The organism is Lapillicoccus sp. (genome assembly GCF_046595215.1).
Lineage (GTDB): Bacteria > Actinomycetota > Actinomycetes > Actinomycetales > Dermatophilaceae > Lapillicoccus.
In genome coordinates, this window is record NZ_JBKJPP010000082.1 from 1 (window position 1) to 55446 (window position 55446).

At 70.2% G+C, this 55446-nt stretch carries 54 protein-coding genes, 1 tRNA gene and 2 pseudogenes (1 of these 57 only partly in view); 27 read left to right on the forward strand and 30 right to left on the reverse strand.

Going from position 1 to position 55446, the window contains the following annotated elements:
• The 5 genes from ACLL9L_RS06810 to ACLL9L_RS06830 all read right to left on the reverse strand — a co-directional run.
• Positions 1-204, reverse strand: a 204-nt coding sequence (locus tag ACLL9L_RS06810) for a type II toxin-antitoxin system PemK/MazF family toxin (protein WP_411283888.1), incomplete at its 3' end; no start/stop codon positions are given.
• A 126-nt stretch (positions 205-330) separates the two neighbouring features.
• Positions 331-573, reverse strand: a complete 243-nt coding sequence (locus ACLL9L_RS06815; RefSeq protein WP_411283889.1) for a CopG family transcriptional regulator — start codon at positions 571-573, stop codon at positions 331-333.
• A 162-nt stretch (positions 574-735) separates the two neighbouring features.
• Complete coding sequence (gene fdhA, locus ACLL9L_RS06820) at positions 736-1956, reverse strand: formaldehyde dehydrogenase, glutathione-independent (RefSeq protein ID WP_411283890.1); 1221 nt, start codon at positions 1954-1956, stop codon at positions 736-738.
• A 136-nt stretch (positions 1957-2092) separates the two neighbouring features.
• Positions 2093-2860: an MIP/aquaporin family protein gene (locus ACLL9L_RS06825; RefSeq protein ID WP_411283891.1), complete on the reverse strand. Its 768-nt coding sequence runs from the start codon at positions 2858-2860 to the stop codon at positions 2093-2095.
• A gap of 155 nt (positions 2861-3015) precedes the next feature.
• Entirely contained in the window at positions 3016-3837 is an 822-nt protein-coding gene (locus ACLL9L_RS06830; protein WP_411283892.1) for a class I SAM-dependent methyltransferase, read from the reverse strand.
• Positions 3838-4062: 225 nt separating this feature from the next.
• Between ACLL9L_RS06830 and ACLL9L_RS06835 the strand changes: the two genes are divergently transcribed.
• Positions 4063-4482 (forward strand): cupin domain-containing protein, encoded by a 420-nt coding sequence (locus ACLL9L_RS06835; RefSeq protein ID WP_411283893.1) that lies wholly within the window; start codon positions 4063-4065, stop codon positions 4480-4482.
• Positions 4483-4489: 7 nt separating this feature from the next.
• Here the strand turns inward: ACLL9L_RS06835 and ACLL9L_RS06840 are convergent, their stop codons facing one another.
• Positions 4490-6868, reverse strand: coding sequence for a lysylphosphatidylglycerol synthase transmembrane domain-containing protein (locus tag ACLL9L_RS06840; protein WP_411283894.1), 2379 nt, complete (start codon positions 6866-6868; stop codon positions 4490-4492).
• Positions 6869-6986: 118 nt separating this feature from the next.
• Between ACLL9L_RS06840 and ACLL9L_RS06845 the strand changes: the two genes are divergently transcribed.
• Positions 6987-7775 carry a DUF1206 domain-containing protein gene (locus ACLL9L_RS06845; RefSeq protein ID WP_411283895.1) on the forward strand — a complete coding sequence of 263 codons (789 nt, stop codon included), beginning with the start codon at positions 6987-6989 and terminating at the stop codon, positions 7773-7775.
• A 74-nt stretch (positions 7776-7849) separates the two neighbouring features.
• Here the strand turns inward: ACLL9L_RS06845 and ACLL9L_RS06850 are convergent, their stop codons facing one another.
• The 5 genes from ACLL9L_RS06850 to ACLL9L_RS06870 all read right to left on the reverse strand — a co-directional run bounded on the left by ACLL9L_RS06850 (position 7850) and on the right by ACLL9L_RS06870 (position 13198).
• Entirely contained in the window at positions 7850-8545 is a 696-nt protein-coding gene (locus tag ACLL9L_RS06850; protein WP_411283896.1) for a phosphatase PAP2 family protein, read from the reverse strand.
• A 4-nt stretch (positions 8546-8549) separates the two neighbouring features.
• A complete protein-coding gene (locus ACLL9L_RS06855) occupies positions 8550-9254 on the reverse strand; it encodes a phosphatase PAP2 family protein (RefSeq protein WP_411283897.1) in 705 nt (234 codons plus the stop codon).
• Positions 9238-10236, reverse strand: coding sequence for a diacylglycerol/lipid kinase family protein (locus ACLL9L_RS06860; protein WP_411283898.1), 999 nt, complete (start codon positions 10234-10236; stop codon positions 9238-9240). Before ACLL9L_RS06860 ends, ACLL9L_RS06855 begins: the two co-directional genes overlap by 17 nt.
• 52 nt (positions 10237-10288) lie before the next feature.
• Positions 10289-11644: an aspartate aminotransferase family protein gene (locus tag ACLL9L_RS06865; protein ID WP_411283942.1), complete on the reverse strand. Its 1356-nt coding sequence runs from the start codon at positions 11642-11644 to the stop codon at positions 10289-10291.
• A gap of 63 nt (positions 11645-11707) precedes the next feature.
• A complete protein-coding gene (locus ACLL9L_RS06870) occupies positions 11708-13198 on the reverse strand; it encodes a CoA-acylating methylmalonate-semialdehyde dehydrogenase (protein ID WP_411283899.1) in 1491 nt (496 codons plus the stop codon).
• Between the two features lie 61 nt (positions 13199-13259).
• Here ACLL9L_RS06870 and ACLL9L_RS06875 point away from each other — a divergent pair, with 61 nt between their 5' ends.
• The 20 genes and pseudogenes from ACLL9L_RS06875 (at position 13260) to ACLL9L_RS06970 (ending at position 32000) form a co-directional block, all read left to right on the forward strand.
• The gene (locus tag ACLL9L_RS06875) at positions 13260-14654 is read left to right on the forward strand and encodes a PLP-dependent aminotransferase family protein (protein WP_411283900.1); all 1395 of its coding nucleotides are present in this window, start codon (positions 13260-13262) and stop codon (positions 14652-14654) included.
• Positions 14655-14809: 155 nt separating this feature from the next.
• Positions 14810-15868: a hydrogenase expression protein HypE gene (locus tag ACLL9L_RS06880; RefSeq protein ID WP_411283901.1), complete on the forward strand. Its 1059-nt coding sequence runs from the start codon at positions 14810-14812 to the stop codon at positions 15866-15868.
• 68 nt (positions 15869-15936) lie between these two features.
• Entirely contained in the window at positions 15937-17730 is a 1794-nt protein-coding gene (locus ACLL9L_RS06885; protein ID WP_411283902.1) for a nickel-dependent hydrogenase large subunit, read from the forward strand.
• A 41-nt stretch (positions 17731-17771) separates the two neighbouring features.
• Positions 17772-18680: a NifU family protein gene (locus tag ACLL9L_RS06890; protein WP_411283903.1), complete on the forward strand. Its 909-nt coding sequence runs from the start codon at positions 17772-17774 to the stop codon at positions 18678-18680.
• The gene (locus ACLL9L_RS06895) at positions 18677-19312 is read left to right on the forward strand and encodes a DUF5947 family protein (RefSeq protein ID WP_411283904.1); all 636 of its coding nucleotides are present in this window, start codon (positions 18677-18679) and stop codon (positions 19310-19312) included. The genes ACLL9L_RS06890 and ACLL9L_RS06895 overlap by 4 nt, the downstream gene beginning before the upstream one ends.
• Positions 19309-19947 (forward strand): DUF6084 family protein, encoded by a 639-nt coding sequence (locus ACLL9L_RS06900; protein WP_411283905.1) that lies wholly within the window; start codon positions 19309-19311, stop codon positions 19945-19947. The genes ACLL9L_RS06895 and ACLL9L_RS06900 overlap by 4 nt, the downstream gene beginning before the upstream one ends.
• The gene (locus ACLL9L_RS06905) at positions 19944-21392 is read left to right on the forward strand and encodes a hypothetical protein (RefSeq protein ID WP_411283906.1); all 1449 of its coding nucleotides are present in this window, start codon (positions 19944-19946) and stop codon (positions 21390-21392) included. The genes ACLL9L_RS06900 and ACLL9L_RS06905 overlap by 4 nt, the downstream gene beginning before the upstream one ends.
• Entirely contained in the window at positions 21392-21511 is a 120-nt protein-coding gene (locus ACLL9L_RS06910) for a DUF6893 family small protein (RefSeq protein WP_411283907.1), read from the forward strand. The genes ACLL9L_RS06905 and ACLL9L_RS06910 overlap by 1 nt, the downstream gene beginning before the upstream one ends.
• A complete protein-coding gene (locus ACLL9L_RS06915) occupies positions 21508-22005 on the forward strand; it encodes a hydrogenase maturation protease (RefSeq protein ID WP_411283908.1) in 498 nt (165 codons plus the stop codon). The genes ACLL9L_RS06910 and ACLL9L_RS06915 overlap by 4 nt, the downstream gene beginning before the upstream one ends.
• A gap of 2 nt (positions 22006-22007) precedes the next feature.
• Positions 22008-22253 carry a HypC/HybG/HupF family hydrogenase formation chaperone gene (locus ACLL9L_RS06920; RefSeq protein WP_411283909.1) on the forward strand — a complete coding sequence of 82 codons (246 nt, stop codon included), beginning with the start codon at positions 22008-22010 and terminating at the stop codon, positions 22251-22253.
• Positions 22250-23032: a DUF6390 family protein gene (locus ACLL9L_RS06925; protein WP_411283910.1), complete on the forward strand. Its 783-nt coding sequence runs from the start codon at positions 22250-22252 to the stop codon at positions 23030-23032. The genes ACLL9L_RS06920 and ACLL9L_RS06925 overlap by 4 nt, the downstream gene beginning before the upstream one ends.
• Before the next feature lie 17 nt (positions 23033-23049).
• Positions 23050-24072: an extracellular solute-binding protein gene (locus ACLL9L_RS06930; RefSeq protein ID WP_411283911.1), complete on the forward strand. Its 1023-nt coding sequence runs from the start codon at positions 23050-23052 to the stop codon at positions 24070-24072.
• Positions 24069-25784, forward strand: a complete 1716-nt coding sequence (locus ACLL9L_RS06935) for an ABC transporter permease (protein WP_411283912.1) — start codon at positions 24069-24071, stop codon at positions 25782-25784. Before ACLL9L_RS06930 ends, ACLL9L_RS06935 begins: the two co-directional genes overlap by 4 nt.
• Positions 25781-26866, forward strand: coding sequence for an ABC transporter ATP-binding protein (locus ACLL9L_RS06940; protein ID WP_411283913.1), 1086 nt, complete (start codon positions 25781-25783; stop codon positions 26864-26866). The genes ACLL9L_RS06935 and ACLL9L_RS06940 overlap by 4 nt, the downstream gene beginning before the upstream one ends.
• Positions 26859-27200, forward strand: coding sequence for a hydrogenase maturation nickel metallochaperone HypA (locus tag ACLL9L_RS06945; RefSeq protein WP_411283914.1), 342 nt, complete (start codon positions 26859-26861; stop codon positions 27198-27200). Before ACLL9L_RS06940 ends, ACLL9L_RS06945 begins: the two co-directional genes overlap by 8 nt.
• Positions 27201-27378: 178 nt before the next feature.
• Positions 27379-28551: an acyl-CoA dehydrogenase family protein gene (locus tag ACLL9L_RS06950; RefSeq protein ID WP_411283915.1), complete on the forward strand. Its 1173-nt coding sequence runs from the start codon at positions 27379-27381 to the stop codon at positions 28549-28551.
• Between the two features lie 22 nt (positions 28552-28573).
• Positions 28574-29674 carry an NAD(P)-dependent alcohol dehydrogenase gene (locus ACLL9L_RS06955; RefSeq protein ID WP_411283916.1) on the forward strand — a complete coding sequence of 367 codons (1101 nt, stop codon included), beginning with the start codon at positions 28574-28576 and terminating at the stop codon, positions 29672-29674.
• A gap of 97 nt (positions 29675-29771) precedes the next feature.
• The gene (locus tag ACLL9L_RS06960) at positions 29772-30797 is read left to right on the forward strand and encodes a zinc-dependent alcohol dehydrogenase family protein (protein WP_411283917.1); all 1026 of its coding nucleotides are present in this window, start codon (positions 29772-29774) and stop codon (positions 30795-30797) included.
• A gap of 232 nt (positions 30798-31029) precedes the next feature.
• Positions 31030-31320: pseudogene (locus tag ACLL9L_RS06965) on the forward strand (glucose-6-phosphate dehydrogenase); the annotation flags it as partial.
• Positions 31321-31391: 71 nt separating this feature from the next.
• Positions 31392-32000 carry a hypothetical protein gene (locus tag ACLL9L_RS06970; protein ID WP_411283918.1) on the forward strand — a complete coding sequence of 203 codons (609 nt, stop codon included), beginning with the start codon at positions 31392-31394 and terminating at the stop codon, positions 31998-32000.
• Between the two features lie 529 nt (positions 32001-32529).
• Here the strand turns inward: ACLL9L_RS06970 and ACLL9L_RS06975 are convergent.
• Positions 32530-33903: pseudogene (locus tag ACLL9L_RS06975) on the reverse strand (amino acid permease); the annotation flags it as partial.
• Positions 33904-34123: 220 nt separating this feature from the next.
• On the opposite strand from ACLL9L_RS06975, the gene ACLL9L_RS06980 reads away from it, so the two are divergent.
• Genes ACLL9L_RS06980 through ACLL9L_RS06990 form a run of 3 tightly spaced genes read left to right on the forward strand, consistent with a single transcriptional unit; the run spans position 34124 to position 35291 of the window.
• Positions 34124-34264 (forward strand): hypothetical protein, encoded by a 141-nt coding sequence (locus ACLL9L_RS06980; RefSeq protein WP_411283919.1) that lies wholly within the window; start codon positions 34124-34126, stop codon positions 34262-34264.
• Entirely contained in the window at positions 34261-34851 is a 591-nt protein-coding gene (locus ACLL9L_RS06985) for a PRC-barrel domain-containing protein (RefSeq protein ID WP_411283920.1), read from the forward strand. The genes ACLL9L_RS06980 and ACLL9L_RS06985 overlap by 4 nt, the downstream gene beginning before the upstream one ends.
• Positions 34851-35291, forward strand: coding sequence for a PRC-barrel domain-containing protein (locus tag ACLL9L_RS06990; protein ID WP_411283921.1), 441 nt, complete (start codon positions 34851-34853; stop codon positions 35289-35291). Before ACLL9L_RS06985 ends, ACLL9L_RS06990 begins: the two co-directional genes overlap by 1 nt.
• Before the next feature lie 54 nt (positions 35292-35345).
• Here ACLL9L_RS06990 and ACLL9L_RS06995 read toward each other — a convergent pair whose 3' ends face one another.
• From ACLL9L_RS06995 to ACLL9L_RS07050, 12 genes are all read right to left on the reverse strand, one after another.
• Entirely contained in the window at positions 35346-35810 is a 465-nt protein-coding gene (locus ACLL9L_RS06995; protein WP_411283922.1) for a BLUF domain-containing protein, read from the reverse strand.
• A 114-nt stretch (positions 35811-35924) separates the two neighbouring features.
• On the reverse strand, positions 35925-37166 hold the full coding sequence (locus ACLL9L_RS07000; protein WP_411283923.1) for an Nramp family divalent metal transporter: 1242 nt from the start codon (positions 37164-37166) through the stop codon (positions 35925-35927).
• A 64-nt stretch (positions 37167-37230) separates the two neighbouring features.
• Positions 37231-37911 (reverse strand): hypothetical protein, encoded by a 681-nt coding sequence (locus ACLL9L_RS07005; RefSeq protein WP_411283924.1) that lies wholly within the window; start codon positions 37909-37911, stop codon positions 37231-37233.
• Positions 37908-39599 carry a chaperonin GroEL gene (groL, locus tag ACLL9L_RS07010; protein WP_411283925.1) on the reverse strand — a complete coding sequence of 564 codons (1692 nt, stop codon included), beginning with the start codon at positions 39597-39599 and terminating at the stop codon, positions 37908-37910. The genes ACLL9L_RS07005 and groL overlap by 4 nt, the downstream gene beginning before the upstream one ends.
• Before the next feature lie 38 nt (positions 39600-39637).
• On the reverse strand, positions 39638-40663 hold the full coding sequence (locus ACLL9L_RS07015; protein ID WP_411283926.1) for an NAD(P)-dependent alcohol dehydrogenase: 1026 nt from the start codon (positions 40661-40663) through the stop codon (positions 39638-39640).
• Positions 40660-41367 carry an iron-sulfur cluster assembly protein gene (locus ACLL9L_RS07020; RefSeq protein WP_411283927.1) on the reverse strand — a complete coding sequence of 236 codons (708 nt, stop codon included), beginning with the start codon at positions 41365-41367 and terminating at the stop codon, positions 40660-40662. The genes ACLL9L_RS07015 and ACLL9L_RS07020 overlap by 4 nt, the downstream gene beginning before the upstream one ends.
• Positions 41364-42425, reverse strand: a complete 1062-nt coding sequence (locus ACLL9L_RS07025; protein WP_411283928.1) for an amidohydrolase family protein — start codon at positions 42423-42425, stop codon at positions 41364-41366. The genes ACLL9L_RS07020 and ACLL9L_RS07025 overlap by 4 nt, the downstream gene beginning before the upstream one ends.
• A gap of 52 nt (positions 42426-42477) precedes the next feature.
• A complete protein-coding gene (gene mimD, locus ACLL9L_RS07030) occupies positions 42478-42852 on the reverse strand; it encodes a propane 2-monooxygenase effector subunit MimD (RefSeq protein WP_411283929.1) in 375 nt (124 codons plus the stop codon).
• The gene (locus ACLL9L_RS07035; RefSeq protein ID WP_411283930.1) at positions 42849-44021 is read right to left on the reverse strand and encodes a hypothetical protein; all 1173 of its coding nucleotides are present in this window, start codon (positions 44019-44021) and stop codon (positions 42849-42851) included. The genes mimD and ACLL9L_RS07035 overlap by 4 nt, the downstream gene beginning before the upstream one ends.
• 32 nt (positions 44022-44053) lie before the next feature.
• Entirely contained in the window at positions 44054-45091 is a 1038-nt protein-coding gene (locus ACLL9L_RS07040) for an NADH:ubiquinone reductase (Na(+)-transporting) subunit F (protein WP_411283931.1), read from the reverse strand.
• Positions 45092-45177: 86 nt separating this feature from the next.
• Positions 45178-46830 (reverse strand): hypothetical protein, encoded by a 1653-nt coding sequence (locus ACLL9L_RS07045; RefSeq protein WP_411283932.1) that lies wholly within the window; start codon positions 46828-46830, stop codon positions 45178-45180.
• Between the two features lie 132 nt (positions 46831-46962).
• Positions 46963-47202 carry a hypothetical protein gene (locus ACLL9L_RS07050; protein ID WP_411283933.1) on the reverse strand — a complete coding sequence of 80 codons (240 nt, stop codon included), beginning with the start codon at positions 47200-47202 and terminating at the stop codon, positions 46963-46965.
• 242 nt (positions 47203-47444) lie between these two features.
• Between ACLL9L_RS07050 and ACLL9L_RS07055 the strand changes: the two genes are divergently transcribed.
• Complete coding sequence (locus ACLL9L_RS07055; protein WP_411283934.1) at positions 47445-49265, forward strand: sigma-54-dependent Fis family transcriptional regulator; 1821 nt, start codon at positions 47445-47447, stop codon at positions 49263-49265.
• A 217-nt stretch (positions 49266-49482) separates the two neighbouring features.
• Here the strand turns inward: ACLL9L_RS07055 and ACLL9L_RS07060 are convergent, their stop codons facing one another.
• The 4 genes from ACLL9L_RS07060 to ACLL9L_RS07075 form a co-directional block, all read right to left on the reverse strand.
• The gene (locus ACLL9L_RS07060; protein WP_411283935.1) at positions 49483-50238 is read right to left on the reverse strand and encodes a cation transporter; all 756 of its coding nucleotides are present in this window, start codon (positions 50236-50238) and stop codon (positions 49483-49485) included.
• On the reverse strand, positions 50225-51184 hold the full coding sequence (locus tag ACLL9L_RS07065) for a cation diffusion facilitator family transporter (RefSeq protein WP_411283936.1): 960 nt from the start codon (positions 51182-51184) through the stop codon (positions 50225-50227). Before ACLL9L_RS07065 ends, ACLL9L_RS07060 begins: the two co-directional genes overlap by 14 nt.
• Positions 51181-51591 carry an ArsR/SmtB family transcription factor gene (locus tag ACLL9L_RS07070; RefSeq protein ID WP_411283937.1) on the reverse strand — a complete coding sequence of 137 codons (411 nt, stop codon included), beginning with the start codon at positions 51589-51591 and terminating at the stop codon, positions 51181-51183. The genes ACLL9L_RS07065 and ACLL9L_RS07070 overlap by 4 nt, the downstream gene beginning before the upstream one ends.
• A 149-nt stretch (positions 51592-51740) precedes the next feature.
• Positions 51741-51824: transfer RNA gene (locus ACLL9L_RS07075), tRNA-Tyr, on the reverse strand.
• Positions 51825-51939: 115 nt separating this feature from the next.
• Between ACLL9L_RS07075 and ACLL9L_RS07080 the strand changes: the two genes are divergently transcribed.
• The gene (locus ACLL9L_RS07080) at positions 51940-52449 is read left to right on the forward strand and encodes a YajQ family cyclic di-GMP-binding protein (protein ID WP_411283938.1); all 510 of its coding nucleotides are present in this window, start codon (positions 51940-51942) and stop codon (positions 52447-52449) included.
• Between the two features lie 70 nt (positions 52450-52519).
• Here the strand turns inward: ACLL9L_RS07080 and pepN are convergent, their stop codons facing one another.
• Both pepN and ACLL9L_RS07090 read right to left on the reverse strand, forming a co-directional pair.
• Positions 52520-55012 carry an aminopeptidase N gene (gene pepN / locus ACLL9L_RS07085; RefSeq protein ID WP_411283939.1) on the reverse strand — a complete coding sequence of 831 codons (2493 nt, stop codon included), beginning with the start codon at positions 55010-55012 and terminating at the stop codon, positions 52520-52522.
• 96 nt (positions 55013-55108) lie between these two features.
• A protein-coding gene (locus tag ACLL9L_RS07090; protein ID WP_411283940.1) for a universal stress protein crosses the window boundary here: on the reverse strand, positions 55109-55446 show its 3' portion. The gene runs 70 nt beyond the window's last position; only the last 338 of its 408 coding nucleotides appear in the window; the start codon falls outside the window, past its right edge; it ends in the stop codon at positions 55109-55111.

Below are 55446 nucleotides of genomic sequence, written 5' to 3' on the forward strand. Positions count from 1 at the left end.
GTCGAGGACTCGGCGCAGGCCGCTGGCGACGTCGTGCATGAGATGGCCCGGCAAGGTGGCGATGGGCTCGTCAAGGTCAGTCCTGTCGAGCGTCACGACCGCAGTCACGTTGACCGCGGAGTCCTTGGGGAGGCCCGTCGCCGAGGCAGGGAGGAAGACATTTCCCGGCAGGGCGGCAAGCGCGGTGTTCGAGGTGATGACCACGACGATGACGGTCCCCAGCCGGCTGGTGTTGGAGGAGTCGGCTGGGGACCAGCACCGGGCGACGCGTGCCCGGCCGACTGCCGCGAGGCTCGCCGAGGTCCACCCTGTGGATCCCTCCCCGCTCGATCACCAGTCGCCCTCACCGCTCAGCCGTGTGCGGCCTGCGTCGACGGCAAAGGCCGTGGAGTCATCGCTGCCCGCGTCCCTGAGCGCGTCGTTGATCTGGGTGGTCACCGACGCGCTCTCCAGGTCGTCGAGGTAGCGCCGGGCAGCGACGGCGAAGAGCTGCGACCGACTGATGCCCAGCTCGGCGGCTCGTCTCGTGGCTGCTTCGAACGTGGCGTCGGGGAGCGAGATGGCGGTTTTCATGACTCAAGCACAACAAGGTATGACCTCGGCAGGTCTGGCCCTCTTCGACACAGCAGACACGCTGGACGATGACGGCCATGGGTTCGAGATCATGGCGCAGCCAGCCGCCGCGCGGGCCCACACAGGGGCTCCCCCAACCGTGAGGGAGCCCCTGTGCACGACTCAGCGCGACGCGACCATGCCGTGTGGGTCGATGACGAACTTCTTGGCTGCGCCCTTGTCGAAGTCCGCGTAACCCTGGGGCGCCTCGTCCAGGGGGATGACGGTGGCATTGACCGCCTTCGCGATCTGCACCTTGTCGTGCAGGATGGCCTTCATCAGGCCGTAGTTGTACTTCATCACGGGGCACTGTCCGGTGACGAAGGAGAGCGACTTCGCCCAGCCGGTGCCGAGGCTGAGCGACAACGCGCCCACCTTGGCTGCCTCGTCGATGCCGCCGGGGTCGCCGGTCACGTAGAGCCCGGGGATCCCGATCGCGCCTCCGGCAGCAGTGATCTCCATCAGCGAGTTCAGCACGGTCGCGGGGGCTTCCTCGCCGGCGTCGGCGCCGTGTCCGCGGGCCTCGAAGCCCACGGCGTCGACGGCCGCATCGACCTCGGGGACGCCTAGGATCTGCTCGATCTGGTCCTTGGGGTCACCCTTCGAGACGTCCACGATCTCGCAGCCGAAGCTCTTGGCCTGCGCGAGACGCTCGGGCTGGAGGTCAGCCACGATCACCACGGCGGCGCCGAGGAGCTGCGCACTCGCAGCGGCGGCAAGACCGACGGGCCCGGCGCCGGCGACATAGACGGTTGAGCCAGGTTTCACCCCAGCGGTGTAGGCACCGTGGAAGCCGGTCGGGAAGATGTCCGACAGCATCGTCAGGTCAGTGATCTTCTCAAGGGCCTGGTCCTTGTCCGGAAAGCGGAGCAGGTTCCAGTCGGCATACGGAATCATGACGTACTCAGCCTGCCCGCCCACCCACCCGCCCATGTCGACGTAGCCGTAGGCAGCCCCGGGTCGGGCCGGGTTGACGTTGAGGCAGATCCCGGTCTTGCCCTCCTTGCAGTTGCGGCAGCGACCGCACGCGATGTTGAAGGGCACCGAGCACAGGTCCCCGACCTTGATGAACTCCACGTCAGAACCCGCCTCGACGACCTCGCCGAGGATCTCGTGACCGAGCACCAGGTCATGGGGAGCAGTCGTGCGTCCTCGGACCATGTGCTGGTCACTGCCGCAGATGTTGGTCGTCGCGACCTTGAGGATCACGCCGTGGTTGCACTTGCGTCCGACGTTCGCGGGATTGACGCCCGGACCGTCCTGGAGCTCGAGCTTCGGGTAGTCGATCTCGTGAACCTCGACCTTGCCGGGGCCCATGTATGCCACACCTCTGTTGCCTGCCATGGAACTGTCTCCTTGCCGTTTGTCGCTGTCGTGGTCTACCGGTAAGCCGTTCACTGGGGCCTATCGCCCCTGGGCTCACCTTCCTTCCTGCCGGGGGCCATGGATCGCCCGTTGTTCCTGGTCGTGACCCGATGACTCACGGTCGGGACCCGATGACGTCCCCCTGGGTGCCCTGAGCGGCCTCATCCGCCTCATCGGCGTCTCTCGGTCGGGCGATCAGGTCGTAGCTGAGGGCTGCGGCGATGCCTCCTACCAGCGACCCCACGACGTAGGCGGGGTACTGGACCCACGCCACCGAACCGCCGAACAGACTCGCGGCCGCGTTGGGACCGAAAGCGCGCGCGGGGTTGACCGCCGCGCCGGTCAAGGGGCCGAACACCACGACGAGACACGTGACCGACAGCCCGATGATCAGCCCGGCCCAGCCCACGGGCGCGCGGCGGTCGACCGCAGTGCCCATAATGGCCAGAAGCAGCAGGTACGTCGCGACCGCCTCCACGAGAATTGCCTGTCCGTAGCTGACATCTGGGGCAAACGCGACGCCTCCGACATTTCCCCGGTCGACGGCGGCCCGCCCGAAGGCGCCGACGACCACGACGCCCCCCAGGACGGAGCCGACGAGCTGGGCGAGGACGTACGGTCCGGCCTCCCTCCAGGGGAAGCGCCCGGTCACGGCCAGAGAGAGCGTCACCGCAGGGTTGATGTGCGCGCCGGATGTCGAGCCGAACGCGTAGATGACGATGGCGACGACCAGCCCGAAGGACAGGCCGATCACCCCGAGGGCCGCATAGTCCACGGCCTTGCCCACGGTCAGGGCGGCAACCACCGAACCCGGCCCGAAGACGATCAGCAGCGCCGTCCCGACCATCTCGGCCGCACACCTACGAAACAAGGTACTCGTCATCTCTACCTCCTGCACTCGGACCCGGACCCACCGCGAACGGCGTCTCGCCCGGCCACAGCGCTTTCTCGATACCCAGCGCGAACGCCTTCAATCCACCGGGGGCGGGCAAGCCGGGATGTCGGCGGCAGTCTGCTTGACGTGAGAAGGATATCCAATCAGTGCGCCGCTCGCATCGAGGCGACGATCCGCGGGTGGCCGTCGATCTCGGTCTGGTCGATGACCGAGACGTCGCCAAGGCCGACGATGCGCCCCAACCGGCGCAGACCCTCGGCGGGAAACCCCCAGTAGAGGAAGGTGTCGCGCGGGTAGACCTCGCCGGGCTGGTGAACCTCGATCGCCGCGGTCTCGCCCGGGAGGTGCGAGCCGTAGGTCTCGAGGACGACCTCGCCGCCCGGCGTCAGCACGTCGGCGAGCGTCTGGAGCAGCGCGATCGGGTCGGTCACCCGGTGCAGGATGCCAAAGCAGAGCACCACGTCGAAGCGCTCCCCCAGCTCGCGCACGTCCAGCGCATCCATGCGGTGGTAGTCGACCTGCGAGTCGAGCAGGTCGGAGACGGCGCGAAAGCCGGCACCGCCTGGCAGGGTCACGCCGAAACGATCGCGGACCCAGTCGACATACTGCTCGTTGTCCACCGCGACGACGCGGCGCGCACCGCGAGCCTCCGCCAGGAAGCTGTAGAAGCCGTCGAACGTGCCGATATCGAGCACCCGTCGCCCCGCGAAGCGGTCCGCGCCGACCACCGGGAGACGGTAGCCGTGGTCGCGGGCGATGCCCGGCGTGTAGATCCCCGGCGCCAGCGCGAAGGTGTGAAACCACAACGGGACCGAGCCGCGGACCTCCTCGGCACGCGCCGGCGCCGCCCCGATGGGCAGCACGTCGGCGACCAGCTGCTCGGCGGGGGACGTCTCGGGGATCGGCTCGATCGCCTCCATCGACTCAGTAGGCTCGATCAGCTCGGACATGTCTTCGGCCTCCACCACAGCACCTCTCTCGCGTTGACCTGCGTCGTCAGGTCTGGCCGCTGACGTCGACGTGGTCCGCCTTTCGCCGTGAGATGGCACGGTGGCCGTGGTGAGCAGTGTGCCGTATGCACGGGTCTGCGGGAAGAGCCCGGGAAGCGCCCGTGACCCGATGGGCAGGCTTCGATGTCGTCCGCCCGGGCACGCGCCCTCGCTGGTGCAGTGACGCGGTTGAATGGGCCCATGACACCCCCTGACCCGACGCCCGAGCAGTCCGCCGAGCCCGCCTCCTCCCGCCCCTGCACCCGGGTCGGCGCCGACGAGCTCGAGCCAGCAGACCCGACTCCGGGGATGTCACGAAAGATGGCCCAGCACACGAGCGCCATGTGGTCGGGCACGGTCGACACCGAGCCGGGCGCGGTGTCGGGGTGGCACCACCACGGCACCCATGAGACGACGCTCTACGTCCTGGCCGGCACGATGCGGCTCGAGTCCGGCAGCGACGGCGGACATGTCCTCGACGCCGGCCCGGGAGATTTCCTCCACGTGCCCGCGGGGGCGGTCCACCGCGAGGCCAACCCGGGCCCGGGCGCCTCCCGCGCCGTCGTCGTCCGATGCGGTTCGGGCACCCTGACGGTCAACGTCGACGGCCCGGGCCGCTGAGCCGGGCTCAGATCGCCTGCATCTTCTGCAGGCGGTTCAGCGAGAACCAGCCGAACGGGATCGGCAGCCAGTAGGTCGCGATCCGGTAGAGCAGCACCGAGGACACGGCCGTGCCGCCGTCGAGCCCGATCGCGATGAGACCCGCCGACATGGCCGCCTCGATCCCGCCGAGTCCTCCGGGCGTCGGCACCGCCGACCCGATGATGGCCCCGGCGAAGTAGACGACCGCGATGGCCGCGACGGGCGCGTCGGAGCCGAAGGCCCGCGTCGCACAGACCATCGCGGCGACGAAGGACACGTCGAGGAGCAGCGCACCCCCGAGCACCTGGCCGAGCTTCGACGGGTGCTGCAGGACGCCGAGCACCTGCGGCACGGCAGTCCTGACCTGCGGGAGCACCCGTCCGGTGATGAGTCGGCGCACCGGGGGCACGGCGAGCAGCCCCAGGACGACGAGGACGACGATCGGGACGACCGCGACGAGGACCGGTGGGGGCGTGAAGGAGGCCCTTGCTCCGGTGCCGGCCAGGACGCCCGACAGCACGAGCAGCACGAAGTACGAGCAGAACTGGGCCACCTGGGCAACTCCGACACTGGCCCCGGCGACCGCCGGCTTGAGCCCCGCCTTCTGGAGGTATCGGGTGTTCAGGGCGATGTTGCCGATGGCTGCGGGGGCGACCAGCCCGCTGAAGGCGACGGCGAGCTGGGTCATGTAGGTGCGCGCAAACCTCAACGGGGTGCTGACCGCTCCCGCCAGGGCGAGGGAGGCACCGGCGAAGGTCAGCGCGGCGAAACCGACCGTCGCCAGGGCCCAGCCCCACTTGGCGGTGCCGAGGACCTGGGAGAAGTTCACCTGCGCGAGCTGCGTGAGGAGGAAGTATGCCGCGACGCCGCCGCCGAGGACCGTGACCAGGCCGCGTAGCGTCACCCGGCGCAGCTCGACCGGCTCGGCCTGCTCCTCACTCGGCCGGAGCTGCAGGATCCGCTCGCGCAGCTGCCCGAGCAGCACCTTGTGCTCCTTGAGCGCCGTCCTGGTGGACCGAGTCAGCGCGATCGGCTGGAGCAGGGGCAGGGCGCGCGCGACCTCGTCGACCCCGAGCGCGGCCACGGCGGCAGTGACGGAGCGGTCGGGACCGACGGAGAGTGCGGTGGTCGTCAGCAGCTGGGCGGTGTCGATCCTCAGGGTGAGGTCATCGGCGGCGACGTCCCCGACCCCGACCCGGCGCAGTCCCGCCCGTCCGTCGTCGAGCATCATCACGACGTCGGGGGCCAGCCCCCGGTGGGCCACCCGGCGACGTTGGAGGGTCCCGGCCATCGACCAGACCTCGGCCAGCTGGGCGTCGGTGAGGTCGGTGCCCAGCTCCTCGAGGGTCGTGCCCCGGGGGTTGACGTGGGCGATCACCGCGGAGAACGGTCCCACCTCGCAGACGGCCACGGGCCGGGGGGCGGGGATCCTCGCCTGGGCGAGCGTCAGCCCCATCAGCGTGCGGTGCTCGAGCTCGGCCCGCAGGGTGAGGGCGGGCGTGCGCGTCGAGCCGCTGCGCAGGCGGAGCAGGCGCACGAGCCGCCACCCGGAGGCCAGTCCGAAGGTGTCCCGGTCCATGACCCGGACATCGACCGGCAGCGTGTCGGTCTGCCCGAGGTAACGACGGTCGCCGGAGTCGTCCGGGTCGACGAGCTCGAGCCGGGTGAGGGGCACGCCGCTGGCGACCAGCGCCTCGGCGACCTCGCTGCCCGGCGGCCGCGTCGACGTGGCCCCGAAGCCGTAGCGGAACGCGAGCCCGACGGCCCAGCCGAGCAGGAGCGAGCAGGTGACCGCCAGGGAGGTGCTTGCTCCGGAGAGGAACGCCGTCACGGCACTGGAGCCGATCACGACGATCGCGAGCGGCCAGATCCACTTGCGGCCGACGATGTCGGCCACGGTGAGCAGGGCCACGAGCGCGACGATGACCGCGTCGAGCGGCGCCGTGCGCCCCTCGCGCAGCGGCCGGGTCACGGCGCCGAGGACGACGCCGGCGTGCCCGTCGAGGATCAGCGACCGCAGGCCGATGACGAGGAGGGCCCCGACCCCCGCGGCCAGCAGGGCCTGGCCCAGCTGCAGGGGTCGCGCCCGGACGACGAGGTCGGCGCCGACGGCCAGCGGCAGGACGACGATGCCGATCCCCCCGAGCCAGCCGAGGAGCTGGAGGAGCAGTCGTGGCAGGCCGTCGGTCGCGAGCGCGAGATCCTGCTCCAGCGCGCCGGCGGTGCCCACGGCCACGTCGGCCACGGCGACCGCCGCGACGAGGGCGGCCAGCACAATCACGAGGCGGAGGGCGTCCGCCGGCCGACGGACCCGGTCCGGGATCGGTGGTTCGATCACCGTGACAGTCGAGGGGGCCGTGGACATCGTCCCATCCTGCCGCACCGCCAGGCTGCGGCCGCGTCACGACGCGGCGCGAGCGGTGCGGATGATCCCGTGTCGGTGGGGGGTCCCGCCCGGCTCGCCGGTGCGCAAGGATGCCGGGATGGACACCGACGACGTGCGATCTGCGGCCCGCCAGGCGGGGAACCATCCCGCCCTCGAGACGGCCGCCCGGCTCGGGTACGCCGTCAACGGTGTGCTCCACCTGCTCATCGCCTGGTTGGGGTTCCAGCTCGCGCTGGGTGCCGGGGGTGGGTCGGCCGACCAGTCCGGGGCGCTGCAGACAGTCGCCGGGACCGCTGTCGGCCGGGCGTCGCTCTGGATCGGTGTGCTCGGGTTCCTCGGACTCGGGCTCTGGCAGGTCACCGAGGTCTTCGTGTCCCGGGACGAGACGTCCGACCGGGTCAAGGCCGCCGCCAAGGCGGTGCTCTACCTCTTCCTGTCATTCAGCTGCCTCACCTGGGCCCGCGGCTCCAGCGGCTCGTCCAGCAGCACGCAGACCGTCGACTTCACCGCCACCCTCATGGAGAAGCCCGCCGGGCGGGTCCTCGTCGGTCTCGTCGGGCTCGGCATCGTTGCCGTCGGCGTCTACCACGTCGCCAAGGGCTGGCGGCGGACCTTCCTCAAGGACCTTGACGAGCACCCCGGGGTCCTGGCGGAACGGGCCGGGAGGTTCGGCTACATCGCCAAGGGCGTCGCGCTTGTGCTTGTCGGCATCCTCTTCGCCCTCGCCGCGCTGCACGCTGCCCCCTCGGAGGCCACGGGGCTCGACGGCGCCCTCCGGACGATGCTCAAGGCGCCCCAGGGGCCGCTCCTGCTGGCCGTCGTCGCCCTCGGCTTCGCCGCGTATGCCGTGTACTCCTTCGCCCGCGCACGGCACGCCAAGGTCTGACGGGGCCCACGGCCGCGGCCCGCCGAGGTCTGACGGCTGACAGCCTGCGCGGCGCACCTGGGACGACTGCCCGCTCAGGCGCGCGGGCGCACGCCGTCCCGACGCAGGTAGGCCCACGCGAGGACGGCGCAGGTCAAGCCGTTGAGGAATCCGACGATCACGTCGCTGAGGTGGTGCATGCCGCGGTAGAGCCGGGCATAGGCGACGAGGAACGGGATGACGAGACAGACGACGGTGACGACCCGGCGTAGCACCGGGTTGGGGATCCGCTGGGCGATGGCGGCCAGGGTGAAGTAGAGCGCCGTCGAGGCCCCGACGTGACCGCTGGGGTAGGACGACGTCGGGGGGGCCGGGTCGAGGTGCTCGACGTCGGGACGGGCGCGGCCGGTGACCGCGGTCGCGAGCACGAACACCGTGGCCTGCACGGCGATGGCGATCGCCGGGACCACCGCCACCCACCACTGCCTGGTCCGCCACCAGATGAGCGCCACCATCACGATGCAGACACCGATGACGATCTCGGTGTTGCCGATGCGGGACCAGACCATGGTGATCGAGTTCCACAGCGGGGTGCGGCCGTCTGCGAGCGCGTGGTTGACCGCGTTCTCGGCGGTCAGCCCACCCAGGGGGCCCTCGATGAGCTTGCCGATGCCGACGATGACGACCCAGAGCAGGACCGCCGGCGCGAGGACCCGGACGGCGAGGTCGCGCAGGGCGGAGGAGGCGTGTGGACGGGACTCGTCGTCGACGTAGCGGGTGAGGAACGGCATGGCGTCAGGCCTCCGGGAGGTCGAGGGGATGGGCAGGGTTCCACCCGCGGTAGCCGACGTAGGACGCCCACGCCAGGCCGGAGCCGACGAGGATGCCTGCGACGACGTCCGACGGGAAGTGCACGCCGAGGAAGACGCGGTCCGCCGCGGTGGCGGCGACGATGACGACGGCGCCGGTGACCACGGCATACCGCGCCCGGGCAGTGCGCAGCAGGGGCCAGACGAGCAGCGTGACCACGGTGGCGGCGGAGGCGCTGTTGGCGGCGTGGCCCGACGGGAAGCTGTAGCCCGGGGCGTGCGACACGGCGTCGGCGACGACCGGGCGGGCCCGCTGGACGAGGTACTTGAGGTCGAGCGCGATGTTCCAGGCGGCCATCATCGTCACGAAGGCCCAGATGGCTCGTGTTGTCAGCCCGTGCCGGGCCCAGGCCCAGGCGCACACCCCGGTGCCGACGACATAGACCCACCGGGGCTGCAGCGCCTCCTGCCACGCCACCAGCGCGGTGAGGAGACCCGGGTGTGCTCGGGTCACCTCGGTGGCCGCGCGGATCGTCGCATCGTCCAGGGCGATCACCGCGGCGACCTTGTCCCGCGCCAGGAGCGCCAGCGCCGTCACCGGCACGGCGGTGGCGACGGCATATCCGAGCGCTGGGAGGAGGGACCGGAGGCGCTGCGGCCGGCCTCGCCGCGACTCAGCGGACGCGGACAACGAGCCCGCCGGGCAGGGTGCGGACGGACAGGCCGTGCTGGGGGCCCTTGGGATCGCCGTCGATCTGGGTCTCGACCGGCGCTCTCGTGCTGATCTGCATGGATCTGCCCCGCAACCGCACCAGCTGACGGTGCCCGCGGCGGTGCCGGCTCGTGACGTCCGCGGCGACTGCTGCCCACCCGAAGGGACCCTTGGGGGCCATGATCACGCCGTCGAGGCGGCCGTCGTCGAGGCGCGCCTCGGGCATGAGCTCCACGTTGCCCTGGAGGGTCCCGCAGTTGCCGATGATGACGCTCCGGGCGTGCTGGTGCTGGGAGCTGCCCCCGTCGGTGGACACCTGCACCCGGAAGCCCTTGGCCCACAGGCGTCCGACCCCGGCCAGGACGTAGGCCGGCCAGCCGATGACGCCCTTGACCTTCTCGTTGGTGTTGGCCATGACCTCGGCGTCGATGCCGATGCCGGTCATGACGAGGAAGATCTCCTCATCCTCGCGCCGCGGGTCCTCACTGCCGTGCTGCGCGGTGTCGCCCTTGAGAGCGTCCGGGGAATGCGAGTCGGGGAAGAGTCGCACCAGGCCGACGTCGATGCGTCGGTCCTTCCCGGTGAGGACCACTTCGAGCGCCTCCTCGATCTTGTCGACGGGCAGCTCGAGGTTGCGGGCGAGCAGGTTGCCGGTGCCACCGGGCAGGAGACCGAGGGGTGTGTCCGTGCCGACGAGCGACGTGGCCACGGCCCGCACGGTGCCGTCACCCCCGAGGGGGCAGACGATGTCGACGCCCCGGTCGACGGCCTCCTGCGCCTGACCGACGCCGGGGTCCTCCTCGGTGGTCTCGAGCCACAGCGGCTCGGCCCAGCCCGCGTCGGTGCAGACCGTGGTGATGCGGGCGCGCACGTCCTCGAGGTCCTTGAACTTCGTCGGGTTCACGACGACGGCAAGACGGCGGGGGGCGGCAGGGGAGTCGGTCGAGGTCTCGGTGGTCACGCGCAGACCCTACCCACGCGGGCCCCGGGGGAACCCCGAGCGCCGCGCCGACTCAGGAACCGGTGTAGTAGCGGTCGGCAACCTCGAGCGCGTGGTCGAGGATGGCCACCCCCTCGCGGATCTCGTCCGCCGTGGTCGTGCACGGCGGCACGACGTGGGTGCGGTTGAAGTGGACGAACGGCCAGAGCCCCTCGGCCTTGCAGGCCGCCGCGAACTCGCCCATCGGGGCGGCGTCGGCGCCGGTCGCGTTGAAGGGGACCAACGGCTCCCGGGTATGCCGGTCGCGCACCAGCTCGAGGGCCCAGAACACGCCCAGGCCGCGCACCTCGCCGACGGACGGGTGCCGCTCGGCGAGGGCCCGCAGCTCGGGGCCGATGACGTCCGCGCCCAGGGCGCGGGCGTGGTCGATGATGCCCTCCTCGCGGAAGATGCCGATCGAGGCGACGGCCGACGCGCACGCGAGCGGATGGCCGGAGTAGGTCAACCCACCGGGGAAGGCGCGGTGCTGGAACGTCTCGGCGATCCGGTCGGACATGACGACGCCACCCAAGGGGACGTAGCCGGAGTTGACGCCCTTGGCGAAGGTGATGAGGTCGGGGGTCACGTCCCAGCGGTCGACGGCGAACCACTCGCCGCACCGGCCGAAGCCGGCCATCACCTCGTCGGCGATGAGCATGATGCCGTGCTCATCGCAGATCTGCCGCACCCCGGCGAGGTAGCCGTCCGGCGGGACGAGGACGCCGTTGGTGCCGACGACCGGCTCGAGGATGATCGCCGCCACGGTGGACGGGCCCTCGACCATGATCGTGTCGCGCAGGTGCTGCAGGGCGCGCTCGCCCTCCTCCGCCTCGGTGGTCGAGTGGAAGGCCGAGCGGTAGGGGTAGGGACCCCAGTGCCGCACGACACCCGGCATACCGGGCTCGGACGGCCACCGTCGCGGGTCCCCGGTCAGGGCGATGGCGCCGGCCGTGGCGCCGTGGTAGCTGCGGTAGGCCGCGAGGATCTTGTGGCGGCCCGTGTGCAGCCGCGCCATCCGGATGGCGTTCTCGTTGGCCTCCGCCCCACCGTTGGTGAAGAAGACCATGTTGAGGTCGCCGGGGGCGATCTCCGCGATGAGCCGGGCCGCCTCGGAGCGCGCGTCGTTGGCGAAGGTGGGGCCGATCGTCAGCAGCCGGCCCGCCTGCTCCTGGATCGCCGCGACGAGCTTCGGGTGCTGGTAGCCGATGTTCACGTTGACCAGCTGGGAGGAGAAGTCGAGGTAGCGCTTCCCGTCGAGGTCCCAGAACTGCGAGCCCAGCGCCCGCTCGATCGGTAGCGGGTCGATGGCCGCCTGGGCCGACCACGAGTGGAACACGTGACGGCGGTCGTTGCCGCGCACCGTCGCCTGATCGGTCGGGATGGACGCGATGGCGGTCGACGACGTCGTGGGTTCGGCGAGCTGGGTCACGAAGGCTCCTGTCGGGACGGGCGGTCAGCGGGTGCGCGGGAAGCCGAGGTCGACGCTCGAGGTCGCCGGGTCAGGCCAGCGCGACGTGACGACCTTGCCGCGGGTGTAGAACTGGATGCCCTCGGGCCCGTACATGTGCGTGTCGCCGAAGAGCGAGGACTTCCAGCCGCCGAAGGAGTAGTAGGACACCGGCACGGGGATCGGGACGTTGATGCCGACCATGCCCACCTCGACGTCGAACTGGAACCTGCGCGCCGCGCCGCCGTCACGGGTGAAGATGGCGACGCCGTTGGCATAGGCGTTGCTGTTGATCAGCTCGAGGCCCTCCTCGTAGGTCTCGACGCGCACAACGGAGAGCACCGGGCCGAAGATCTCGTCGCGGTAGACGCTCATCCGTGGGGTGACGTGATCGATGAGGGTGGTGCCGAGGAAGAAGCCCTCCGTGGGCAGGTCGCCCTCCCTGCCGTCGACGACGAGCGTGGCCCCCTCCTGCTCGCCCTGGTCGATGTAGCCGCGGACCTTGTCCCGGTGCTCGCCGGTGATGAGGGGGCCCATGTCGCTGTCGGGGTCGGTGCCGTCGCCGATGGTCAGCTTGGGCAGGCGGGCGGCGATCGCGTCCACGAGCGGGTCGCCGATCGCGCCGACGGCCACCGCGACGGAGAGGGCCATGCACCGCTCCCCCGCCGAGCCGTATGCTGCGCTGACGACGGCGTCCGCCGCCATGTCGACGTCCGCGTCGGGCAGGACCAGGGCATGGTTCTTGGCGCCACCGAGGGCCTGGACCCGCTTGCCGGCGGCCGTGCCCGTCTCGTAGATGTACTTGGCGATGGGCGTCGAGCCGACGAAGCTCACGGCCTGGATGTCGGGGTGGGCGAGGATCGCGTCGACCGCCTCCTTGTCACCCTGGACGACGCTGAACACGCCCTCGGGAAGGCCGGCCTCCTTCCACAGCCGGGCGAGGAAGAGCGACGCCGAGGGGTCCTTCTCGCTGGGCTTGAGGATGAACGCGTTGCCGCACGCGATGGCGTTGGCGCACATCCACAACGGCACCATCGCCGGGAAGTTGAAGGGGGTGATGCCGGCGACGACCCCCAGGGGCTGGCGGATGCTGTACACGTCGACCCCGGTGGCGGCCTGCTCGGAGAAGCCGCCCTTGAGCAGGTTGGGCACCCCGGTGGCGTACTCGACGTTTTCGAGGCCTCTGGCGATCTCGCCGGCGGCGTCGGCGACGACCTTGCCGTGCTCGGAGGTGATGATGCGTGCGAGGTCGTCGCTGCGCTCGTGCAGCAGCTCGCGGAAGGCGAAGAGGACCGCGGCCCGCTGCGACAGCGACGACGTGCGCCAGTCCCGCTGCGCCGCGACGGCCGAGGCCACGGCCGCATCAAGCTCCGCCGCACTGGCCAGATCGACCTCACCGGTCTGCTGGCCCGACGCCGGGTTGTAGACCGGTGAGGTGCGCCCGGACGTGCCGGGAGTCGAGGTGCCGTTGACCCAGTGGGAGATTCTCGTCGCCATAACCGTCAGCCTAGGGATCGACCGAGGCCATGACAATCCCTCTATTGCTATGTTACAAAGCGTGCCCGCCACCGCCTCCCCTGCCTCCCCTGGCGACCCCGCTGTCCGGGAGCTGATCTCCCACCTGGAGCAGCGCCTCACCGAGCCCACGGCGCGGGGGCTGTCGCAGGCCGTCGGGGCGGCCATCCGGGACGGCGTCCTCGTGCCCGGCACCAGGCTCCCGCCGATCCGGACGGTGGCCGCCCAGCTCACGCTGTCACCGACCACCGTCAGCGCCGGCTGGGCCCTGCTCGCGCGGGCCGGCTCGGTGCGCACCGACGGGCGCCGGGGCACAAGGGTCGTCGACGCGAGCCTGCCCGGGGCCAGCCGCTATCGGTCGGCCCTCGAGCGGCAGGCCGAGATGCGCCTCGACCTGTCCACCGGGGTCCCGGACGCCGGCCTGCTGCCCAACCTGCGTGTGGCGCTCGAGCACCTGACGACGGCTGGGACGCCGGGCAGCTATCTGGACGAGCCGGTGCTGCCCGAGCTGGCGGACGTCCTGCGGCAGGACTGGCCCTGCGTCGTCGCGGACCTCACCGTCGTCGACGGCGCCATGGACGGGCTCGACCTGGTGGCCCGGACCGCGCTGCGCTTCGGCGACCGCGTCGTCGTCGAGCAACCGACCTTCCCCCCGCTCGTCGACCTGCTCGAGTCGGTGGGCGTCGTGCTCGTGCCCGTGGGGATGGACAGCGAGGGGATGACCCCCGAGGGCCTGACGCACGCCCTCGCCTCGCCGGTCGTGGCGCTCTTCCTCCAGCCCCGGGCGCAGAACCCGACCGGGGTGACCCTGAGCGAGCGCCGGGCGCGTGAGCTGGCCGCCCTGCTGGCTGGGCGCACCACCCTCGTGGTCGAGGACGACTCGGCCGCGGGCATCGCGCTGACCCCGCCGCTCAGCCTCGGCCGGTGGATCCCCGACCAGACGGTCCACGTGCGGAGCTTCTCCAAGTCGCATGGGCCGGACCTGCGCCTTGCAGCCATGAGCGGGCCGCCGGACGTCATGGCCGCGGTCGAGTCGCGCCGCCATGTCGGTCAGGGCTGGAGCAGCCGGCTGCTCCAGCGCATCCTCCTGTCTCTCCTCACCGACCCCGGGGCGATCGCTGCCGTGGCCGGCGCCCGCGACGAGTACGCCCGCAGACGCGGCGCGCTCGTGGACGCGCTGGCCCGCCACGACGTCGTCACGGGCGGGACCGACGGGCTCAACATCTGGGTGCCGGTGCACGACGAGGCCGCGGCCATGGTCCGCCTCGCCAGCGAAGGGATCGGCGTCGCGCCGGGCAAGGCCTTCACCGTGAGACCCTCCGGCCAGGACCATGTGCGGGTCACCGCAGGTCTCGTGCCCGTCGAGCGTGCCGACGACGTCGCCCGGGTCCTCGCGGCCGCCGCCCGCACGACGGCCTGGCGACCCCGCACCCGCTGACCCACGCTCGACTCAGGCACCGTGCCTGCGAGCGTGCATGGTTGACACCTCTTATCTCCCGGGTGTAGACCCGTTCTGGGTCATGCAGGTGGGCCGATGGCCGGCTCCGGTGACCGAGGGGCTGGGTGTGCCAACGGCTCCGGAGAGCGGCACCGATGCCCACACCAGCTGCGGTCAAAGCCGAGGAAGCCCTGATCCACGTGCTGTGGCTCAACGCGGGGCTCAGTTGCGACGGAGACTCCGTATCGCTTACTGCGGCAACGCAACCGAGCATCGAGGAGATCGCCCTCGGCGCTCTTCCCGGGCTTCCCCAAGTCGCCGTGCACTGGCCCCTCATCGACTTCGAGTGCGGCCCGGCCGGGGGCGCCGACGACTTCCTCGAGTGGTTTTGGAAGGCCGACCGAGGCGAGCTCGAACCCTTCGTGCTGGTCGTCGAGGGCTCGATCCCCAACGAGAAGCTGCACGACGAGGGCGGCTACTGGTCCGGGTTCGGCAACAACCCCGCCACCGGGCAGCCAGTCACGACGAGCGAGTGGCTCGATCGCCTGGCCCCCAAGGCCACGGCGATCATCGCCGCCGGGACCTGCGCGACGTACGGCGGCATCCACGCCATGGCCGGCAACCCCACGGGCGCGATGGGCGTCCCCGACTACCTCGGCTGGCGGTGGAGGTCCAAGGCCGACATTCCGATCGTGTGCGTCCCTGGCTGTCCCGTGCACCCGGACAACCTCTCGGAGACCATCACCTACCTGCTCTATCTCGCCACCGGTCAGGCGCCGATGATCCCTCTCGATGACCAGCTGAGACCGACGTGGCTCTTCGGCGCCACCGTCCACGAGGGCTGCGACCGGGCCGGCTACTACGAGCAGGGCGACTTCGCCACCGAGTACGGCAGCCCGAAATGCATCGTCAAGCTCGGCTGCTGGGGCCCGGTGGTCAAGTGCAACGTCCCCAAACGCGGGTGGATCAACGGCGTGGGCGGCTGCCCGAACGTCGGCGGGATCTGCATCGGGTGCACCATGCCGGGCTTCCCCGACAAGTTCATGCCGTTCATGGACGAGCCACCGGGCGGCAAGCTGTCCACCGCTGCGGTCGGGGTCTACGGCACGGCCATCCGCAACCTGCGCAAGTTCACGACGAAGACCGTCGATCAGGAGCCCAGCTGGCGCAAGCCCGGCCGAGAGCTCACCACAGGAGCCCGCCGCACCTGGTAGTTCCCACCCCTCGGCGTCCCCGGCCACGGGTCAGCGGTCGCCCGCGCCGTCTGCAGAGAGGCACCACGATGACGTCGACGATCCCCACTCCCACCCGCGAGGGCTCCGACGGCCGCGAGCTCACGGAGATGTCCTGGGACCCGATCACCCGGATCGTCGGCTCGCTGGGCATCTACACGAAGATCGACTTCGCCAACCGGGAGGTCGTCGAGTGCCACAGCACCTCGTCGATCTTCCGCGGCTACTCGATCTTCATGAAGGGCAAGGACCCGAGGGACGCCCACTTCATCACCAGCCGGATCTGCGGCATCTGCGGCGACAACCACGCGACCTGCTCGTGCTACGCGCAGAACATGGCCTACGGCGTGAAGCCCCCCAACCTCGGGGAGTGGATCGTCAACCTCGGCGAGGCCGCCGAGTACATGTTCGACCACAACATCTTCCAGGAGAACCTCGTCGGGGTGGACTACTGCGAGCGGATGGTCAAGGAGACCAACCCGGCCGTCCTCGCGAAGGCCGAGAACACCCGCTCCCCGCACGAGGACCAGCACGGCTATCGCACGATCGCCGACATCATGCGCTCGCTCAACCCGTTCACCGGCGAGTTCTACCGAGAGGCCCTCCAGGTCAGCCGCTCGACCCGCGAGATGTTCTGCCTCATGGAGGGTCGCCACGTCCACCCCTCGACGCTCTACCCCGGGGGGGTCGGCACCGTCGCGACGATCCAGCTCATGACCGACTACATCACCCGGCTGATGCGCTACATCGAGTTCATGAAGAAGGTCGTCCCGATGCACGACGACCTCTTCGACTTCTTCTACGACGCGATCCCGGGATACGAGCAGTCCGGCCTGCGCCGCACGCTGCTGGGGTGCTGGGGCGCCTTCCAGGATCCCGAGGTGTGCAACTTCGCCTACAAGGACATGACCGACTGGGGCCGGGCGATGTTCGTCACGCCCGGGGTCGTCGTCGACGGCAAGCTGGTGACCACGGACCTCGTGGAGATCAACCTCGGCATCAGGATCCTCCTCGGGTCGTCGTACTACGAGGACTGGCAGGGTCAGGAGATGTTCGTCAAGAACGACCCGCTGGGCAACCCCGTGGACTCGCACCACCCGTGGAACCAGCACACGAACCCCAAGCCCCAGAAGCGCAACCTCGAGGACAAGTACAGCTGGGTCATGTCCCCTCGCTGGTTCGACGGCACCGACCACCTGGCTCTCGACACCGGAGGTGGACCGCTGGCCCGGCTGTGGACCACGGCGCTGGCCGGCCTCGTCGACATCGGCTACGTCAAGGCCACCGGGGACAGTGTCCAGATCAACCTGCCGAAGACGGCACTCAAGGGTCCGGTCAGCTTCGAGTGGAAGATCCCCCGGTGGAGCAACACCCTCGAGCGCAACCGCGCCCGCACCTACTTCCAGGCCTACGCGGCGGCCGCTGCCCTCCACTTCGCGGAGCAGGCCCTTGTCGAGATCCGGGCGGGACGGACCAAGACGTGGGAGTCCTTCGAGGTCCCGGACGAGGGAGTGGGCTGCGGCTTCACCGAGGCCGTGCGCGGGGTCCTGTCCCACCACATGGTCATCCGGGACGGCAAGATCGCCAACTACCACCCCTATCCCCCGACCCCGTGGAACGCCAGCCCTCGTGACGCGTTCGGCACGCCCGGTCCCTACGAGGACGCCGTCCAGGGTCAGCCGATCTTCGAGGAGAACGACCGGGAGAACTTCAAGGGGATCGACATCATGCGCACGGTGCGCAGCTTCGACCCCTGCCTCCCGTGCGGCGTCCACATGTATCTCGGGGACGGCAAGCACCTCGACCTGACGCACTCCCCCGCCGCGGCGATGACCGGCGAGTGAGCATCCACCGGGAAGCGCCGTCGGAGGGCGAGCATCCCGACGTGCTCCGCGCGTCCGGGCAGCGCATCGAGACGTTGCTGGAGGCCCTCTCCTCCGGCGGGACCGTGGCCCGGGAGCGGGCCGAGGAGCTCGTGCGCCTCGTGACCGAGCTCTATGGCGAGGGACTGTCCCGGATCCTTGCCGTCCTCGCCCAGCGCGGCGAGCCGGGCCGGGACGCGCTGAGGGACCTCGTCGCCGACGACCTCGTGGCCAGCCTCCTCATCGTGCACGGCCTGCACCCCGAGGACGTTCGCACCCGAGTGGAGGCGGCCCTGGAGTCGGTGCGGCCCTACCTCGGCACCCACGGCGGCGACGTAGAGCTCATCGAGGTCACCGGCGAGGGTGTCGTGCGCCTCCAGCTCCTCGGGAGCTGCGACGGCTGCCCGTCCTCCTCGGCCACCCTCGAGCTGGCCGTCGAGGGCGCGATCGAGGCTGCGGCACCTGAGGTCCTGTCGGTCGAGGTCGTCGCCCCCGAGAAGCCCGAGGGCGCGGCGCCGGCGCTCATCCCGCTCTCCGCGCTGCGGGCGAGGCTCACGGCCCACGACGAGGCGCGGGGCCACTGGGAGGGCGCGCCCGAGCTCGGTGAGCTGGGGGACGGCGAGGTCGGCGGCTTCCGGGTCGCGGGCACCTCCCTGCTCGTCTGCAGGGTGGGCCCGGACCTGTTCGCCTTCGCCGACGACTGCGCCGTCTGCGACGGCTCGATGGCCGGGGCCCGGCTCGGTCGACGGGCCGGGGCGCCCGTCGGGTCCGCCGTGCTCACCTGCCCGCTCTGCCAGGCGCACTACGACGTGCGGGCAGCCGGCGCCGGTGTCGGGGAGACGGTCGGACACCTCGAGCCCTTCCCCGTGCTGCGCCGCGACGGCGTCCTGTCCGTCGCCGTCCCGACCGTCCCGGAGCCGGTGCCGACATGAGCAGCCCCGTCCCGGTGGGCACGTTGCGCCGCCTCGCGACGTCGAGACGCCCGGCTCCCGTCGGCGAGCGGTGCGAGATGTGCGCCGAGCCGATCCGGGACCAGCACCAGCACGTGGTCAACCTCGAGAGCCGGGCGCTGCTGTGCACCTGCCGCGGGTGTTACCTCCTCTTCTCCGGCGACGCAGCCCGCCAGAGCTATCGGGCCGTCCCGGAGCGATACCTCTCCTTCCCCGGGTTCCGGCTCGGACCGGCCCAGTGGAGCACCCTCGAGATCCCCGTCGGCCTGGCGTTCTTCTTCCGCAGCTCGGCCTCCGGTCGGACCGTCGCGTTCTATCCCGGACCGGCAGGGGCGGCCGAGTCGGAGCTCGAGCTCGACGCGTGGGAGTCCGTGGTCACCGCCAACCCCGCGCTCGGGCTCGCCGCGCCGGACACCGAGGCGGTCATCATCCGGGTCCCGGGCACCGGTGCGGCCGAGGCCCACCTGGTGCCGATCGACGCCTGCTACGAGCTGGTCGGGCTGCTGCGGCAGGTGTGGCGCGGCTTCGACGGCGGCCAGGAGGCCCGGGCCCGGATCGACGCGTGGTTCCAGTCGGTCCAGGCCCGCAGCAGACCGGCGGGAGCGCCGCGATGAGCGTCGACTTCACGGTGCTCGACATCACCCCGGAGCAGTATGCCGCGTCGCCAATCCTGTTGGCCCGCCTGCGGATCGAGAGCCCCGGACCCGATCCGGTCCACGCGATGGCGTTGCGGGCGCAGGTCCGGATCGAGCCGGGACGGCGCAGCCACACGCAGGAGGAGGGCCTCGCGCTCAGCGACCTCTTCGGGACCCGCGACCGGTGGGGCACCACCGTGCACCCGTTCGTCTGGCTGCACTGCGCCACCATGGTCCAGGGCTTCACCGGCACCACCGAGGTCGACCTGCCGATGCCATGCACCTACGACTTCGACGTCACCGCGTCGAAATACCTCAACGTCCTGGGTGAGGGCACGGTCCCGCTTATTTTTCTCTTCAGTGGCACGGTGTTCACCCGCGGCCTGACCGGCTTCGGGGTGGAGCAGATCCCCTGGGACCGTGAGTGCCGCTTCGACCTGCCCGTCTCGACGTGGCGGGCGCTCGTCGACGAGCACTTCCACGGCGTCGGCTGGGTGCGGGTGGAGCACGAGACGCTCGCGGCCCTGACGGCATACAAGGCGGGGCGCGGGCTGATGTCGCACTCCGCCGCCCTGCAGGAGCTGCTGGACCACTCCCGGGAGGTGGCCTCGTGAGCTCCTCGACGCAGGCCAACCTCGACACCGCCAGGGTCGTCGCCGACGCGGTGCTCTACGAGGGCTACCTGCTCTATCCCTATCGGGCGAGCTCGGCCAAGAACCGCTCGCGGTGGCAGTTCGGGGTGCTCGGGCCGCAGGGCGCCGCTGCCGCGGGAGTGGGAGAGGAGGCTTCTCTCGCAGTGGAGTTCCTCGTGTCGCACCGCCTCGGGGCGAGCGTGACCGTGTGGCTCCGGTTCCTCCAGCTCCAGGTGCGGACCGTGAAGTCACCGGCGGGCGACGAGGTCGCGCAGCTGCAGGTCGACGAGCGGGCCGTCCTGCCGTGGGACGAGGCGGTGGAGCACGAGCTGGAGGTGGGGACCGCCTCCCTCGGCGACACGGAGACCAGCTTTGCGGTGAGCGTGCCCGGTGGCTGCGACACGACGGAGGTATGCCGTGACGACGGGAGCGTCGTCGGCCGCGAGCTGCGCACCCGATGGCCGCTCACGGCTTCGGTGACCGTCCGCTCGACGACGACCGGGCTGCCGCCGGGAGTCGCCCGCGTGCGCCTGCGCGTCGAGAACCTGGGCGAGCTCACCTCACCGGACGCCCCCGCCGCGACCCGCAGGTCGTTCCTCGGTGCCCATCTCCTGCTGACCTGTGCCGGCGGCGCGTTCGTGTCGGCGCTGGACCCCCCGGAGCGGCTGCGCGACGCCGCGCAGGAATGCCGACACCACCGGTGCTGGCCGCTGCTCGCCGGCCCCGCGGGCACCGACGACGTCCTGCTGGCCTCGCCCATCATCCTCGACGAGCACCCCCAGATCGCCCCGGAGAGCGCCGGCAGCCTCTTCGACGCCACCGAGATCGACGAGATCCTCACGCTGCGCATCCTGACGATGACGGACGCCGAGAAGGCCGAGGCCCGAGCCACCGACCCCCGGGCGGCCGAGATCGTCGACCGCAGCGAGCGCCTCACCCCGCAGGCCCTGGCCCGGATGCACGGCGCGCTGCGCGACCCCTCCGGCCCCGCCACCGGGGGCGAGGTTGGTCCCGAGGTCGGCCCCGACGGACCCTCGACCTGGACGACGCCTGTCCGGGGCAGCGACGTCCCGTGGTGGGATCCCGAACGCGACGCCGAGGTCGACCCGGCCACCGACGTCGTGCTCATCGACGGGCACGCGGTCGCGCGGGACAGCATGGTGCGGATCGAGCCGACCCGGCGCGCCGACGCCCAGGACCTGTTCTTCCGCGGGCAGCTGGCCCGGGTGACGGGGGTGCACCACGACGTCGACGGTGGGACCCACCTCGGCGTCATCCTCGTCGACGACCCCGCCGCCGAGGAGCACGAGTGGTACGGGCGCTACCTCTACTTCGCGCCGGACGAGCTCGTCCCGGTCGAGGCGCAGGACATCGAGACGGCACGCCACGACCCAGCAGGCGCTGGGACCCAACGAAAGGAGTCCTGATGAACACGATCGGCAAGCTGACCACCATGGTGGCCGCCGCCGCCCTGGCAGGAGCGGTGGTCCTCGGGGTCAGGTCGATCCCCGACATCCAGCGTTACCTGCGGATGCGGGCGATGTGAGCCCGCGGGTCCTCGTGGCCGGGATCGGCAACATCTTCCTGGCCGACGACGGTTTCGGCTGCGAGGTCGTGCGCCACCTGCAGGACCTGGAGGCACTGCCCGACGTCCACGTCGCCGACTACGGCATTCGCGGGATGCACCTGGCCTACGACCTCCTCGACGGCTGGGACCTCGCCGTCCTGGTCGACGCCCTCCCCGACCGCGGGGACCAGGGGCGGGTCGAGGTCCTCGAGGTGCGCGCCGCCGACAACGGGTCGGGCTGGCTCGACGCCCACGGCATGGACCCGGTGGCGGTGCTGTCCGGCGTCACGGCGCTGGGTGGGCAGCTCCCCAGGACGTGCCTGGTCGGCGCCCAGGTGGTCGACGTCGGGGAGCGGATGGGCCTGTCCGACCTCGTGTCGGCGGCGGTCGTCCCGGCCGCGTCCGCGGTGCGGGAGCTCGTGCGCGAGCACCTGGCCCTCTCGGGCCCACGCCACACGGCACGGGTGGGGTGACCATGTGCCTGGGGATCCCCGGACAGGTCGTCGAGCTCCTCGAGGGCTACGGCGGGCAGCTCGCGCTCGTCGAGGTCGAGGGCGTGGCCCGCAAGATCAACGTCGGCATGCTCGACGACGCTCCGCTGGGACCGGGTGACTGGGTCATCATCCACATGGGCATGGCCATGGAGAAGGTCGGGCCCGAGCAGGCAGCCGAAGCGCGGTCCGGGCTGGAGCTGCTCGGACGCGGCCGGGACGAGGCATGATCACGACTCACGAGGTCAGCGGCCCACAGCTCTTCGCCCGCTACGCCTATCCGCCGAACGCCCTCGGCTACTGCGGGCCGACGGATCACCTCGCGCTGTTCGAGTACGGCTCGGCCGGGGTGACCGACGCCGGGCTGGTCGACCTCGCGAAGGGGTTCCACGGGGCGTGGCCCTACCTCGAGCTCATCGCCCGCGGCACCGGGATCCGGGACCCGCTGGACCGTCGCGTCGTCGAGGCGTACTGGATCGGCAGCCCGCTGCTCGACCGGATCAGCACCACGGACATCGGCAACTCGATGGAGGACCGCTTCCGGTCCCGGACGGGGCACGACTTCTCCCACCTGGCCGAGGGAGTCGTGGCCGGGGGTGTGCCCCACCACAGCTTCCACGTCTTCGAGGTCTACCCGTGGGTGGGGCTGCTGCGGGACGACCGCAAGGCCCCGACCGCAGTAACCGTGCTCGACCGCTGCCGGATCCGGTGGGGGACCGTGCAGACCGTCCTCGGCGACCGCGCCGTGGTCCGCTCGCGGCCCATCGTGTGGGACGGGCGGGTCCTGTCCCTCGCAGAGCCGGTGGACGAGACCGCGGAGTGTGCGCGGGCCGGCACGGGCTTCGTCGGCGAGCTGGTCCCGGGCGACGTCGTGTCCCTGCACTGGCACTGGGTCTGCGACCGGCTGACACCGGCGGAGCTCCGCCAGCTCCAGCGCTACACCGCGCGCCATCTGGCCATCGCGAACACGGGCGTCGAGCACCGTGGCACGGCCCTGGCCATCGGATGAGACCGGCGACGAGGGAGATGACGAGGCACTGGAGGCGCCGCTGCGTCACCGCCGCAGCCGTGCTGGGTGTCCTGCTCGCCACGGCCTGCGGCACCTCGCCGTCGCCCGCCGCGACACCGAACCTGGCGGACGCCTCAGCGGGCGGCGGCCCCTCGAGCCTGACGCTCTACACCTCCGTCACGCAGGAGACCGTCGACGCCGTGACGGCCGGTTACAAGCAGGCCCATCCCGGCGCCACGGTCACGGTCTTCCGGGCCGCGACGGGTCAGCTCAACGCCCGGATCGCCGCCGACCTGCGCTCCGGAGGCCTCAAGGCCGACGTCATCTGGGGCACCGACCCGCTCTCGATGCAGTCCTACACGGACCAGTCCCTCCTCGCGCCGTGGCCGCTCCCGGAGCTCACCACCGTGCCGAAGCAGTACCGCACGGCCCACTTCTGGGGGACCCGCCTGCTCTACCTCGTCCTCGTGACCCAGCACGGGCTGCAACCCGTCCCGACGGGCTGGGCGGACCTGACGTCCCCGGCCTACGCCGGCAAGGTCGCCGTGCCCGACCCCGCCTTCGCCGGCTCGGCGTTCGCCGCCCTGGGCTACTTCTCGCAGACCCAGGGGATGGACTACTACCGCGCCCTGCGAGCCAACGGGGCCCGGCAGGTCGCCAGTGTCCCCGACGTCGTCACGCAGGTCGCCCAGGGGACGTTCTCCGTCGGGATCACCCTGGACTCCCTCGTCCGTGACGCGATCAAGAAGGGTTCTCCGGTCGACCTGGTCTGGCCGAAACCGGGTGCCATCGCCCTCTACAGCCCGATCGCCCTGACCGCGGCATCCGTGCACGCCCCGGCGGCGAAGGACCTCATGGGATACGTGCTGAGCACCGACGGGCAGCAGCGCATCGCGGCCACCGGGTGGCAGCCGATCGTCCCCGGCGTGGCCGGTCCCCCGCAGCCCGCCGGGGCGCAGTCCGTCTCGCCCGACTGGACCGCGCTCTTCGGGAAACAGCAGGAGCTGCTCACGCAGTACCGGTCGGTGTTCGTGCAGTGAGCTCTCCCCGGGTGGTCTCGCCCGGGGTGGCCCCGGGCCGGGTCCGGACGGCCGTGGTGCTCGCCGTGACCCTGCTCGTCGCGGCTCTGGTGCTCGCCCCGGTGGCGTTCCTCGCGCGCGGGGCACTCGAGGGCGGCACCGACGGCGTGACGGGAGCCCTCGCGGCGGGCGAGGTCCGGGTCGCCCTTGGGCACACCGTCCAGCTCGCTCTCGTCGTCACCGTGACCGCCGTGGCGGTCGGCACCGCCCTGGCGGTGGCCTTCGACCGGTCGATGCTCTGCCGCCCGGCCCGGTGGCGACTGGCCCTCGTCATGCCGCTGCTCGTCCCCCCGTTCTCCCTGACCCTCAGCTGGATGCAGGCCTACGGCTCCGGTGGGCTCCTCGACCACCTCGCGGGGATCAGCCTGCCGGGCCTGCACGGCGCGCCCGGGATCGCGCTCCTGCTCGCCGTGGACGCCGTCCCCCTCGTCTGGCTCATCGTCAGCGCGGCGTTGGCCGTGCGCCGCGAGCCCGACCTCGTGCGGGCGGCCCGGGCGAGCGGGGCCGGGTCCTGGCGGACCTTCGTCACCATCGACCTGCCCCTGTTGCGGGGACCGCTGCTGGGCGCGGGCGCCGTCGTCCTCGTCGGTGTCGTCAACAGCTTCGCCGTCCCGCAGGTGCTCGGGTCGGCCGAGGGCTACCAGACCCTGGCGACCCTCGCCTACCAGCAGCTCTCCCTCGCGGCGTCGCCCGAGGCGTTCATCCGGCTGTGCGTCGTCGCGCTCCTCATGGTCGTGCTCGTCCTCGTCACCCTCGTCGGCGCCGACCGTGGGCTCGGCCGGATCGGTGTGGGGCTCACGCGAAGCGGTCCGGGCGGCGCGAAGTTCGTCCACCGACGCTCGACCGCGACCCGCCTCGTGTCCGGCGCCCTGACGGCATACCTGCTCCTGAGCATGGCACTCCCCCTGGTGGCCCTGGCCGCGACGTCCTTCACGCGAGCGCCCGGTCTGGCGCCCGTCCCCGGCAACTGGACGGTGTCGAACTACGCCACCGGTATCGGCGGACCAGCGCTGGCCGGTCTCGGACGCAGTGTGCTCCTCGCGGGCGTCGCTGCGGTGACCGTCACCGCCCTCGCCGGGATCGTCGTCGGGGTGGGTGGCGCTGCCGGCAGGCGGCTGGGCACCGCGGTCACCCTCGGGTATGCCGTGCCGGGCACCGCGCTCGCGATCGGGGTGCTGATCACCTACGGGCACTGGCTGGGCGGATCGGCGGCGATCATCCTCGTGGCCTACCTCGGCAAGTGCTGGGCGCTCGGCTATCGCGCCCTGGCGTCCGGGGCCGACCGGGTCGCTCCTGAGCTCGGCCAGGCAGCCCGGGCCAGCGGGGCCGACCCCCGGACCGTCTTTGCGACCATCACCGCACCGGTGATGGCGAGCGGCTTCCTCGCCTCCTGCGGCCTCGTCCTGCTCTTCGCCCTGCACGAGCTGACGATGAGCAGCATCCTCTATGGGCCGGACACCGAGACCTTCGCCGTCGTCGTGCTCAACCAGCAGCAGCTCGGCGACGTCGGGGGCAGCGCCGCCATGGCCGTGGTCCTCACCCTGCCGGCGCTGCTCGTGGCGGGCGCCGGCGCCGTCGCGCTGACGATGCGGGAGACTCGGCGGCGGCCACCCGGCAGCGTCCCACGAGGACGCCCGGTGCGTCGGCCCGACGCCGTGTCGGAGGCCCGATGACGATCCCTGCGCTGCGCCTGAGCGGGCTGTGCGTCACCTACGACGGGGTCGTGGCGCTGACCGGGGTCGATCTCGACGTGTGGCCCGGGGAGGTCATCGCGCTGCTCGGCTCGTCCGGGTCGGGAAAGACCACCCTGCTGCACACCGTCGCCGGGTTCATCGAGCCCGACTCGGGGGTCGTGGCGATCGGCGACCGGGTGGTGGCGGGGGCCGGCGGGTGGGTGGCTCCCGAGGACCGTCGCGTGGGACTGGTCTTCCAGGGGGCGGCGCTCTGGCCGCACCTCACGGTCCTCGACACGGTGGCCTACCCGATCCGGCGACGCGGCCTGCCCAAGGGGGCGGCCCGGCGGGAGGCCGCGGGGTTGCTCGAGCGGCTCGGTCTGTCGCCACTGGCGGACCGGCGCCCCGCCCAGCTCTCGGGCGGCGAGCAGCAGCGGGTCGGCCTCGCGAGGGCGCTCGCCCGCGACCCGGCGTTGTTCCTCTTCGACGAGCCCACCGCCCACCTCGACACCCACCTGCGTTCGGTGGTGCTCGAGGAGATCGCCCGCCGTCGCGAGGCGCTGGGTGCGGCGGCGCTCTACGCCACGCACAACGCGGCCGAGGCGCTCGCCATCGCGGACCGGATCGCCGTCCTGCGAGCGGGTCGGCTCGTCCAGGTCGGCACCCCGCAAGAGGTCTACGCACAGCCGGTGGACGCGGAGACGGCCCGCCTGACCGGCCCGGCGTCCCTTCTTGACGCTGCTGCCCTCGGCGCTGCCGCCCTCGACGGCTGGGCGATCGACGCCCCGGTCGGTGGCGTGGTCGGTGTCCGGGGCCACGAGACGGTCCTCGTGCGCCCGGACTGGGTCCGCTTCGGCGGCGACCTGCCCGGCCGGGTCGAGAGCGTGCGCTACCGCGGTCCCTCGACCGACCACGTCGTCTCCGTCCGGGGCGGCCGGCTGCTCGTCAGCTCCCCGGGCCCGCCGCGACGGGGTGTCGGGGAGGTCGTCGGGCTGACGGTCACGCAGACCTGGTCGATGCCATCCCTGGACGGGGCCGGCCGGCTGACGGCCGTGCGAGAGACGGCGGCCACCGATGCATGAGCTGTCCCTGTGTGGCGCGATCTACGACATCGCCGACCGGGCCGCGGCCGGGCGACCGGTCTCGGTCATCCACCTCCAGGTCGGCCGGATGCGCCAGATCGTGCCGGACACCCTGGCCTACTGCTGGACCATGGTGTGCGACGACACCCCCCTCGCCGGATCGCGCCTGGACGTCGACCACCGCCCGGTCACCCTGCACTGTCTGCTCTGCAGGGAGGACACGACGCTCTCGGTCGAGCTCCTGCTGCTGTGTCGTGCCTGCGGAGGCAACCAGGTGTCGGTCACGAGTGGCGAGGAGCTCCTCGTCACCTCACTCGACCTTGCGGAGGAGTGACCCTGCGACGGGTCCCCGGGCGCCGCTCCGGGCCGCAGCAGGCGCGGGTGAGGGGCGCAGGCGCAGATCTTGACGGCATACTCGCGCTGGTCTTGACTGAGCGAGCGCTCAGTTGCGCCGCGCACCGCCCGTCACCGGCGGAGCGCCCACCGCCGCCCGACGACGAAGGAGCTGACCGATGGTCGACCTGACCCTCAACGACGAGGAGCGCGAGATCCGCAGCTGGGTGCGCACCTTCGTGACGAAGGAGCTCGTGCCCCTCGAGCAGGAGGTCCTGGTCCGGGAGCGGCGCGGCGAGCGCGGCCTCAGGCCCGAGGACCTCAAGGCCCTGCGCGGCACCGCGAAGGCGTCGGGGTTCTTCGGCATCCAGACCCCGCAGGACCACGGCGGCATGGGCCTCGGGGCCGTCATGGCGGCCCTCATCGAGGTCGAGCTCGGACGGACCTTTGTGCAGTTCACGTTCGGTGGGGACGCCGACAACATCCTCTATGACGCCAACGAGGAGCAGCAGCAGACCTATCTCCTGCCGACGATCTCGGGTGAACGCAAGTCCTGCTTCGCCATCACCGAGCCGGGCGCCGGGTCCGACGCCCGGGCCATCCGCACGTCGGCGCGGCGCGAGGGTGACGAGTGGGTCATCGACGGTGAGAAGACCTTCATCACCGGCGGGACCGAGGCCGACTTCGTCATGGTCTTCGCGGTGACCGACAAGGAAAGGGGCGCCGACGGTGGCGTCACCTGCTTCCTCGTCGACCGGGAGCGCGGATGGACCTCGCAGCAGATCGACACCATGGGCGAGTGGGGGCCGGCAGCGTTGGTGTTCAAGGACGTTCGCGTTCCCCACACCGCGATCCTGGGCGAGGAGGGCAAGGGGTTCGACCTGGCGATGCGCTGGATCGGCCGCGGCCGCTACCTCCTGCCGGCGCGGGCTCTCGGTGCCTGCGAGCGGCTCGTCGAGATGGCCATGGAGCAGGCGCACAACCGGGTCACCTTCGGGCAGCCGATCGCCGAGCGCCAGGCCATCCAGTGGATGATCGCCGACTCCGCCGTCGAGATCGAGGCGCTGCGCTGGCTCGTCCTGGCGGCGGCGTGGCAGGTCGACCAGGGCCTGGACTCGCGCCAGGCGCAGTCGATGGCAAAGCTCTATGGCGGCCTCAAGGCCAACGAGATCGTCGACCGCGTCCTGCAGATCCACGGTGGGATGGGCTACACCCGTGAGCTGCCGATCGAGCGGGGGTACCGCGAGCTGCGCCTCCTGCGCATCTACGAGGGCACCGACGAGATCCAGCGCCGGACCATCGCGCGCAACCTGCTCAAGGGCCACGCGTCGGTGCGGGGTCACCTCGGCTGAGGCCCCGGCACCCTGGCGTCGGATGAGTGACGCCTCGAAGTCATCGAGCGCCGCCCGGCGTCCGGTGGTCCAATGGGGCGGGTCGGACCGTCGTCAACAGGAGGAACAGATGCGCGCCTCGGTGCTGCACGGTGTCGGAGACATCCGGATGGAGGACCGCGCCGATCCCGTCGCGGGGGTGGGCCAGGTCCTCGTGAGGGTCGAGTCGGTGGGGGTCTGCGGGTCGGACGTCCACTACTACGAGCAGGGGCGGATCGGCAGCCACATCGTCGAGCGGCCGATGGTCCTCGGTCACGAGGCCGCCGGTGTGGTCGCGTCGACCGGGTCGGGCGTGACCAGGGTGCGGGTGGGCGACCGCGTCTCGATCGAGCCGGGCGTCCCCGACTTCACCTGCGCCGAGTGCCTGGCCGGGCGTTACAACCTCTGCCCGGCGATGAGCTTCTACGCGACACCACCGATCGACGGCGCCCTTGCCGAGCTCGTCCTCACGCACGAGTCCTTCGCCCATCCGGTGCCGGACTCGATGGACCTCGACAGCGCGGCGCTGCTCGAGCCGGTCTCCGTTGCGGTGTGGGCCTGCCGGAAGGCGTCCGTCTCCCCGGGGGACCACGTCCTGGTCACGGGCGCCGGACCCATCGGGCTCATCGTCACCCAGGTCGCCCGCGCCTTCGGCGCAAGCGAGGTCACGGTCACCGACGTCAACCCCGACCGACTGTCGGTCGCCGCGCGCCTCGGGGCAACGCGGGTGATCGACTCCCGCAGCACCGACGGCACACCCTTCCCGGTCGAGCCGACCGTCCTCGTCGAGTGCTCGGGGCACCCGAGCGCCGTCACGTCAGGCCTGCGGGCCCTCGCCCGCGCAGGCCGGGCCGTGCTCGTCGGTATGGGCGGGGACGAGGCCGCCCTGCCCGTGTCGCGGATCCAGGAGCGCGAGCTGACGGTGACGGGGACCTTCCGCTACGCCAACACGTGGCCGACGGCCATCGCCCTGGTTGCCTCGGGACAGGTCGACCTGGCCCCCCTCGTGACCGGCCACTTCGGACTGGCCGACGCGGAGGCGGCCCTCACCGCCTCCCGGAGCGTCGCCGGCGCACTCAAGTCCATCATCCGTCCCCAGGTCTGACCCCGCCCAGGTGCCCGGCCCCGCCCACCCCCAACCGGCCGCACCCCTCTCCCATCCCGCCCGACGTCGTTCGACGTCCCCTGCCCCAGGAGTGACCATGCGCGCCGTGGTGTTCGACGGACCCGGTTCCGTCTCTGTGCGTGACCTGCCCGACCCCGAGCCGCGCCCGGGTGACGTCCTTGTCCGCCCGGTGCTCACGGGGATCTGTGGCACCGACCGGCACCTGCTCGCGGGCGGCTTCATGGCGACCTACCCCCTCGTGCCCGGCCACGAGATCGTCGGTCAGGTCGAGCTGCTGGGAGACGACGCCGGCGGACTGGCCGTCGGCGACCTCGTCGCCGTCGACAACACCGAGGTCTGCGGTGCGTGCGAGCCCTGCCGACGCGGGCAGCCGCTCTACTGCAGCCGGTTCCGGTCGCTGGGGTGCAACGCGCCGGGCGGGTTCGCCGAGCTGATGGCCGCCCCCGCGGCGAAGTGCTTCCCCCTCGACGGGCTCGACCCGGCCGTCGCCGTCATGACCGAACCGCTCGCCTGCGCCATCCACGGCGCCGACGTCCTCGCCCTGCGCCCCGGCTCCGACGTCCTGCTCTTCGGGGCGGGCCCCACCGGTCTGCTGCTTGCCCAGCTCCTGCTGCACGGGGGCGCGGCCCGGATCACCGTGGCGGCCCCGAGCCAGCACAAGCTCGACGTCGCCCGCAGCCTCGGGGTGGACGAGACGGTCCTGCTCGACCGGGCCGACCCGGGGGCATCGGCGTCCCGCCTGCGCGACCTCGCTCCGTCCGGTTTCGACGTCGTCGTCGAGGCGACGGGCGCCCCCTCGGTGCTGGCCCTGTGCGCCGCACTGACCCGCACCGGCGGGACGGTGCTCGTCTACGGCATGGCCGACGCCGATGTGACGGTCCCCTTCTCGCCCTACGACATCTTCGCGCGCGAGCTGACCGTCAGGGGGTCCTTCGCCCAGATCCACTGCTTCGACCGGGCCCTGCTCGAGCTGCGGACCGGACGGGTGCGGACCGACGGGATCATCACCGACCGCTTCCCGCTCAGCCGCTTCGGGGACGCCCTGACAGCCGTCGCGGGGTCGCGCACCATCAAGGCCGTGGTCGACCCCCAAGGCGGCTGAGCCCCAACGATGTCCTCCTGGGGCAGCCTTAGACGCCCCTCGGTGGGCCGCTGAGGTGGCGTCACGGCAACTCGGGTCCGTGACCTGCGCCTCCCGCCGCGTTGACGACTGGCCACCCTCCCGGATCCGGAGACCGTGCCGTGCCGACCGGCTTGGACGCCTGCGCGGCGGCCAGCCGCACAATTGACCTGACGGGCGCAGAGGCATCAACCCGCAGACTTGAGGCCTGGTCCTGCTCAACGACCAGGTCCACGAGACCTTCGACGAGAGCCAGGTCTTCCGGATCGACCATTTCCTCGGCAAGGAGGCGACCCAGAACATTCTCGCGTTCCGTTTCGCCAACGGGCTGTTCGAGCCCATCTGGAACCGCAGCTTCATCGACCACGTGCAGATCGACATCCCCGAGACGTTGGGTCTGGACCGTCGGGCGGCGTTCTACGAGTCGGCCGGTGCCTACAACGACATGGTCGTGACGCACCTCTTCCAGGTGCTCGCCTTCGTCGCGATGGAGCCGCCGACGGCCCTCGAGCCGAGGGCGATCAGCGAGGAGAAGAACACGGTCTTCCGCTCCCTCCTACCGGTGCTTCCGGGGACGTGGTGCGCAGTCAGTACAGCGGTTATCTGTCTGAGGTCGGCGTCCCTGCCGATAGCGACACCGAAACCTTCATCGCGCTCAAGTGCGGCATCGACAACTGGCGCTGGGCTGGCGTCCCCTTCTACCTCCGAACCGGCAAGCGTCTGGCCGAGGGGCAGCGGATCATCTCGATCGCCTTCAGGGAAGCCCCGAAGTCGATGTTCCCCGGCGACTCCGGGGTGGGCAAGCAAGGCCCGGACCACCTGACCTTCGACCTCGCCGACGAGTCGGAGGTCTCGCTCTCGTTCTACGGCAAACGTCCCGGGCCGGGGGTGCGGCTCGACAAGCTGTCGCTGCAGTTCTCCACCCACGAGGCCGACTATGCCTCCGACGTGCTCGAGGCCTATCAGCGCCTCATCCTCGACGCGATGCGCGGCGACCACACCCTCTTCACCACGGCCGACGGCATCGAGTCGCTCTGGGAGCGCTCGCAACCGCTGCTCGACGACCCGCCGGCCGCGAAGCCCTACGCCCAGGGCAGCTGGGGGCCCAACGCCATCCACCAGCTCATCGCCCCGCACGCGTGGCGGTTGCCCTTCGAGCGGGTCTGGCGCGACCACAGGTCCTAGCCGGCTGGTCACGACCCAGGGATCCGCCGCGTATGCCGTGCTGCCCGCGGGTGCTCGTCCCCCGGTCCTCGCGTCAGGGCGCGTCGCCCGCGGGGACGCCTGCCCTGGCGACGACATGGGTCACGGGCACGGCGTAGGTCGTCCGGGCCCGCTCCACCACATCAAAACGCAGCCAGGTGGAGCGCTCCACGGGGAGCGTGCAGATGACGATCTGGTCCGGGTCGAAGCGGGAGGCGGCCTCGCCCAGCGCATGCAGCGGACGATAGTCGCCGAGAGCACCCTGCGCCTGGAGTCCGCCCGTCCGCAGCGAGTCCAGCATGTAGTCCAGCCGCCGCTGCGCCGCCTCGACGGTGGCCGCCCAGATGAACACGGCGCCGTGGTCGGCCTGTCCCGTATCCACCGGGTTGGCCGGCACGCACACGAAGTACTCCGCGTGCCCGGAGCCGTCGATGCGGTGCAGTTCCTCGACGAGCTCCTCGGCGGCCACCGTCTCGTTGGCGAGCACCAGCACCCGCCGTGCTTCTCCGGCATCCCTCGACGGCGTGGTGGGCTCTGCGTCGACCGAGCCACCCCGCCACCTGGTGACGACATAGAAGACGAGGACCGCGGCCCAGGCAAGCAGGCTGAGCACCAGCTGCGAGCGTGTCGACTCGACGGCGCCCATCTGGACCAGGACGGCGACGATGCCGATGATGGTCACGATCGACAGGCCGGGGAAGAGCCACATCCTGACGCGGAGCTGGTCCGGGGAGGTGCGCCGTCGGAGGATGACCTGCGAGATGCAGATGAGCAGGTAGACGAACAGGATGATCGCGCCCGAGGAGTTGAGCAGGAACAGGAACACCGTGTCGGGCGAGACCGCCGCGGCGATGACGCAGAGGAAGCCGACCACGGTTGACGTCAGGATGGCCGCGACCGGCACGCCACGACTGTTGACCCGGATCAGCTGGACCGGGGCCTCTCGCCGTGCTGCGAGGACGAACAGCATCCGGGAGGCGGTGTAGAGACCAGAGTTCAGGCACGAGAGCACCGCAGTCAGCACGACGGCGTTCATGATGTGGTCGGCCGCAGGGATCCCCATCGCCTTGAAGGCTGCGACGTATGGAGATGAGCCGAGCTCCCCCGAGTTCCAGGGCAGGATGACCGCCAGGAGGAAGAGCGATCCCACGAAGAAGATCGCGATGCGCGTGATGACGGAGTTCGTCGCCTTGGCGATGGCTCGTTCGGGGTCCGACGACTCAGCGGCTGCGATCGTCGCGATCTCCGCGCCGACCATCGAGAAGATGACGACGACGATGGCGGAGAAGATGGCGCCGACCCCCTTGGGGAAGAACCCCCCGTGTGCGGTCAGGTTGCTGAAGTCGGTGCTGTGGCCCGGCCACAGCCCGACGGCGAAGAGCGTTCCGAGCACGAGGAAGACGACGATCGCTCCGACCTTGATCCCGGCGAACCAGAACTCGAACTCACCGAAGGACGACACCGAGAACAGGTTGGTGGCCGTCATGAGGAGCATCAGGCCCAGGGAGAGCAGCCACAGGGGTGCGTCGAACCAGTAGGTGAGGACCTTCGCGCCCGCCACGGCCTCGAAACCCACCACGATGACCCAGAAGTACCAGTAGAGCCAAGCGGCCGAGAAGCCGGCCCACCCGCCCAACGCCTTGCGGGCGTAGTCGGCGAACGAGCCGGTCGAGGGGTTGGCCGTGGCCATCTCCCCCAGCATCCTCATCACCATGATGATGAGGACACCGGTGATGGCATAGCTGAGGAAGGCTGCCGGGCCCGCGCCGTTGATGACGACACCTGAGCCGACGAAGAGCCCGGCGCCGATCACGCCCCCGATCGCGATCATCGTCAGGTGACGCTGCTTGAGGCCCTTGTGCAGCTGCGGCGGTGGTGCGGCCATGATGTCTCCTCGGGGAGGTAAGGGTCGCGTGAGGTTGCGGTGGACATCCAGCAAACCGGAAGAGACCATGTCCGGCCACCCGAAAAGGGTCACCATCGTGTTTCGCCCACCACCCGCCTCGCATGCTGGGCACCGCCCCCGGCCCGATATGATTCGGTGCTGCGGCCTCGGATCCTGGTGACCACCCGGCGGCCGTGCCGCACGGGACGAAGGGTGAGTCATGCAGTGGTGGGGTTGGGTCATCGTGGCTTTGGTCGTGATGGGGATCGTGCTCGGACTCGTCCTGTGGGTCCAGTCCCGACGTCGACGCGGAGGCGTCATCATCGAACGCCCGACGACGAAGCGCGGCGGCCGGCCATGAGCCGCCTGATGCGGTCGAGCGAGATCACCAAGCGCCCCGTGGTGACCATGGCCGGCAACGACATCGCACAGATCAAGGACATCGTCTACTCCGCCGACGGCGGCACGGTCGCCGGTTTCACGCTCGCGGGGCGCGGGTTGTTCGCCGGTCCCCTCAAGCAAGGGCTCGCCTGGTCAGCGGTCGTCGCACTCGGCGCAGCCGCGGTCATGGTCGCCGACGAGGCCGCCCTGACCCCTGTCGACGACCTCCTCGACGAGTCGTCGGCGTCCGGCGGCTCGGGCGGCAACGTCCTGGGCTCACGGGTCCTCACCGACTCGGGCACCGACCTCGGGGCCGTGGTCGACGTCGTCCTCGAGGTCGAGGGCGCCGATCGAGGTGTGTGCGACGTCGTCGGCTACGAGATCGAGTCCTCCGTGGCCCTTGACAGCGGTGGCAGCACGCTGCTCATCCCGCTGCCCGACACGTTGGCCGCATCCGGCGAGCACCTCATGGTGCCGGCGAGCGCCACGGACTTCGTGCGCCGGGACCTGGCGGGCTTCGGGGCGGCCGTTGCCGACTTCCGGGCCCAGCTGGCGGGTGGTCGTTGATGCTCTTCAGCGACTCGCGCAAGCGCAAGATCGTGGCCACCTCCACCGCGCAGACCGTGGGCAGGGTCCACCACTTCGTCGTGGATCCCGCCACCCGGAGCGTCGTCGCGGTGGGCGTCAAGAAGGCTCCGAGCGGCAACACCCTTCGGTGGAGCGACGTCGTCGGGTTCGGCGCCGACGCCGTGACGGTCAGCGGCGCCGACCGCATCACCGACGCCCCGCCCGACGTCGCGGCCCTCAGCGGCAAGGAGCACGAGATCCTCGGCAAGCGGGCGCTCTCCACGGCCGGCGACGACCTCGGCACGGTCGAGGACATCGACTTCGACCCCACGTCGGGCGTGATCACCCGGATGGTGATGTCGACACCCGACGATGTCGAGGGCCACCGACTCGTCGGCGTCGGCTCGTATGCCGTGGTGCTCGCTTCGGCTGCCGACTGACCCGCTCCGCGGATCCTCGGCTCAGGCGCTGGTCACACGCGTGTCGGGCGCGTGTCAGGCGACGGGAGCGTGGCTCGCCGCTTCGCGCATGACGTCAAGCAGTCGATCCTGCTCCGACGTCGTGCGACGCCCGGCTGCGGGCGAGATGCCGTCGACGTGGGCGATGAGCGGGATGTCCGGCTCGCCGTCCCCGGCCACCTTGGCCATCGACCAGCGGGCAAAGACCCGCTCGGACTCCGGCACGGCGTCGAGCAGCTCCACCGAGTCATGGCGCGGGTCCTGCTCGATGCGGGCGAACAGTGACCTGACGTCGGCTTCGTCACCCTCCAACACCTGGACGAACCAGTCGCCCGACACGAGCAGCGCACCGGTGACGTGGCGCTTCTTGTTGTTCGAGCGGGCCGTGCTGAAGAGGCGGCCGAGTTCCGTCTTGCGGTCCTCGGGGGCGAGTCGGTCGCGGCTGCGATACATCAGTCTGAAGGTCTGCTCCGGTGTCGTGCCGGACGAATCGTCGGTCATGGGTGCTCTCCTTCTATGAGGGTCTGTCCTGCTGAGTCCGCCCGGCGCCCAGTCTGATCGGGCCTGCGCCACGAGGACGTCTCATTCTGCGACCGTCCCGCGCGACCCCCGCCATCAGCCGGCGACCGTCAGCCACACCAGCGTCAGATTCAAGGCGATGACGACCGCTGTGACGACCACCGCAGCAGCCGTGGTGGATCGGTGGTTCACGAGGGTCCCCATCAGCTCTCTCCTCCGGGTGAACACCACGAGCGGCACGAGGGCGAAGGGGATGCCAAAGGAGAGCACCACCTGCGACAGCACGAGGGTCTGGGTCACGTCGACGCCGATCCAGATGACGACAAGAGCCGGAGCCAGGGTGACGAGCCGCCGCAGGACGATGGGGATCCGCCGGTGCAGGAAGCCCTGCATCACCACCTGGCCCGACAGCGTCCCCACCCCCGACGCGGCGAAGCTGGAGGCCAGGAGAGCCAGCCCGAAAAGCACCGCCGCGGTGGGGCCGAGGGCGGCCCCGAGCCCCGCGTAGGCCGCGTCGATCGACGTGACCGGCGGCACCTGGTCGGACAGGACCCGCGCGGCGACCACAAGCATGCTGACGTTGATCACTCCGGCCAGGCTCATCGCGGAGATCACATCGACCCGCTGGCTTCGCAGCAGGCCCCGCCGTTGCTCCTCCGTCGCTCTCGCATACCGGTGCTGGGTCAGCGAGCCGTGCAGGTAGATGACGTGGGGCATCACCGTCGCCCCGAGCATGCCGGTGGCCAGCAGGAGGCTGCTGGTGCCCTCGAACCTCGGCTCGAGTCCGGACGCGATGGCCGCGGGGTCCACCCCACCGGCGACGAGGCTGTAGACGAACCCGCCCAGCACGACGAGCAACATCCCCGTGATGACCACCTCGAACGGACGGGCCCCTCGCGACTGCACTCCCAGGAGGGCGAAGGCGACGACTGCGGTGATCAGCCCTCCGACGAGCAGGGGGAGGCCGAAGAGCAACCGCAGCGCGATGGCTCCACCGAGCACCTCGGCAAGGTCGGTGGCGATGGCGATGACCTCCGCCTGCGCCCAGAGGACCACGGTCAACCTGCGGGGGCAGACCTCCCGGCAGAGCTCCCCGAGGTTCAGGCCGGTGGCGATGCCGGCCTTGGCGGACAGGTACTGGATGAGCATGGCCACGACGTTGCTGACGACGAGCACCCATACGAGCAGGTAGCCGTAGGTCGCACCGGCCGTGATGTTGGTGGCGAAGTTTCCGGGATCGACGTAGGCGATCGCGGCCACGAAGGCAGGTCCGAGGAGCGGCAGCGGGCCGCGGACGAAGGCGACGGCCGCCGGCCGGGGAGACGTGGACTGATACACCGCCCTCCTCCTGGTGGACAGACCTGCGCTGCTGACCGTGGACGATATCGCCCCTCACGGGGGCCTACTCGCCCGGGGCGCGTTCCCCTTCCGGGTTGGGTGCTTCCGGGGGAGGGGTCTCGGTCACCGCGAGGTCGAGCATCTCGAGCCTGTCCAGGTCGGCCGGTGGGGTGTCCTTGACCTCGGCGAAGAGCTCCTCCTGCCGCGCCGCGATCCGCGCATCTACAGCCGTGCTGAGGGCGTAGGCGATCGCGCCCAGCTGACGCACCGTCACCTCGTCCACGAGGGGCTGCCGGGTCGAGGTGATGGCCACGCCACTTGCCGCACCGAACCCGTCCTGGGCCACCCCCACCGAGAAATGCTCACGGGGGTTCACCTGGGGATCGGCGTAGTGGTCACGCAGTCGCATCAGGATCTGGTGCCACTCGAGCACCTCTGCGCCGGGTTGCGCGGCCGCGACGTCCTCCTCAGTGAGTCCTACGCCCGCCCCGCTGTCCGGGCCCGTCCGGAAGCACCGCGCGTATGAGAGCAGCGCGACGGTCCAGGCAGCCTCGATGCTCACGCCGTCGGGGCCCCCGGGGCCACTCCGGCGGGGGTCCAGCCCCGCGACGAGGTGCTCGCAGCACCGCAGCACGGTCTGGAGCTCCTCGAAGGTCGCGCACAGGCCGGCCAGCTCACCGGCCGCGGCCCCGTCGAGCAGCCGCAGGGCGGTGGGTGGCCCACCCGGGTGCAGGTCCGCCGTCATCCGACCGACGGGCCGAGGCCCAGCGACTGGGGAGTGCTGGAGTCCGGAGAGGGTTGGTGCAGGCCCTCGTCCAGCGGCCCGAACTCGGTCATCAACGCCCTGCTCCCGCCCCACGGAGTCTGCTCCTCGGCGATGAGGGTGTTCGTCGTGAGCAGGAGCCCGGCCACCGAGGCACCGTTCTGGAGCGCCGACCGGGTCACCCGCAGAGGGTCGATGATGCCCATCTCGATCATGTCTCCGTACCGACCCTCGAGGGCGTCAAAACCGCCGTCCACGCCCATCTGCGAGACCTCGGCCACCACTTCCTGCCCGGAGTAGCCAGCGTTGGTGGCGATGAGGTACGTCGGCTCGGACAGGGCACGCCGCACGATCTCCACGCCCACGGCGTAGTCGCTCTTGAGCTCGAGCCCATCCAGGGCCACGGCCGCATGCATCAGGGCCGCGCCGCCACCGGCGACGATGCCTTCTGCCATGGCTGCCCTGGTGGCTGACAGGGCATCCTCGACCCGGTGCTGCAGTTCAGTGAGCTCTGCGTTCGTCGGGGCACCCACCTTGATGACAGCCACCTTGCCCGAGAGGGAGCCGATGCGCTCGGTCAGGACGTCATCGTCGATCCCGAAGGTGGCCCGCTCGAGCTCGGCCCGAAGCTGGGTCACCCGGAAGGCCACCGCCTCAGCGGAACCGGCACCGTCGATGATCGCGGTCCGGTCAGCGGTGACCCGCACCTGCCTCGCCCGGCCGAGCTGGTCGAGCGTCATGTTCTCGAGGCTGAACCCGGCGTGCTTGCTGTAGACCTGACCGCCGGTGATGGTGGCGATGTCCTCAAGCTTGCGCAGGCGGCGGTCACCGAAGCCCGGCGCCCTCGTGGCGACCGCCCGGAACACTCCGTTGACGTGGTTGTGCACGAGCATGCTGAGCGCCGACCCCTCCACGGTCTCGGCGATGACCATCAGGGGTCGGGGTGCCCGCATCACCTTGTCCAGGATAGGCATCAGCTCCTGCACCTTGGTGATCTTCTCGCTGCAGAGCAGGATGTAGGGGTCGTCGAGGATGGCCTCGAGGCTCGCGGGGTGGGTCACCAGGTAGGGCGAGAGGTAGCCGTTCTCGTATTCGAACCCCTCGACGAAGTCCACACTCATCCCGTGGGTCGACGACTCCTCCACGGTGACGATCCCGCCGTCCCCGACCGTGTACAGCGCCTCGGCGATGACGTTGCCGACCACCTCGTCGCTGTTCGCGGAGATGGCGGCGACCCGGGCGTAGTCCGCCTGAGTGACGACCGGATGGGCTACGCCACGCAAGTGCGTGACGAGCAGGCCGACTGCGATGTCGACGCCGCGCTTGACCAGCACGGGGTTTCCCCCGACGCCGATGGCCTTCATGCCCTCCCGGATGATGGCCTGGGCGATGACCGTGGCCGTCGTCGTGCCGTCACCGACGATGTCGTTGGTCTTGATCGCGGCCTCTTTGACCAGCTGGGCGCCCATGTTCTCGAACTGGTCACTGAGGTGGATCTCCCGCGCGATCGTCACCCCGTCGTTCGTGACGACCGGCGACCCCGTGATCTTCTCGAGGATGACGTTGCGGCCCTTCGGCCCCAAGGTCGACTTCACGGCCTCGGCAAGCTGGTCGACTCCGGACTGCAGCAGCATTCTGGCTTCTTCGCCAAATCTCAGATCCTTGGCCATGGGTTCTCCTTTGTCGCGGGTGGTATCGGGGGTGGGGACTACGGCACGAGGATCGCGCGGCCCCTGACGAGGCCTGCATCGAGATCCCGCAGCGCGTCCTGTGCCGCATCGAGCGGATAGGTCTTGGTGTGCAACGTGACCTTCCCGGCCTCGGCCAGGACCATCAGCTCGACGAGCTCGTTGTAGGTGCCGACGATGTTGCCGACGATGTTGCGCTCGGTCGAGATGACGTCGAGCGTGGGGATGGTCAGCGTGCCGCCGTAGCCGATGACGTAGTACGACCCCGAGGGCCGGGTCATGGCGAACCCGTCCTGCTCGGCTCCCTGCTCGGCGACGAAGTCGAGCACCACGTCGGCGCCCTTGCCGCCGGTCATCTCCTGGACGGTCTGGACCTGGCTGCCGTCGGCCACGACGGTGTGGTCGGCGCCGAGCTTCGTGGCGAGCGCGAGGGCGTCCGGGTTGCGGTCGACGACGACGATCGTTGTCGCAGTGAGAGCCTTGAGGCACTGGATCCCGATGTGTCCCAGTCCTCCTGCGCCGATGACGACGCAGGTGGTGCCCGGATAGAGCAGCGGCACGGCCTTGCGGACGGCGTGATATGCCGTGATGCCCGCGTCCGCGAGGGCGGCGACGTCCTCGGGTCGGGTCGACGGGTCGAGCTTGACGCAGGCCCGGGCCGAGGTGAGGAGGTAGTCCGCCATCCCGCCGTCGCTGTCGAGTCCGGGGAAGGCGCTGTTCTCACAGTGCATGTCCTGCCCTGCCCGGCACGCCCGGCACAGGCCGCACGTGGGAGTCGGGTGCAGGATCACGGTGTCGCCCACAGCGACGTTCGTCACCCCGGACCCGATCTCGTGCACCCACCCAGCGTTCTCGTGCCCGATCGTGTAGGGCAGGGCGACCCCCATGGCCTCGGCCCACTGGCCCTCGATGATGTGCAGGTCGGTGCGGCAGACACCGGCCCCGCCAATCTTTACCACGACGTCGAGCGGACCCTTGACGACAGGTTCGGGGACCTCGTCGACAACCGGCTGCTGGTGGTACCCGTGGAGACGGACTGCTCTCATGGTCGTTCCTCTTCCTGGCCGTGGCCCACCGTCGCGGGATACCGCTCGCGCAGCAGGCCGCGGCATACGCCGCTGTTGGCCTCCGCGCTGACCCGGGTCAGCCGGGTCCGCTGTAGGTGCAGGGGAAGCGCTTGCGCACCCACGGCCTTGCCGGTGGTGGCATCGACCAGAAGTGGGGAGTCGTCCCCGGAGGGCAGGCCGAGCTCGGCCCGCCGGGCGCGCAGTCGTTCCCGGTCGGCCGTCGCGGGGGCTTCGCCCAGGGTCAGGACCGCGAGGTCGTCCGTCGTCGCGCCCGCTGCGAGGAGCGGACGGCATACCCGGTCCGTCCCCGCCAGCACGGCCTTTCGGACGAAGTCCGATCTCAGGCTGTCGAGCTCGTCCACCGCCTCGCCGTCGAAGGACTGGACGAAACCGGACCGTGCCGCGACCCCCGCGTTGATGGTGTCGGACGCGAAATGGTCCACCAGGACCACCTCGGTCCGACTGACACCTTCGACCGCGTTCACGGCGTCGTAGGCGTCGGCCACCATCAGGAACGCGAAGTTGGGTGCGCAGAAATACGTCGGCAGCCGCAGACTGACTGCCGCCACCCCGTCCGCCGAGACGGTGCACGACTCCACGAATCCCAGCGAGGTCACTGGTTCGTCAAGCTCGGGGTCGCGCACCGTGTCGAGGGCGGCCAGCACCCGCGAAGCGTCAGTCACACCCGGACACCGCCATCGTCGACGAGCTTGGCGTCGTCCTGCGCAGCCGGGGTCCCGGCCTCACCCTCGAGCTCGCACCCGACCGGCACCTCGATGCCGTAGAGCTTCGCCGCGTTGAGGCCCAGGATCTTCTTCTTGGTGTTGACGTTGACCCTCGGGTAGTCGGAGTACTCGTCGCTGGGGTAGTCCCAGTCGACGAGTCCCTCGACCTGCCACTTCGGCTCCCAGATGCTGTAGTCGCTGCCGAAGGTCATCTTGTCCTCGCCGACCCAGAAGAGCAGCTCGCCCATCACCTTGGCGAAGAACTTCGGCCGGGCGTACATCAGCCCGCCGATGGCGACCGACAGACCGGCGTAGACGTTGGGCTCCTGCGTCGCCATGAAGCAGAAGTCCTCGATCCGCGGCAGACCGACGTGCTCCACGATGAAGTTGAGGTCGGGGAAGTCGGTCGCGGCGTGGTCGACGTCGGAGACGTCGAACGCGTCCTTGTCCAGCGGCCAGATCGTCGGGCCCTTGTGCAGGTGGACATTCTTGATGCCCAGTTCCTGCGCCTTCTCGAGGTAGCGGTAGGCCTCGGGGTCCTTCAGCGTCCAGCCGCGGGACCCGTCCTTCCACTCCGCCGTGTAGAGCTTGACACCCGTGGAGCCCCACCGCTTGACGTTCTCGGCGAGCTCGCGCAGACCGTGATCGCCATCGCGGGGGTCGAACCTCGTGTTGACGATGAACTTCCCGGGGTGCGCCTCGGCCAACGCGCCGTTGCGCTCGGTGGTGTTGAAGCCGTCCTTATACCACTCCTTGAGGTAGGTCGGCTGGAAGACCGCGACGTCGACGTGACCATCCTCGAAGACGTCCTTCATGAGGTCCGCCTCGGAGCACTTCTGGAAGTGCTCGATGGGCCAGTGGGTCTCGGGCGGGCCCAGTCCCTGGTAGGCGTGGAAGCACTCGATCCAGCCCTTGGCGTAGTTCTCATGACCTTTGACCCAGTTCTCCGGGCTGGCGTCCCAGAAATGCATGTGGCTGTCAACCACGAAGTACTTGTGACCGTCTTTCTCGTACATGGGTTCTCCTGAGATTGGGTTCGGACGAGGTGGTGGCGCGGGGAGGCGCAGGTCAGTCCGTGGAGGCCTTGAGGTCGAATCCGATGTATTCGGCGGCGTCCTCGGGGTTGGCGAACATGATGGTCCGGTCGTCGAGGTGGATCATCCGGCCGTAGTGGGTCGACATGTTCTCCTCGAACGCGGCGGCGTCGAAGAAGCCCTCCTCCTCGCCGAGCGCCTCCGAGATCTCGTCGTAGTCGTAGTCCATCCGGCTGACGGCATCGACCCGGATCATCGACGGCAGCGGGGTCACCGTCACGCCTTTCTTGGTGGCCATCACCTCGGCGACGACCGCGCCGACCTGGTTGTTCATCAGGGTGACACCACACATGTTCGACGGCGTGCTGTCCCTCTTGAAGGGGCTCTCGGCGGTCTTGAAGGTGCTCATTGGGTCAGTTCCTTCGGGTCGGTAAGGCCGAGGTCGGACAGGATGCCACTGAAGCGGTGCTTGGCGCGATCGAGGCTGTCCTCGAAGCGTGGCGGCTTGATGTCGGGCTGGGACCACAACGGCTGCAGCTCGCGGGCCGCGGCGATGCACCGGGGCACCCACACCGACAGCCAGCCGTCCATGATCTCCTTGTTGTGGGCGGCGAACTCCTTGTCGCTCACGAGCGGCTCGAACATCGCGGTCGTGTAGAGCAGGTCGCGGTGAGCGTAGTCGTACTCGCCGGCCCCGACCACGGTCGGCGTGACGAAGTCACCGTTGCGCGGCGACGCCTGCTGGATCAGACCGCTGCGGAACAGCTCTCCCACCAGGGGCTCGAAGACCACGTTCGCGGCGAAGATCGCCTCGGCCCAGTCGTCGATCGCCGTCAGCTGCTCGGCCACCCGCCGGACGCCCTGCCAGGCCGGGTCGCTGTTCCACGCCTCGACGTGTGCGGTGCCGTCGAAGTTCTCGATCTCCTCGCTCAGGGTGAGGTTGTAGAGCGCCAGGTCCTGAGCGAACCGGATCCGGTGCATGCTGTTCACCGAGATGGCGTTGTTGTGCATGTTTGTGGGTGCCCGCCGCTGGGCATTGGCGAAGAGGTAGAGGCCCAGGCCCTGCTCGACGTGCATCCACGCGCCGACGTTGCGCTCGACGAACTGCACCCAGTTGGGGTTCCACTGCGCAAAGGCGTCGGTGTGGCGGGCGGTCTCGACGTTCTGGGAGATCTGCCGCTCGACGTTCGAGTTGTAGCGGAAGAAGGTCAGCTCCCACTCCTCGTTGGGGTCACGGAACTCGTGCCACCCGTGGGCCGGCCAGTCATAGCCCTTGCCGCCAGAGCCGGGAAAGCGCTCCGGGACGGGGCGGTCCGATCCCCAGGCCTTGAGGGCGGTCCAGTCCAGCGGGTAGCCGCCGACCCCGTTCGAGAAGCCGTAGAGCCAGCCCTGGCTGAGGTAGTGCCGGGGGTCCGGCTGGACCTCGACGGTGACGTCCTCGTAGTGGGACTGCTTGCGCTTCTTGGGGGTGAAGTAGTTGTAGTTGCGCGCCGTCGAGTCCGGGAACACCTTCGCGCCGGCCTCGGCATCGGTGAACTGCGGCTTGGGAAGGTTGCGCTCTGTCGCGGTGGTGGTCATGTCTGGCACGCCTCTCGTTCGCTCTGGTGCGTTCAGGAAGATCCGGTAGTCGTGAACTTGTCGTAATACACCCGCTTGTCGGGCGCGCCGAGGACGCTGAGCACCTCCATGGCTGCCTCGACCATCGGCGGCGGGCCGCAGACGTAGGAGTCCATCTCGCTGAGGTCGTGCTCGTGCCGCTTGACGACGTCGGTGATGAGCCCGACCTCTCCCTCCCATGGCTCCCCGTCGGCATCGGAGAGAGCCGGGACGTAACGGAAGTTGGGCAGCTGCTCCTCCAGCGCGAGGAGCTCCTTCTCGAAGCAGAGGTCACGTCGACGGCGGGCGCCGTAGTAGAACGTGGCCTTGCGCGTGCTGCCCTTCTCGGCGAGCGCGCGCAGCACCGACAGGATGGGAGCCATCCCTGCTCCACCCCCGACGAAAACAAGATCACAGTCCCGGCCCTCGCGGAGGGTGAAGACCCCGAAGGGACCGACCACCTCCACGCGGGCACCCGGCACGAGCTGGGTGTCCAGGAGCTGTGAGAAGACGCCGTCCGGGTAGACCTTGATGACGAACTCGAGCTGACCGCTCTCCTGCGAGGAGACGTTGGCGATCGAGAACGACCGGGTCGTCTCGGTGCCGGGCACCGTGAGGTCGAAGTACTGCCCCGGGAAGAACGCCACCGCCGTCGGCTCGACGAGACGCAGGATGAGGTGGTGCATGTCGGGCGTGACGAGCTCGTTTGACACGACCTCCGCAACGGCCTCCTGGATGGGCAGGCCGGAGCGGATCATCTCCTCGTCGTAGTTGAGCAGCTCGATGGTCACGTCCTCGTAGACGTGGGCCCGGCACAGGAGTGTCCAGCCCTCGTCCTTCTCGAAGTCGGGCAGGGCAAAGGTGGAGTAGGAGTCCAGCTCGATGTCCTCCCCCTCCAGGACGAAGGACTTGCACGCCGCGCACTGTCCCTCCTTGCACCCGTGCATGAGCATGATGCCCTGCTCCGACGCCGCACGAAGAACGGTCTGCTCTTCGTCGACCTCGATCTCGATGCCGACCGGCTCGAATCGCACGACGTGTTTGTCGGCCATGTCTACCTTTGCTTCTCGGGTGGGACAGCGGGGGAGGTGGCGTGCATATCTGCAGCGCCTCCTCCCCCGCGCCCGTGGGGTGTCCCTCAGACCAGCTCGGGTGCCGGACGCCCAGCCGGACCGCCGCGGATGTAGTTGGCGTGGAACGCCTTCTGCTCCTCGGGCTTCATCTGGTTGAGCAGCACGTTCGGGCTCTGCAGCGGCGGGCAGCGACGCAAGTGGTCCAGGGTCCACATCTTCTTGGGATCCAGGTTCAGGTGCGGTTGCGCGACGAGCGTCTTTCCGTCGTCGCGGACGTAGCCCATGTCGGAGACGACGTCGGCCCAGTTCCAGCCGTGGTAGAGCGTCTCCCACTCACGCTTGCCGATGAGAGCGCCCATGTTCGGGGTCTGGCGTCCCTGGTAGGTGGGACGGAAGGCCTCGACGTCGGTCCACCGGCACGCCTCGTGGCAGTAGGTCCGCATCTGGCCGTCGACCTCGGCCATGACCATGTCCTCACGGACGAGGCACGGCACCATGCAGGTCCAGCAGCGGTGCGGGTACTGGTACTGGACGTCCTCGAAGACGATCGGGTTGTGCCCGTTCGGCATCGAGAGCCGGTTGTAGTTCTCCCACCATGCGCCGTACTTGTCGTACCAGCCCGGGTACTTGTACTCGAACCACTCGAAGTCCTTGTCCGTCATCGGGTCCATGCGCCAGTAGTTGGCGAGCCACCCGGTGCAGAAGAACTGGGCGACCTCATGCACATAGCCCTTGTTCCAGATCTGGTTCCACGACTCCTCGATCAGGTCGTGGGGGATGACCAGGCCGTACTTCTCGAGCGGCACGAGGTAGCTGCGGTAGTAGTCGTCGTAGATCCACCGACGCCACATCTCCGCATAGCTCTCGCGGTCCTTGCGACGGTCCTTCGTGCCGTACTCGATGAAGGTGCCGATCGCCGCGTCGACGACCCGGTGGTTGTTCCACCAGGCGTAACGCAGGTCCCGCTCGAGCAGCTGGTGGTTGCCTTCGTCGGCCAGGGCCATGAGCAGCGTGGCGTAGCCGTTGCTGATGTGTCGGGACTCGTCCGACTGGACAGAGTGGAAGACGGTCGGCAGGAGGTAGTCGCCGTTGGCAGCGGCTTCAGCCGGCATCGCGACGAACAAGGTGTTGGTGAAGGCCGTCTCGGCCACGATGGTGAGGTAGATGCTCGCAGCGGTGATGGCGTCACCGGTGATGAACCCCTCCGCGAACTGGCGTCCGATCGTCCCGCAGTAGTCGTTCTGGAAGTTCTTGAGGCTGCTGTTGAAGCCGGCGGGATCGATGTAGTTGTTCATGTACAGGCGCTTGAGGTTCTGCTGGATCGTCGAGTGGCGGACCTCGTCGATCATCTGGATGGCCTGCCCGTTGTGCAGCTCGGGGTTGGGCACGTTGCGGAAGAGCAACGGCATCGCTCGTGCTGCCGAGATCTCGGGCAGCGGGATGATGCTCAGGAACAGCTTCTGCCACTCGAGCCACCGCTCCTGCACCTGACGGAACATGTTGCCGCGGATCGCGCCGTCGGCGGCGCCGTAGACCCGGTGGTCCTTCTCCTCCTGCATCGGGAAGTAGGACCGCAGCACCTGCTTGAGCGGGTCCTTCTTCTTGGCCTTCTGGAACGTGTAGTCAGTCCCGTACTGGGAAACCGGCTCATGGTACAGCGGCTCCCAGGCGAGCTCCTGAATCTTTTCGTGCGCCTTAGCCACGCTTTGGCGACTCATCGACACTCCTCAGTTAAGTGACAGGGACAACGACCCCAGACGTTGTGGCCGTTGAGGCTCATACAACCCATTGCCCGTAGTGACGGGGGTCTCACGTTGAGACGAGCCCGAGGTCCGGTCCGGATCCGGGCGTCACTTCTCCTTGAAGACCGCGACGCGCAGCTGCTCGAGGTGCGCATGCACCTCGCGCATCACCTCGCGGTTGCCCTCCGCCGCCGGCTGGATCCCCAGCGCCTCCAGCAGGGCCCGTGCCGGTGGACCCGGATCCCCGCTCTCCCCGAGGACGGGGTGCAGGCCCTGTTCGGCGAGATGGGCGAAGACCAGGTTGACCACGGTCCAGGGGTTGTAGGTCTCGGCGTCTGTTCGGTCCACGTGTTCCATTGGCTCAGCTCCACGTCCGCGCTTGACTCTCGGTCCGGGCCTGTGGTGGCAGGCGCCGCCGGCCCCGGCAGGAGCCGTGGGAAATGGTTTATCCCGCAGACCCCCCACGGACTGTCTCAGTCTGAGACACTTACACCGAGATGCAGATGCCTACGCTCCATGGCAGGCAGGGTGGCATCACCGGAGGACCCGGCTCGACGAGCGGCCAACGACGGTCGCGGAAACAGGTGACCATGGCGGCACCCACGGTGCGCGGACGACCGCGTCGCTCACCCCAGGACCTCATCGCCAGCGACCGGATCCATTTCCTCTGCGCCGAGCCGCTCGACCCCCGCTACGTCCGGAGCCCCATCTTCTCGTCGTGGCAACGGTCCAAGGACTTCAACATCGCGGCCGACCGGATCCGCCAGGAACACACCACCGACATCGATGGCGACACGCCCATCACCCGCAGCGCGAACCCGGTCCTGCGCAACCTGCGCATGCAGCTGGACGACCAGCCGATGAGCATCATCCTCACCGACGCCACCGGGCTGGTGCTCTCAAGGCAGAGCGGCAACGACCAGCTCGACCGCTACCTGGACAGTATCCAGCTCGCGCCCGGCTTTCGGTATGCCGAGGAGAACGTGGGCACGAACGGCATCGGCATGGCGCTCGAGGTGGGCGGCCCGGCATACGTGTTCGGCCATGAGCACTACGCCGAGAACCTCGAGGAGCTGTCCTGCGTCGGGGTCCCGATCCGTCACCCGATCTCGGGGCGTACCGTCGCGGTGCTCGATCTCACCTGCTGGACCAAGGACGCGGGTCCGTTGCTGCTCACGCTCGCGAAGAACACCGCCGAGCAGATCCGCCAGGCCCTGCTGGCCGGTGCCGGGGCACAGCAGCTGGAGCTGCTTCAGGAGTACCTGCGCACCTGCCGACGCCTGCCCGGAATCGTGTTCGCCGTGACGGGTGACACCGTCATCCTCAATGAGCAGGCCCGCACCATGCTCGACCCGTTGGACCAGGCCTCCCTCCTCGCGCACGCCGGTGAGTCCCTGACGGGCAGTCAGCGCCAGTCGCTCCGGGTCGAGCTCCCCTCGGGCGCGTTCGCGACGATGTATGGGCGTCCGGTCGGCGAGCAGACCCTCGGCAGGGGAGCCGTCATCCACGTGAAGATGGGCCCTCCTGCGGTGCCGGAGCGCCCGGCCCAGCACACGACGGTCCGGATGCAGCTCCCGGGGTTGGTTGGCTCGGACCCCGTGTGGCTGCGCGCCTGCCGCGAGGTCGAGACGGCGTCGCGGACCGGCGAGTGGCTGGCGCTGTCCGGAGAGGCAGGCGTCGGCAAGCTCGCCCTGCTGCAGGCGGTCCAGCTCCGACACCAACCGGTCCGTCGCGTCACGGTGCTCGACGGGGCCGGCGCGCACACCGACCCGGACTGGTCCAGCGCCATTGACGCCGCACTCGACGGGCCGCACCACGGCCTCGTGGTCCGACACGTCGACGCGCTGGAGGGGCCGAGACTCCGCGAGCTGACCTCAGCCCTGGGCAAGGTCAACCGCACCGCCGGGGAGAACCACGTCTGGGTGGCCGTCACCCTCGGCCGGATGCAGGGGCACCGCGCCAACCGCGACCTGACCGCCCTGATGGCCTTGTTCCCGAAGACGGTCGTGGTGCCTCCGCTGCGCCTGCACCTGGGCGACATGCCGGCCCTCGTGTCGTTCTTTCTCGGCCGGCTGGGCCCCAACGAACAGCTCACCTGCTCTCCCGAGGCGATGGCGACGTTGGCGCGGGGGGCGTGGCCCGGCAACGCCCAGGAGGTCCTCGACGTCCTGCGCGACGTCATCCGGCACCGCAGGACCGGCACCATCCAGCTCGACGACCTGCCGCCCGGGGTGCGCACGGTGAGCCGCCGCCGCCTCAGCCTCATCGAGGCGATGGAACGGGACGCAGTCGTCCAGTCCCTCATCGACTCGAACGGCGACAAGACCAAGGCGGCCATCTCACTGGGGATGTCCCGGGCCACGATCTACCGCAAGATCCATGACTTCGGGATCGTGGTCTCCCCCCGCTAGCCCGCCGCGGGCCGATTCAGCCCCAGTGGTCCCCCGCTCTCATCGGATGAGATCAGGTTTGGTGACCCCGTCGCTCGGGCAGGGAGTGGTCACGGCGGCGCACGTTTCCTGAGGCATTCGCGGCCGAGCCCCGGGGGCTTCGACAATGAGTGGCTCCCGGGGCGTCCACACCCTTTCCGCCTTCGACGTCGCGAGAGCGGTCGGCCGCGTGACCCCGTCAGCAGCAGGCGTCCCCGCGCCAGGCTTCGACGCCCTCGTAGACGGCCCACCCGGCCAGGAGGAGCCCGACTGCCGGATCCAGCCAGGACCAGCCGAGGGTGGCGGTCGCGGTCAGCCCGACCAGGACCGCTGCAGCCTGGGCCGCGCACATGAGGTTCTGCAGGCCCTCCCCGGACGTGGCTTCGGAGCCCAGCCGCGCACCGAGCCGCTGCTTGGCCCGACCGAGGAGCGGCATGACGACCAGGCTGGCTGCGGTGACAACCAGACCGAGCGTGCTGCTGGTGACGTCCTGGCCACCGACCAGGTCGCGCAGCGACTCGACCACGAGGTAGGGGGCGAGCAGGAAGAAGGAGAGGGCGACGGCTCGTTGCGCGTGTCGCTCGGCACCCTCCGACAAGGTCCTGCTGCCGGTGAACCGCCAGATGACGATGATCGAGGCCAGGCCTTCGATGACCGAGCCCAGGGCCCAGCCGACCAGGGAGATCGAGCCCGCTGAAACCCCGGCGGCCAGCCCGAGCGCGCCCTCACCGGTCATCCAGGCCAAGGAGAACCACGACAGTGCCCTCGCACGACGGGCCGCGCGCAGCCACCCGGCATCCGCACCCGCTGCGTCCGCGCCTGCTGCATCCGCACCCGCGGCGGCCGGTCCGGCGCACCAGTCGTCATCGTGCTGCGCGGCGTCCGTGAGGGCGTCTTCGCCCGGTGGGCGGGCCACCGGCAGGCGGACAGCGGGACGGGACTCAGGGGTGGTCATGGTGTTCGTGGTCCCCGTGGCTGGCCGGCTCGAACTGGAAGGTGGAGTGTTCGACGTCGAAGTGGCCCACCAGGCAGTCCTGCATCTGGTCCAGCAGCTGCGGGGTGTGGCCGTCGTGGAAGCAGTCGTCGTCGACCACCACGTGCGCCGACAGCGCGGGCAGGTCGGAGGTGACGGTCCACACGTGCAGGTCGTGCACGTCGAGGACGTGGTCGTTCTCGCGCAGGTGGTCCCGGATCTGGTCGAGGTCCACCCCCGCCGGTGCGGCCTCGAGCAGGATCCGCCCGGAGTCGCGCAGCAGTCCCCAGGCGGCATGGAACATCAGCACCACGACGACCAGGGAGGCGATCGCGTCCGCGCGGGTGAACCCGGTCGCCACGATCACCACCCCGGCGACGAAGGTGGCGACGAAGGCGTAGAGGTCGGTCAGGATGTGCTGGAACGCGCCTTCGACGTTGAGGCTGGACCGGTTGGCCCTGGCCAGGACCCAAGCCGCGGCCAGGTTCACGACAACCCCGAGCAGGGCCACCACCAGGACCGGCGTGCCCTGCACCGGCGGCGGGTCGAGGAGGCGCCGGATCGCCTCGAAGGCGACCAGGGCCCCGACCACCAGCAGGGTGATGCCGTTGCCCGCGGCGGAGAGGATCTCGGCGCGCTTCCACCCGAAGGTCCACGACCCGGTGGCCGGGCGTGCGGCGAGGCGGATCGCCCACAGCGACGCACCGATCGCGCCGGCGTCGGTGAGCATGTGACCGGCATCGGACAGGAGAGCCAACGAGCCCGAGGTCAGCGCGACGACGACCTCGACGACCATGAACCCGACGATCAGGGCCAGGGCGATGCTCAGGTAGCGGGTGTCGGCGCCAGCGGCAACCCCATGAGTATGCCGTGGCCGGGCGACGGTCTCCGAGCCGGTCGCCCCGACGCGGCGATGGTCGTCGCTCATGGCGATTCCTCATGCTCGGGGTGGATCGCGGTGGTGTGACCGGTGTGGGTCAGCCCCAGGTCGAGCAGCATCCGCACGTGCCCGTCAGCCAGCCGGTAGAACGCCATCCGGCCGCGCCGGTTCACCGACACCACCCGGTGCGCGCGCAGCAGCCGCAACGCGTGGGACACGGCGCTCTCGCTCATCCCCGTGACCGAGGCCAGGTCGCAGACGCAGAGCTCCCCGGCCTCCAGCAACGCCACCAGCAACCGCAACCGTCCCGGCTCGCCCAGCAGGCAGAACACGTCCGCGAGGTCGCTGACGGCTCCCTCTCCGGGCATCGCCTCGGCCACCTGGGCGACCTTGACCGGGTCGACCAGCTTCAGCCCACACGCGTCGATCGACATGACCGCCTTCGCCTTAACCATCTGGAACCCCTATGTCTGAACAGGTGTGCAGATGTCAGGATAGCGCGGCCGACGACCCGGTGGACCCGCTGGGGGTGTCGTCACCTCCCGGCCACGGACAAAGGGCCCCTCAACAGCGTCTCCGCTGGTCAGGGGCCCTTTGACACCGGTGGTGGCAGGTGAAGGATTCGAACCTTCGAAGCTTTCGCGATGGATTTACAGTCCACTCCCATTGGCCGCTCGGGCAACCTGCCGTGGTGCGCATGGAAGGATAGCAAGCAACCGTCGGGCCGCTGAAATCACCCCGAATCTGGCCGGGCCGGCGCCAGCGCAGCACCCCCAGAGACCAGACCGACCCTAAGGAACGCCATGGCTGACTCGTCGTTCGACATCGTGAGCAAGATCGACAAGCAGGAGGTCGCCAACGCCCTCAACACCGCCTCCAAGGAGGTGTCGACCCGTTACGACTTCAAGAACGTCGGCGCCTCGATCGAGTTCTCCGGCGAGGAGAAGGTCCTCATCAAGGCCAACTCCGAGGAGCGCGCCCTCGCCGTCCTCGATGTCTTCCAGACCTGGCTGATCAAGCGGAAGGTCTCGCTCAAGCACCTCGACTACGGCAACGACGACAAGACGCCGACGCCGCGCATCTCCGGCAAGGAGTACCGCCTCGAGATCGGGCTCAAGGAGGGCATCTCCCAGGAGGTCGCCAAGAAGATCGGCAAGATCATCCGCGACGAGGGCCCGAAGTCGGTCAAGTCGCAGATCCAGGGCGACGAGCTGCGGGTGACGAGCAAGTCGCGCGACGACCTCCAGGCGGTGCAACAGCTGCTCAACGGCAAGGACCTCGACACCGCCCTGCAGTACACCAACCGCCGCTGACCCCTCGCCCGTCAGCGCCGGTCAACGCCGGTCAGCGCCGGTCAGCGCCGTCAGCGCGCGGCACCGCCCGTCAGCGGGCCCAGCGCTCCCGGGAGGCGAGCGCCTCGCCCAGGGCCCACGCCCCGTCGAGCAGGTTGCGGGACACCGCAGGTGTGAGGTCGGTGCGGGTCAACGCCGCGGCACCCAGCTCGGCGGTGGCGGTCTCGACCACCCGCGGAAAGCCGAGCTTGACGACCCGGGCGAGCGCGTCCTCGCCGAGCCACCCGATGAGGTCGGGGACCTCGTCGAAGAACCGGGCGACGTAGGGGCGGACGAGCTCGAGGTCGGGGGTGACCCAGAACCCGGCCGCGAGTGCGTTGAGCTCGTGGTTGGACCGGCCGGTGCGCCGGGTCAGCTGCCCCCAGGCCCAAGACTTGGCCTCGGGTGTCGGGACGGTGGCCCGGACCCGCAGCGCGGTCGCCTGCCCCGAGATGGTGCGGTCCTGCGCCTCGACGGCCTCGATTCCCGCCTCGTCGAGCAGCCCGCGCCGGGCCAGGTTGGCGACGACGTCCCAACGGAAGTCGGTGTCGCCGGACAGGCCGGCCGGCAGGCCCTCCCCCGCGACCCACCGACGGAGCAGGTGCTCGTCGTCCGTGACGGCCGCGATGGTCCGAGCCGCGACGAGCGCCCGGGTGGACCCGGCCTCGGCCACGTCGAGCAGCCGCGTTGCCGCGCCGGACAGCCGCAGCCATGCCTCGTCGTGCTCTGCCTCGGGAAGGAAGTCGGGGATGAGCCGGCGGGTGACCTCGTCGGCGACCCGCTCGACGATCGCCGAGCTGGTCTCCTGCGTCCAGCCGGCGTCGACGAGGTCCAGCACTGTGCGCGGATCGAGGCTCCCTCGGGCGACACCGTCGATGAGGGCGCCCCACACGACGGTGCGGGCCACCGCATCCGGGATGGCGGCTAGCTGGTCGGGCAGGGCGTCGAGGACCGCCTGCGAGAGGTCCACGCCGGCCCAGGTCAGGTCGCCGGCATTGGGCACGAGGACCGCCGGGAGGGGACGGCCGACGAGCTCGGGCAGTGGCGTCTCGTCCCCGGTGACGAGGACCGTCGTGCGCACGGCCTCGACCCCGTCGGTGAAACCCGCGACGTCGAGGGCGTGCGGACGGTCGGCCCGGTCGCCCGCTGGGACGACCCGACGCAGCGTCGCCGCGGTGACCTGCCCCGCGACGACGGTCGTCTCGACGGACAGCCGGTCCCGGCCTGCAGTGAGGAGCCACGCCCGGCTCCACGCACCGAGGTCCTTTGCGCTCACCGACTCGAGCGCCGCGAGGAGGTCGGCCAGGCTGCCGTTGCCGAAGGCGTGCTCCTTCAGGTATGCCGCCGTCCCCTCGATGAACGCGTCGTCACCCACGTAGGCGATGAGCTGGCGCAGCACCGAGGCGCCCTTGGCGTAGGAGATCCCGTCGAAGTCCTGCAGCGCCGCGTCCGCGTCGAGGGCCGGCGCCCCCGCCACGGGATGGGTGCTGGGAGCCCGCTCCGCGGCATACCCCCATGTCTTGCGGGAGATGCCGAACGAGACCCAGGCATCGGTGAACTCCGTTGCCGCGACGAGCGTTCGGCTCCCCAAGTACTCCGCGAACGACTCGTTGAGCCACAGGTCGTCCCACCACCGCATCGTCACGAGATCCCCGAACCACATGTGCGCCAGCTCGTGGGCGACGGTCCGGGCCCGGGTCAGCAGGGAGTCGTCGCTGGCCGCCCCCCGGAAGAGCTGGGAGTCGCGCAGGATGATGCAGCCGGGGTTCTCCATCGCGCCGGCGTTGAACTCGGGGACGTAGACCTGGTGGTACTCGCCGAACGCATAGCGGATGCCGAAGAGCGAGTGGTAGTGGTCGAAGGACGCGGCGGTCACCTCGATCAGGTCGGCGGCCCACCGCTGCAACGGTTCGCGCATCGACGCGCGGGCGTGCAGGCCAAGGGGTATGCCGTCGTGCACGGCCCGCACGGACACCCAGGGACCCGCGCAGACGGTGACGAAGTACGTCGCGAGCGGCGGCGTCGTCGCCAGCCGCCACCTGCCGTCGCCGAGGTCGGTCGCCGCCCCGTTGCCGAGCACCGCTGCGCCGTCGGGCGCCGAGACGCGCACGGAGTAGGGCGCCTTGAGGTCCGGCTGGTCGAAGCAGGCGAAGATGCGGGGAGCGGCGTCGAGGAAGGCGTGACCGTAGACGTAGGCCTCCCCGTCCGCGGGGTCGACGGACCGGTGGAGCCCCTGCCCGTCGCGGCTGTAGGCCATCGTCGCGGCGCACACGAGCTCGTTGTCGGCAGCGAGGTCCTCGAGGATCAGGCGCCCGTCGACGACGCACGAGGGGTCGAGCTGTCGCCCGTTGAAGGTGATCCCGTGGACCTCGCTCGCCCGCACGTCGAGGAACGTCTCTCCGCCAGGCCGGTGACCCGTGAAGCGGATCGTGCTGACACTCCCGAAGACCGTGGGACCGGTGCGCAGGTCGAGGGCCACGTCGTAGGACGTCACGGTGATCGCGCGACCGCGGTCCAGGGCTTCCCGGCGAGTCAGGCTCGGCATCGACCAACCCTCGCACAACGCCGTTCGGCCACCTGCATGTTGTTCCGCAGGAGGCCGAACGGTGGGGACGACACTGGTGTCAGGACGAGACCTGGCTCAGGCCGGCGCCCGCAGCCGGGGTTTCACCGCGAGGACGGCACAGTTGGCATCGAGGAGGATCTGCTGGGCGGTGCTACCCGTGAGGAGCTTGCCGACCGGAGAGCGCCGCCGGATGCCGATGACGATGAGGTCTGCACCGGTCTCGGCGGCCGCCTCGAGGATGGCGTCGGCAGCCGAGCCGCCGTCGGTCGGGCGCCGGATCTCGTGCTCCACCCCGGCCGCCGTCAGCTGGGCGTCGAGGGCATCGACGTCCTGCTCCGTGGCGTAGGTGGGATGCGAGAAGTCGCCGTAGTGACCCGTGTTGACGACGATGAGCGGGGAAGCGGCCCGCTGGG

What these genes read in the sequence shown, in the direction of transcription:
- ACLL9L_RS07065 (WP_411283936.1), bottom strand. Translation starts at nt 51,184, where the DNA reads ATGAGCGACGACCATCGCCGCGTCGGGGCGACCGGCTCGGAGACCGTC.
- groL (WP_411283925.1), bottom strand. Translation starts at nt 39,599, where the DNA reads ATGGCCAAGGATCTGAGATTTGGCGAAGAAGCCAGAATGCTGCTGCAG.
- ACLL9L_RS06960 (WP_411283917.1), top strand. Translation starts at nt 29,772, where the DNA reads ATGCGCGCCGTGGTGTTCGACGGACCCGGTTCCGTCTCTGTGCGTGAC.
- ACLL9L_RS06995 (WP_411283922.1), bottom strand. Translation starts at nt 35,810, where the DNA reads ATGACCGACGATTCGTCCGGCACGACACCGGAGCAGACCTTCAGACTG.
- ACLL9L_RS06825 (WP_411283891.1), bottom strand. Translation starts at nt 2,860, where the DNA reads ATGACGAGTACCTTGTTTCGTAGGTGTGCGGCCGAGATGGTCGGGACG.
- ACLL9L_RS06835 (WP_411283893.1), top strand. Translation starts at nt 4,063, where the DNA reads ATGACACCCCCTGACCCGACGCCCGAGCAGTCCGCCGAGCCCGCCTCC.
- ACLL9L_RS06955 (WP_411283916.1), top strand. Translation starts at nt 28,574, where the DNA reads ATGAGTGACGCCTCGAAGTCATCGAGCGCCGCCCGGCGTCCGGTGGTC.
- fdhA (WP_411283890.1), bottom strand. Translation starts at nt 1,956, where the DNA reads ATGGCAGGCAACAGAGGTGTGGCATACATGGGCCCCGGCAAGGTCGAG.
- mimD (WP_411283929.1), bottom strand. Translation starts at nt 42,852, where the DNA reads ATGAGCACCTTCAAGACCGCCGAGAGCCCCTTCAAGAGGGACAGCACG.
- ACLL9L_RS07060 (WP_411283935.1), bottom strand. Translation starts at nt 50,238, where the DNA reads ATGACCACCCCTGAGTCCCGTCCCGCTGTCCGCCTGCCGGTGGCCCGC.
- ACLL9L_RS07040 (WP_411283931.1), bottom strand. Translation starts at nt 45,091, where the DNA reads ATGGCCGACAAACACGTCGTGCGATTCGAGCCGGTCGGCATCGAGATC.
- ACLL9L_RS06900 (WP_411283905.1), top strand. Translation starts at nt 19,309, where the DNA reads ATGAGCGTCGACTTCACGGTGCTCGACATCACCCCGGAGCAGTATGCC.
- ACLL9L_RS06980 (WP_411283919.1), top strand. Translation starts at nt 34,124, where the DNA reads ATGCAGTGGTGGGGTTGGGTCATCGTGGCTTTGGTCGTGATGGGGATC.
- ACLL9L_RS06985 (WP_411283920.1), top strand. Translation starts at nt 34,261, where the DNA reads ATGAGCCGCCTGATGCGGTCGAGCGAGATCACCAAGCGCCCCGTGGTG.
- ACLL9L_RS06930 (WP_411283911.1), top strand. Translation starts at nt 23,050, where the DNA reads ATGACGAGGCACTGGAGGCGCCGCTGCGTCACCGCCGCAGCCGTGCTG.
- ACLL9L_RS06850 (WP_411283896.1), bottom strand. Translation starts at nt 8,545, where the DNA reads ATGCCGTTCCTCACCCGCTACGTCGACGACGAGTCCCGTCCACACGCC.
- ACLL9L_RS06815 (WP_411283889.1), bottom strand. Translation starts at nt 573, where the DNA reads ATGAAAACCGCCATCTCGCTCCCCGACGCCACGTTCGAAGCAGCCACG.
- ACLL9L_RS07005 (WP_411283924.1), bottom strand. Translation starts at nt 37,911, where the DNA reads ATGACGGCGGACCTGCACCCGGGTGGGCCACCCACCGCCCTGCGGCTG.
- ACLL9L_RS07025 (WP_411283928.1), bottom strand. Translation starts at nt 42,425, where the DNA reads ATGTACGAGAAAGACGGTCACAAGTACTTCGTGGTTGACAGCCACATG.
- ACLL9L_RS06910 (WP_411283907.1), top strand. Translation starts at nt 21,392, where the DNA reads ATGAACACGATCGGCAAGCTGACCACCATGGTGGCCGCCGCCGCCCTG.
- ACLL9L_RS07080 (WP_411283938.1), top strand. Translation starts at nt 51,940, where the DNA reads ATGGCTGACTCGTCGTTCGACATCGTGAGCAAGATCGACAAGCAGGAG.
- ACLL9L_RS06945 (WP_411283914.1), top strand. Translation starts at nt 26,859, where the DNA reads ATGCATGAGCTGTCCCTGTGTGGCGCGATCTACGACATCGCCGACCGG.
- ACLL9L_RS06920 (WP_411283909.1), top strand. Translation starts at nt 22,008, where the DNA reads ATGTGCCTGGGGATCCCCGGACAGGTCGTCGAGCTCCTCGAGGGCTAC.
- ACLL9L_RS07070 (WP_411283937.1), bottom strand. Translation starts at nt 51,591, where the DNA reads ATGGTTAAGGCGAAGGCGGTCATGTCGATCGACGCGTGTGGGCTGAAG.
- ACLL9L_RS07015 (WP_411283926.1), bottom strand. Translation starts at nt 40,663, where the DNA reads ATGAGAGCAGTCCGTCTCCACGGGTACCACCAGCAGCCGGTTGTCGAC.
- ACLL9L_RS06950 (WP_411283915.1), top strand. Translation starts at nt 27,379, where the DNA reads ATGGTCGACCTGACCCTCAACGACGAGGAGCGCGAGATCCGCAGCTGG.
- ACLL9L_RS06840 (WP_411283894.1), bottom strand. Translation starts at nt 6,868, where the DNA reads ATGTCCACGGCCCCCTCGACTGTCACGGTGATCGAACCACCGATCCCG.
- ACLL9L_RS06870 (WP_411283899.1), bottom strand. Translation starts at nt 13,198, where the DNA reads ATGGCGACGAGAATCTCCCACTGGGTCAACGGCACCTCGACTCCCGGC.
- ACLL9L_RS06885 (WP_411283902.1), top strand. Translation starts at nt 15,937, where the DNA reads ATGACGTCGACGATCCCCACTCCCACCCGCGAGGGCTCCGACGGCCGC.
- ACLL9L_RS06845 (WP_411283895.1), top strand. Translation starts at nt 6,987, where the DNA reads ATGGACACCGACGACGTGCGATCTGCGGCCCGCCAGGCGGGGAACCAT.
- ACLL9L_RS06940 (WP_411283913.1), top strand. Translation starts at nt 25,781, where the DNA reads ATGACGATCCCTGCGCTGCGCCTGAGCGGGCTGTGCGTCACCTACGAC.
- ACLL9L_RS07055 (WP_411283934.1), top strand. Translation starts at nt 47,445, where the DNA reads ATGGCGGCACCCACGGTGCGCGGACGACCGCGTCGCTCACCCCAGGAC.
- ACLL9L_RS07045 (WP_411283932.1), bottom strand. Translation starts at nt 46,830, where the DNA reads ATGAGTCGCCAAAGCGTGGCTAAGGCGCACGAAAAGATTCAGGAGCTC.
- pepN (WP_411283939.1), bottom strand. Translation starts at nt 55,012, where the DNA reads ATGCCGAGCCTGACTCGCCGGGAAGCCCTGGACCGCGGTCGCGCGATC.
- ACLL9L_RS07035 (WP_411283930.1), bottom strand. Translation starts at nt 44,021, where the DNA reads ATGACCACCACCGCGACAGAGCGCAACCTTCCCAAGCCGCAGTTCACC.
- ACLL9L_RS06925 (WP_411283910.1), top strand. Translation starts at nt 22,250, where the DNA reads ATGATCACGACTCACGAGGTCAGCGGCCCACAGCTCTTCGCCCGCTAC.
- ACLL9L_RS06990 (WP_411283921.1), top strand. Translation starts at nt 34,851, where the DNA reads ATGCTCTTCAGCGACTCGCGCAAGCGCAAGATCGTGGCCACCTCCACC.
- ACLL9L_RS06880 (WP_411283901.1), top strand. Translation starts at nt 14,810, where the DNA reads ATGCCCACACCAGCTGCGGTCAAAGCCGAGGAAGCCCTGATCCACGTG.
- ACLL9L_RS06895 (WP_411283904.1), top strand. Translation starts at nt 18,677, where the DNA reads ATGAGCAGCCCCGTCCCGGTGGGCACGTTGCGCCGCCTCGCGACGTCG.